Here is a 48,474-nt window from a genome sequence, read left to right on the forward strand (position 1 = left end):
CGCGGCTTGATGTGCTCCGGCCGCAGCGGTTCCGTGAGCAGCGGGTTGTCCAGGAGGTAGATCTGGCCGACGGCCAGGTAGTTCGCGGCGCGCCAGTGCGCGTCCAGCTCCGCGATCCGGTATGTGGTGGTCATCTGTGCTCCTTCGAACCGCAGGCTGCGGCATGCGTCGGTTGAGCCGATGTCGGAACCGTGCCCCCACGGGGCCGGAGGAGGGAAGGGCAGGACCGGCCCCTGCGTGGGGGCCGGTCGGCCCCTTCTGTGCCGGTGGCCGGGGGTGGAGTGTGGCAGGCGTACCGGCAGGGCCTGCTGCCCCGGCTGACGGCGGGCCCTGGCGGTACGCCGGCCACGGTGGATGGTTTGCGACGATGCGGGGCACAGGCCGTATCAGCGCGCTCGTCCGGAGGAGGCAAGCAGGTGGAGAAAACCGAGGCCGCAGCGGAAGTCGAGGAGCGGCATCATCCGGTTGTCGTCGCACACCGCACGGGCCGAGCCGCCGATGTCCAGTTGCGCGTCGCCGACGCGATCACGAGGTTCGCCGGATCCATGCCGTTCGTCTATCTCCACGCGATCGGCTTCACCCTCTGGATGCTGTTCGTCGAGGCCAATCCCTGGCCGATGCTGACGCTCATCGTCTCCCTGGAGGCGATCTTCCTGTCGACATTCGTGATGATCGGCCAGAACCGGCAGGCAGCGTTCCAGCAGGCGAAGGCCGACCACGATTTCGTCGAGCAGGAGCTGGAACTCAAGACCAATACCGAACTGACCCGTGCCATCCACGCGATGACCACGGAACTCCACCGCCGACTGGTTCCCGAAGCGGACAGCCGGTAGCGGATCCCTTGCACAGTGAAGAGATCAGCGGTGCGCTTGATGGTCCCCGGCAGGCTCGCCGAACATTTCGAGCGCGCCGGGCACCGTCTGTCAAGTCGCGGGCGCGGGTGTCGTCCGAGGCGAAGCCGACGGTGACGCCCGGGCCGGTGGCGCTGTTGACATCGATGGCTTGCTGGACCGTGCGGGCGGCGAGGACCGGATCCGGGCTGGTAGCGTCCACACCCCGTGCCAGGGTCTCCAGCCGCAGTTCGGGGAGCGCGTGGTGATGGCGTCGCGGTAGACATCGAGCGCGGCGAGGCCCTTGGGGTCGTCGACGTACCCGGGCACGGAACGGGGCAGGACTCCGGAGCGCCGCAGCACGGCGAGTTCGTGCGGGACGACCTCGGCACGGACGATCGCGAAGGCCGGGATGACGACCGTGCCGCCTCGGGCGAAGATGCGCGTGAAGAGGGCGACGAACCCCCTGTGAGAGTCTGTTCCACGCCGAGAAAGCACATCAGTGCAGGCCGGGACGTCACCAAGGGCGGGATCGTGGCTGCCTCGAGCAGGGCGGCCCTTCCTTAGGCGGGGAAACCGGTCTTCACCGTCACACTCCGAGGGGAGGGCCGAATGGGCCTGACCGGCCCCGGTAGGGGGCCGTCCGGCCCTGTGCGTGCAGCGGTGGTGGGTACAGCCTGAGGTAGACGCCCAGTGCGTCGCCAAGTTCTTGTACCTGCTCCGAACCGCGAGGGTGTGACGATCATGGGAGAGACCACGGCAGATGCGTCCCCGATCAAGGTTCCGGCTGCCCGGGGTGACCTCGGGCGGCGCGTGACCGCTCGCCGCGAAGAGCTGGGAATCACGCGTGAGGAACTCGGAGAGCGCTGTGGGGCCGCAGAGTCGTACATCGCCTACGTGGAGGAGCGGGCGGCGGCGCCCAGCATGGGCATGCTCGTCCGCCTCGCGGACGGCCTGGGGACGACGGTTGCCGAGCTGACCGGGAGAACGACGGACAGCCCTCCCGGCATGGGGACCGCGATACGTGGTTCCGAGTCGACAGAGCTGAGCGAGGCCGAGTGCCACCGGCTGCTCTCCACCCACGGCATCGGCCGGGTCGGGTTCTGCGGCCTGGAAGGGCTTGCCGTCTTCCCCGTCAACTACGTCGTCGTGGGCAACGAGATCGCGTTCCGCACGGCGGCCGACTCGCGACTCGCCGAGGCGACCGGGACCGAGGTCGCCTTCGAGGTGGACCACATAGACGACGTGATGCGCAAAGGCTGGAGCGTCATGGCCGTCGGCGAGCTTTCCGGCATCACGGACGGGGAGCGAGTCAGCCACCTGTACTCCGTAGCCCGCTCGCTCCCCTGGGCCGGTGGACCCCGCACGCACTGGATGTCCATAACTCCCACCCGGATCAGCGGCCGCCGTGTGGGATCCGGGTGATCGCCCCGCATGCCGTCGTGTTCGACACCGACGGGGTACTGCTCGACTCGGCGCGGTTGCACGCCGCGGCCTGGAAGATCGCCTTCGACAGTGCTCTGGAGGCCTGGGCCTCGTCGGGGAACGTGCGGCAGCCGCCCTTCGACGCGGACGGTGAGTACCGCCAGTGGGTAGACGGCAAGCCCCGGCTGGACGGGGCGAGTTCCTTTCTGACCTCCCGTGGCATCGACCTGCCGACCGGAAGTCCCGACAGCGCACCGGGTGACGACACGGTCTGGTCTGTGGCCGCGCGCAAGGAGGCGGTGTTCGTGCGCACGTTGGAGGCCGGGGCCGTCGAGGTCTTCGCCGACGTTGCTCCGGCGCTCGTCCGGCTGCGGGCGCACGGCGTGTGCTGCGCCGCCGTATCGGCCTCCCGCCACGCCCGGCCGCTTCTCGGATCGGCCTCCCTCCTGAGCTGTTTCGACGCGGTGGTGGACGGCACGGACGCCGCCGAGCTGGGGCTGGCGGGCAAGCCCGACCCCGCCCTGTTCCTCGAAGCAGCCGGACGGCTCGGGGTGGACCCCGCCCGCTGTGCGGTGGTGGAAGACGCCCTCGCGGGTGTCGAAGCAGGTCGGCGCGGCCACTTCGGCCTCGTCATCGGCCTCGACCGGACGACGAGCCCCGTCACCGCGAGGGCACTACGGGAACGCGGGGCGGACCTGGTCGCCGTCGAACTCCACGCCGTCGCCGACACCATCTGCGGGGCCGGACCGTGACCGCCTCATCGACGTGGGAGTACGGCCACTATGACCCCAAGACGGAGCGACTCGTCGAAGCGCTGTGCACGCTGGGCAACGGCAGGTTCGCCACGCGTGGCGCGGCCCCCGAGACCCCGGCGGGCCCCGTGCACTATCCCGCCACCTACGCCGCCGGCTGCTACAACCGGCTCACCTCGCACGTCGCCGGACAGCAGGTCGAGAACGAGGACATGGTCAACCTGCCCAACTGGACGGCACTGCGGTACCGCTGCATCGCCGACGCCGGACTCCCCGGCGACTGGCTGACTCCCGACGACCCCGGCATGCTGCACTACAAGGTCGTGCTCGACCTGCGCCGAGGGACGCTCACGCGGCACATGCTCTTTCGAGACGGCCACGGCCGCCGCCTCGGCGTCACCCACGTCCGCATCGTGCACATGGGGGACCCCTACCTCGCCGCGCAGCGGACCACGTTCCGTGCGTACGGCTGGAGCGGCCTGGTCGAAGTGGAATCAGTTCTCGACGCAGACGTCGCCAATGCGGGAGTGGAACGCTACGGCGGGCTCGACGGCCACCACCTCACGGACCACCAGACGGGCTTCGCGCCGCTCGGCGTCGCGTGGGTCGCCTGCCGGACCACCGCTTCCCGCACCGAAATCGGCCTCGCCGTCAGGACGGTCACCCGGCCTCGCGCAACCACGGCGACGAGCCGCACCGCGACCCGGACGGTGCAGGCGTTCCGGCTGCCCGTGGCCCCCAGGCGATCCGCGACGGTGGTGAAGACCGCAGCCCTGTACACCTCCCTCGACAGGCCGGCCGGAGATCTCCTGCCGCGCGCGATCGCACACGCTTCGCGGGCACCCGAATTCCCGGCACTGCTCACGGCGCAGCACTCGGCCTGGGAAGGCCTGTGGGAGCAAGGCGAATTGAGCGTATCGGGGGAGACGAGCCGGATCCTGCGTCTGCACCTCTTCCACGTGCTCCAGACGCTCTCCCCACACACCGCCGAGCTGGACGTGGGTGTCCCCGCGCGGGGACTGCACGGAGAGGCCTACCGGGGCCACGTCTTCTGGGACGAACTCTTCGTCCTGCCCTACATCACCCTGCACTTCCCCGACGTGGCGCGCGCCCTGCTCATGTACCGGTACCGGCGGCTGCCGGCCGCCCGCGATGCCGCCCGGCAAGCCGGTCAGAGCGGGGCGATGTTCCCCTGGCAGAGCGGAAGCTCGGGACGGGAGGAGAGCCAGGCCGTGCACCTCAATCCCCGCTCGGGCCGCTGGCTGCCCGACCACTCGCACCTGCAGCGCCACGTCGGCTCCGCCATAGCCCTGAACGTATGCCGCTACGGGCGGGCCACCGGAGACACCGGCTTCCTGCACGGACCCGGCGCGGAACTCCTGCTGGAGATCGCGAGCTTCTGGGCCGGCGCCGCCGTCTACGACGAGGAACGAGGAAGGTACCGCATCCGCGGTGTGCTGGGCCCGGACGAGTACCACGACGCCTATCCGGGTGCGACGAACCCGGGGATCGACGACAACGCCTACACCAACGTGACCGCGGCCTGGGTGATCCAGCGGGGGCTCGAACTGCTCGACGAGCTGCCCCCCGCGCGCCGCACGGAGCTGACCGGCCGCCTCGCACTGGACAACGCCGCGCTGGAGCACTGGGAGGAGGTGTCCCGCCGCCTGTACGTTCCGTTCCACCGGGGCGTCATCAGCCAGTTCGAGGGATACGGAGACCTGGCCGAGCTCGACTGGACGGCCTACCGCGCCCGGTACGGTGACGTCCGCCGGCTCGACCGGATCCTGGAGGCCGAAGGGGACACGGTCAACCGTTACCAGGCATCGAAACAGGCCGATGTGATCATGCTCGGCTACCTCTTCCGCCCGGCGGAGCTGTACGGGCTCTTCGCCCGGCTCGGCCACCGGCTCGACGACGAGGTCTGGCGGGCGACCGTCGCGTACTACCTGCCGCGCACCAGCCACGGATCGACGCTCAGCAGCCTCGTACACGGCTGGGTACTGGCCCGCCAGAAGGACCCGGACGCCTGGAAGTACTGCGAGGAGGCACTCCTCGGCGACGTCACGGACATCCAGGGCGGCACCACCGGCGAGGGGATCCACCTGGGCGCCATGGCCGGCACCCTCGACCTCGCGGAGCGCGGTGTCACGGGCCTGGAGACCGGCCCCTCCGGCCTGTACGTCGACCCCGTCCCCCTACGGGAGATCGAGCCGGTCTCCTTCACGCTCTGCCACCGGGGACACCACGGTGTCCGTGTCCGACTGCTCCACGGCAGGTTCGGCGTCACCGTCCCGCAATCCCGTCAAGGTCCGCTGGGCCTCGTGCTGCCCGGCGAACAGGCCGTCGTGGTGGCGGCCGGAGACGAGCGCTGGTTCCGCCTTCCACCGGACTGACCCTGTCTTCAAGAAGATCCCCTCAAAGGGCCCGGACCCGGCCCCGAGAGGGCCGAACGGCCCCTACCCGGCCCCCGGTGGGCCCCTACGGGCCGCGCGTTCCCAAGTGGACCGTGGAGGAAGCGCCAAGACGTATCGCGTACGGGCTCGAGGGAACGACCGAAGGAGAAAGCGCATGAGTGCGAAACAGGTTCTGGTCGCCTACGGAAGCAAACACGGTGCGACCGCCGGGATTGCGGAGCAGATCGGAACGGCGCTGCGTGAGGACGGCATCGACGTCTGGGTGGTCCCAGCCGGTGAGGTCACGGACGTCCGAGGCTACGACGGGGTGGTGCTGGGCGGATCCCTTTACGCGGGGCGGTGGAACGGCCGGGCCCGGCGCTGCGCGAAGCGCAACGCCAGGCATCTGAAGCACCGCCCCGTGTGGCTGTTCAGCAGCGGACCAGTGGACTCCTCCGCCGAACGCAACGACATCCCGCCGGTACGGGCGGTCGCCCGGCAGATGCGACAACTCGGCGCCCGCGACCACATCACCTTCGGCGGCAGCCTCACGGAGGGCACGCCCGGCCTGCTCGCCCGCACCCTCGTACGCCAGGGCAAGGGCGGAGACTTCCGCAACCCCGAGCGCATCCAGGCCTGGGCACACCACATCGGCGCCGAACTCACCGCTGCCGCTTCACCCGCCCAATAGGAAGACGCCTGGTGCCGGAGGCCCGCCATGCTCCACGGAACACCGCCCAATCCGCTGCGGCGGACGGCTGACCGCACACGCACCCGGTGGCGCGTCGCCTTCGTCCTGTCGACTCTCGTCGCCGCTTTCTGCGGAGTGGCCGTCGGGCTGGCGGTGTGGAACGTCGACAGCCGCACCGTGCGGGAAGAGGCCGAGCACGTGCACCGGATCACGGCCATGACGGTCGGGGCCGCCGAACACGCACCCGACTCCTGGAGCGGCGGTGTTGCCGAGTCCGTCGCACAGGCCGCCTGGCAGTTCCCTTCGTCCACCCGGCACACAGGCCTCGTAAAGGTCCAGCCCACAACCCCCGCGGGCCGTCCCGTCGCGATCTGGGTGGACGACACGGGCCTTATGGTCCAGGGGCTCCCATCTGCGGGCGAGCGGGCCTTCGCCGCGATGACCGTCGGCGCCACTGCTGCCGCCCTGATCGCGCTGACGGCCGCAGGCGTCGTCCACCTGAGACTTCGGACCGCCGAGACGCGCAGCCTGTCCACGTGGGAACGGGACTGGCAGCGCGTGGAACCCGGCTGGTCCGGCCGACTGCCCACTCAATCAGGAGTCGACGATGACTGAGGCGCTCACCGGCCACCTCCCACCTCAGGGAGGAGTACCGCCCACACCGCGTGATCCGAGCGAACCGCTGCCGTTGCTGCGCCGGGAGCTCGACACCGGAGCGGACGGGCTGTCCACGCGGGAGGCCGAACGCCGGCTCGCCGTCTACGGCCCCAACGAGGTCCGGCGCAAGGGCCACACCTCCCTGGGACGCGAGCTGGTACGTCAACTTGTCCACCCGCTGGCCCTGTTGCTGTGGGCTGCGGCGGGCATGGCGTTCGTCGCCGACATCCGCGTGCTCGGGATCGCGATCGTCGCCATCGTCCTCGTCAACGCCGCCTTTGCCCTGCTCCAGGAGCAGCAGGCCGAGCAGGCGGTGGAAACCCTCGCCAAGTACCTTCCCGAACACGCGATGGCGATCCGAGACGGCAAATCCCGGCAGACGGAAGCTCGCACCCTGGTGCCGGGCGACATCATCGCCCTCGACGAGGGCGGCAAGGTCCCCGCCGACGTCCGACTCATCGACGGAGGCCTCGAAGTCGACTTGTCCATGCTGACGGGGGAGTCCACCCCGGCCCAGCGCATCGCCGGGCCGGGGACCGCAGGATCTCCACTTCTACAGGAACCCAACCTCGTCTTCAGCGGCACGACCTGCACCGCGGGCCAGGCCAGGGCGATGGTCTTCGCCACCGGTGATCACACCGAACTCGGGCGCATCGCCGCCCTCAGTCAGCGCACGCGACGGGACCCGAGCCCGTTGGAACAGCAGGTCAAGAAGGTCGCCTGGCTCATCGCCGCTGTCGCGGTCGCGATGGGTGCGCTGTTTCTGGTCCTGGGCGTCGCCGTGGGCCTGCCGTTGACCGACGCGCTGATGTTCGCCATCGGGCTGCTTGTCGCCAACGTGCCCGAAGGACTGCTGCCGACCATCACCCTCGCCCTCGCCGTCGGGGTGCGCCTCCTGGCACGCCAAGGCGCGGTCATCAAGCGACTCAGCGCCGTGGAGACCCTGGGATCCACCAACGTCATCTGCACCGACAAGACCGGCACCCTCACCCAGAACAAGATGCGGCTCCAAAGCACCTGGACGCCCGCCGCCGGCACGAACCCCGGTCCCGAGGCCGTACGGCTCACTGCTACCTCCGCCCTGTGCACCACCGTCACCAGGGACGCCGACGGTGAACTCCACGGCGACCCCACGGAGATCGCGCTGGTGACCGGCTCCGCCGATCGAGGCGCCCCGCTCGACCTCGACGCGCGCGACGCGGACCGCCACACTGTCTTCCGCTTCGACCCCCGGCTGCGCCTGATGTCCGTCGTCCAGCGAGATCCGGCGGACGGCGTCATGCGGCTGATCGTCAAAGGAGCCCCGGAATCGGTCCTGGCCCGCACCCTGGACGCCGCCCAGAACGCCACGGCGCACGCCGCGGCCGAAGAACTCTCCGGCCGAGGCATGCGCGTACTCGCCGTAGCCACCCGCGAACTGGGCGACGGCGCGCCAGTGACGCACCGCGAGGACGCGGAGACGGGACTGACGCTGCTGGGTCTTGTGGGTCTTTACGATCCCCCGCGCCCCGAGGTTGCCGCCGCGGTGCGGCGCTGCCACGAAGCAGGGCTCCTCGTGCATATCGTGACCGGCGACAACGGAGCGACTGCTGCCGCTGTGGCCCGGGAGGTCGGCATCGGGACACCCCGCCTGGTCGTGGTGCCCGAGTCCGAGTCCATTGGCGATCACGACCTCGACCGGCTCCTCGCGGACGGCGACGCCGAGGTCGTCTTCGCCCGCTCCTCGCCGGAGACGAAACTGAAGGTGGCGGATGCCCTACGGGCCCACGGGTTTATCGTCGCGATGACCGGCGACGGCGTCAACGACGCCCCCGCACTGCACCGCGCCCACATCGGTGTGGCGATGGGGCTCTCCGGCACCGACGTCGCCCGCGAGGCGTCCACTATGGTGCTGACCGACGACAACTTCGCCACCATCGTCACCGCGATCGAATCCGGCCGCCAAGTCTATGACAATGTACGGAAGTTCATCGTCTACATCTTCGCCCACCTCACACCCGAGGTAGTCCCCTTCCTGATCTTCGCCCTGTCGGCCGGCTCAATACCGCTCCCCCTCACCGTCCTGCAGATCCTGGCCATCGACCTCGGAACCGAAACCTTCCCGGCGCTCGCCCTGGGCCGCGAACGCGCGGAGCCGGGCAGCATGAGCCGCCCGCCCAGGCCGAGCTCCCAGGGAGTCATCTCCAAGGACATGCTCATCCGCAGCTGGGGCTACCTCGGCACTGTCTCCGCCGCCCTGGTCATGACCGCGTTCTTCTACGTGCTGTGGAGGGCAGGCTGGCACCCCGGAGACCCCACCGGCCCGGGGACCCCGCTGCACCACGCCTACGTGACCGCGACGACTGCCACATTCGCCGGAATCGTCACCTGCCAGGTCGGCACGGCGGTGGCCGCCCGCACCGACCACGCGTCACTGCGCGCCATCGGCTTCTTCACCAACCCGCTGCTCCTGGTCGGCATCGCCTTCGAACTCGTCTTCACCGGGGCCCTGGTCTACGTCCCGCCACTGCAAGGTCTCTTCGGCACTGCCGCCCTCCCCCTCGACGTGGTCGCCCTCATCGCGGCCTTCCCCGTCCTGGTCTGGGGCACCGACGAACTGCGCCGCCTGAGGCGGCGTACCCGTACGCCCGCGCACACCTGACACGAGCCGGGGGCACTGGTGGGTTCACTCGTGGGCGATGACGGCAACGGGCGCGGCGGCGTGGTGCAGGACCGCATGCGTGATCGCCCCGATGTGGGTGCCGTAGGCGGAGTGTCGGATGCGCCTGCCGACCACGACCAGCGCGGCACCCTTGGATGCGTCCACGAGCTGGATCGCGGACTGGCCGATGCGCACCTCGGGGGTCACGGTCACCGAGGGGTACTTCTCGCACCACGGGCGGATCATCTCGTCCACGGCCGTGGCGATTCCCCGACCGATCTCCTCCTGAACACCGGGATCGAGACCGTAGCCGTAGCCATAGCCGACGACCGGCGGCGGTGCCCAGGCGTGGAGCACCCGCAGGGCGCACCCACGGCGTGCCGCCTCGTCGAAGGCGAAGGAGAGCAGGGCGTCACACGGGTGACCGATGTCGACCCCCGTCACGATCGGGCCGTCGGGACGGGAATCCCCGGCAGGCTTTGCCTGATCCTGCGGCGCCCTGACGAGGACGACCGGCTGATCGGTTGCGGTGATGGTACCGGCGCCGATGGAGCCGAGGATGAATCCGGCGATGCCGCCGAGCCCTCGGGACCCCAGCACCAGCATGTCCGAAGAGGCAGCCGCGTGGGCGAGGACAGTGGCCGGAATCCCCGACAGTCGGCGGGCGGTGACCTCCAGCTCCGGGTGTATCCCCTTGATCTCCTCGGAGGCCTCGCGGAGCAGCGCCTCCGCCCAATGGCGCTGGACCTCGGTAGTAGCGACGGCGAGAGGGGGGCGCTCCAGCCATTCCTCCACATGGACCAGGGCCAGAGGTACCCCACGGAGGACTGCTTCGTGCGCGGCCCATCGGGCCGCCGCGACACTTTCGCGCGAGCCGTCGAGGCCGGCGGTCACAAGGTTGGCCATAGTGCCCATCTCCCTCAATTGATGTGTGAGTTCCAGACTCCGCCCCGGCCACCGCTTCCAAGAGGGGCCGAGGGGCCCGTTGTGGAGCCGACCGGCCCTTACCGGGCGACGTCCGGGATGCGCGGCGGCTCGTGGCCGCCCAGGTCAAGCCGGAAGGGCGGGTAGTCGTCCGTCATGAGCGCGGCGTACGCGATGACGCGCAGCACCCAGCGGTTGAGGCCGGCCACCAAGTCGAACAGGCCGCGCGGGTACGTTCCGGTGCAGACGAGGGCGACGACCGCCCGCCACGACCATCGGAGCACGCCGACGTTGAAGTCGAACAGGGGCCGGGGGCAGCGCTCCGTGAAGAGGATGGCGAAGAAGGCGATCACGCCCCGGCAGGGCTGCAGCCGGGCATGGTGAGGAACCGGCCGGATCCGATGGCCTGTCAGTCGTGGGCGACTACGGCGACCGGCGCGGCCGTGTGGTGGAGCAGGGCGTGGGCGACGGCGCCGAGGTGCGTGCCCAGCGCGGAGCGGCGGATGCGGCGTCCGATGACGACGAGGTCCGCGCCCGCGGTGGCCTGGACCAGCTCCCGTCCCGCTGATCCGATGAACGTTTTCTCCTCGAGCCGCACGTCCGGGAACTTCAGCCGCCACGGCATGAGCATGTCGTCGAGCATCTGGGCGACGGTGCGGTCGACCTCGCGTGCGACCGAGGGATTGAGGACGGGCGAGTAGCCGGACGCGGGAGGGAGCTTCCAGCCGTGCACCGCCCGCAACGTGCAGTCGCGGCGCGAGGCTTCCTCGAAGGCGAAGGCCAGGACCCTGTCGCAGGCCTGGTGGATGTCGACGCCCACGACGATCTCGCCGTGCGGGGTGCGGGCCGCGTTCTCCCCGTCGTCCTCCTTCGCGCGTACGAGGACGACGGGTGTCTCGGTGGCGGTGAGGGTGGACAGACTCACGGAGCCGACGATGAAGCCGACCACGCTGCCCAGCCCGCGGGAGCCGAGGACCAGGAGGCCGGCGCTCTCGGCCTCTGCCGCCAGAGCCGTGGAAGGCCTGCCCGAGAGACGACGGGTGGAGATCTCCAGGCGGGGATACGCCTGCTTCAGGTCGCCGGTGGCGAAGGCCAGGACCTCGTCGGCCCAGCGGTCGCGCGTCCCGGGATCCAGTTCGGGTATCAGCGTGCCGGATGACCAGTCCTCGGCGTGGACGATCCGCAGGGGGGCCTGCCGGAGCGTGGCCTCGCGGGCTGCCCAGCGGGCTGCGGAGAGGCTCTGGAGGGTGCCGTCGACGCCGACGGTTACGTGGTGGTTCATGATCGTGGCCTCCTCAGGCTGCGCATAGCACTTCGCTGTTACCAGGCGATGGGGTGTGGTCCGCGCTCCGGTGGGATCAGCCGGGAGTCGTCCGCGCGGGCGGTGAGCTCGTCCACCACGGCGACGACTCCGTCCACGCGTGCGGTGAGTCGCAGGGCGAGGGGGATTTGGCTCTGCCGTTCCAGCCGGCCTCGGAGGGTCACGACACCATCCAGGACGTGCACGTCCACCTCTCCGGCGGGCGCCCCGATGCTGTCGGACAGCACAGCCTCGATCACGTGCCGCCGTATCTCGGCATCGGGGCGCAGGAAGACGCGCAGGAGGTCACGCCGGGTGACGATGCCGATGAGACGTTCTTCCTCGTCGGTGACCGGAAGGCGTTCCACGCCCCGTCGTGTCATGAGCTGTCCGGCCTCCGAGACGCTTTTCTGCGTGCAGACCGTGACAGCGGGAGACGACATGATGTCCGCGGCCGTCCGGGCCGTGCGGGCGAGCAGGTCGCTCTCGGAAACGACCCCGACCACCCGGTCGTTCTCGTCCACGACGGGCAGTCCGGTGATGTCGTAGTCGGCGAGGAGCTTGGCGATCTCCTTGAACGTGGTCGAACGATCCACCGAGATGACTGCCGCCGTCATCACCTCGCCGACCTGGGTGTGTTTCACGAGCGGACCTCCTGTACGTCGTCGTGTGGGGGCGCAGAAGGCTGGTACGCGCCATCCGTACCAGCCACCATCCGCCGGGCCGGTATCCGTAGCGAGGGCCGAACGGTCCTGTACGAGGGCCGACCGGGTCCGTCCACGGGGGCTTGTGCGGGTTCCGGAAGCGGGGGAGGGACCAGTCGGCCCTTGTCCTGGCCTCTATGGCCCTCGCTGACCACGCGCCCGCGATGCCAGCGTGAGAGGGCAAGCACGATGGCCCTCGATCAGGAGAAACCATGGAAGGCATCACTGCCGGTCCGGAACTCGGGACGGTCATCGTCGGCGTCGACGGGTCGGACCCAGCACGGGGGGCAGTCCTGTGGGCCACGGCCGAGGCCGCACGGCGGGGGAGCACCCTGCACATCGTCCATGCCGCCGACACGGACAGCCGAGCCGTCTACGCATCGGTGGAAACCCTTGAACGGGTCCGCGCAGCGGGTCGCGAACTACTCGATGACACCGCCGCGGCCATAGCGGCACTCCATCCCGATCTGCCCGTCACCACGGAGTTCAGCCGCGGCGCACCCGTACCCAGCCTCCACCGGGCCGCTGGCGTCCACGGTACGATCGTCGTCGGCAACCGTGGTCTCGGCGGGTTCACTTCGCTGATGCTCGGCTCCGTCGGACTCGAGGCCGCCGCGAGTGCCACCACCCCCCTCGTCGTGGTGCGGGGTACGGACCCGCGGGTCGAGACGGGCAGCGTGCTGGCCGGTGTCCGCGACGAACACGACCTCGACTGCGTCCGGTACGCCGCTTGCGAAGCAGAGCTACGCAAGGCGTCGTTGCGGCTGACGCACGTATGGAACCTGCTGCAGTCCGTGGGGAACGTCGTGAGCATGCTCGACGACGTCGAGGAGATAAGCGGCCGGCACGCGGAGCGACTGACGGCCATGGCCGACCTGATCCGCGAGGAATTCCCGGATCTGACCGTGCACGCCGACCTCCAGAAGAGCTTCTCGGTGGCCGGTGTACTGGCTGAGGCCTCGCAGGACGCGGATCTGCTGGTCGTGGGCGGGAGGCGCTCGCCGGGCTACATCGGCCGCACGCTGGGGCACGTGAGCCACAGCCTCCTGCACCACGCGCGGTGTCCCGTGCTGCTCATCCCGCGGCACGGCAACGAGCAGGGGAGTGAATCGTGATGGAGAACATGACAGACCGTGAGATCGTTGTCGGCATCGACCCGGTCAGGGACTGGCACATGGCCCTGGCCTGGGCCGCCGACGAGGCGCACCGCCGGGCGCTCGGACTGGGTCTCGCACTGGCGGTGCCACCTCAACACGACACTCAGCACGTCGACGGGAGCACGCACCGCATCGACCTGCGCCGGACCGGATTGGAAACCCTTGAAGCGGCTGCCGTGTGGACGCGGTCGCGGCACCCGGATCTCGAACCGTCCACCCACCTGCTCGACGGGCTTCCGGCCCCCGTACTCGGCCGACTTTCCCTGAAGGCCCCCATGCTGGTGCTCGGTTCGCGACACCTCAGCCGCACCGAGGAGTTCCTGAGCGCCGGTTCGCTCGTGGTGCCCGTCGTCGCGCAGGCGCACTGCCCGGTCGTGGTCGTCGGCGATGCGGAGCACGTCAGCCAGCAGTCGCCGTACATGGTGGTGGCGGTCGACGGCAGCGAGTCGTCGAAGGCGGCGCTGGCCGTGGCCTTCGAGGAAGCGAGCGTACGCGGATGCATGTTGCGGGCGATCTCGGTGTGGCACCAGCCCCTGCTCTCGTTCCAGGACAGGAACGAAGGTCTCCAGGCGCAGCGCCGCATGCTGTCTGAGACCGTCGGCGGCTGGTCGGAGAAGTATCCGGACGTCGCGCTCACCCACGAAGTGCCCGCAGGCCACCCGGTCGAGGAGCTGGCGAAGGCGGCCGAACATGCCCTGGCCCTGGTCCTGGGCCGCCGCGGGAACGGGGGCTACACCGGCATGCGGCTCGGCTCCGTCGTCCATGGACTGCTGCACCGGGCACACTGCCCGGTCATCACGGTCCCCCTCGTGCAAGGGACCTGATGTCCGCGCCCGCGGCCAGCCAAGCACCCGCCACCCCCCGGAAACCCCGGGGGCTCACCGAACGGGAGGCCGGGCGCCGCCTCGTCGAGTACGGCCGCAACGAAGTCGCCGCCCAGCCGGCAGCACCTCTCTACGTACGCGTCCTGGCGCAGCTCCGAGACCCCCTGGTCATGGTCCTGATCGGCGCGGTCCTGCTCACGATCGCCATCGGCGACCACGCCGACTCCGTCGTCATCGGCTTGGTGATCCTCTTCAACACCGCCGTCGGCGTAACCCAGGAGATCCGCGCCGACAACGCGGTGGCCGCACTCTCGGCCATGTCGGCCCCGGGAGCACGGGTACTGAGGGAGGGCACGCCGCGCGAGGTCCCGGCCCCCGATGTCGTACCCGGTGACGTGCTCCTCCTCGGCGAAGGCGACATCGTCGCCGCCGACGCCGAACTCACCGAGGCATCGGCCCTCCTTGTTGATGAGTCCATGCTCACCGGCGAGTCCGTCGCGGTGGACAAGGACCCGGGTACGACCCTGAGCGCCGGAACCGTCGTCGTACGGGGGAGGGGCGTGGCCACCGTGCAGGCGACCGGCGCGGCCAGCGCACTCGGCCGCATCGCCGCCCTCCTCGACGGCGGACGGGAACCGACCCCGCTGCAACACCGCCTCGCCGCCCTCGGACGGATCCTGGCCGCCGCCACCCTCGGACTCTGCCTGGTCGTCTTCGCGCTCGGCCTTCTGCGCGGTGTGCCCGTCGGGATCATGGCTGTGACCGCCATCAGCCTCGCGGTCGCCGCGGTGCCGGAATCGCTGCCCGCCGTCGTCACCCTCGCCCTGGCCCTTGGCGCCCGCCGCATGGCCATCCGGCACGCGCTCGTACGCCGTCTTCCCGCCGTGGAGACGCTCGGTTCCGTATCGGTCCTCGCCACGGACAAGACCGGCACCCTTACCGAAGGACGCATGGTGGTCCAGCAGGTCTGGATGCCCCATGCCACGGCCGACTTCTCCGGCGTCGGCTATGAGCCGGAAGGCGACGTCCTGATCGCAGGCCGATGTCCGACGGCCGCGGAATGGGATCCCCTACGCGAACTGCTGACCACGGCGGCGCTCTGCAACGACGCCTCGATCCGGCCGCCGACGGGACCCGCCCCGCCCGACGACCGCTGGACCCCCATGGGCGACCCCACCGAGGCGGCCCTTCTGACGGCCGCGGCCAAAGCGGGCTGTGCCGATCGGGCCAACCTCCACGAAAGCCACCCGCGCGCGGGCGAAGCCCCCTTCGACAGCCTGCGCAAACGCATGACCACCCTGCACACCACCCCCGACGGCCGGGTGCTCGTGTGCCTGAAGGGCGCGCCCGAAGCGATCCTCGATCCCGCCGTCCTCGCCGATCCCACGGATCTGCTCCACACAGCGGAACAGCAGGCCGCGCTCCTGGCCGCCCATGGCTTCCGCGTCCTCGCCGTCGCCTCGGGTACGCGGGACGACGTCCCCAACCACCCCGCCGACGCCGAGTACGGCCTCCACCTGCTCGGCCTGGTCGCCCTCAGCGACCCGCCCAAAACGGAGGCCGCGGCCACGATCGCCGCCTGCCGGGCCGCGGGCATCACCCCCATCCTCATCACCGGAGACCACCCCGCCACCGCGCGCGCCGTGGCAACCGAGGTCGGCCTGCTGTCCGCCGACAGCTCGCACGGGAATGTGGTCACGGGTACGGACCTCGCCGCCGGCCGGGTCGCGGACCTCACCAGCGTCCGGGTGTTCGCGCGTACGACTCCGGATCAGAAGCTGGACATCGTGGAAGCCTGGCGTTCTCACGGCGCCGTCACCGCGATGACCGGTGACGGCGTGAACGACGGACCCGCCCTGCGTCAGGCCGACATCGGCGTCGCGATGGGCGCGCGCGGCACGGAGGTCGCGCGGCAGGCTGCCGACCTCGTGCTCATCAACGACGAGCTGTCGACCGTTGTCGCGGCGGTCGAGGAAGGCCGTCGCGTCTACGACAACATCCGGCGCTTCCTGGTGTACGGCCTGGCTTGCGGAACGGCAGAGATCCTCGTCATGCTCGCCGGACCCCTCCTCGGCCTCCCCCTGCCCCTGCGGGCCGGACAGATCCTCTGGATCAACCTCCTCACCCACGGCCTCACCGGTGTCGCCATGGGCGCCGAACCCGTCGCACCAGGCGCCATGAACAGACCTCCCCGCCCGCCCGGGCAGCACATCCTCGGCGCCGGCGCCTGGCAGCGACTCCTCCTGCTCGCCACGGTCGTCACCGCCTCCTGCCTCGCAGCCGCTCTCACTGCACGAGCCTGGGACCTGCCCTGGCAGAGCGTGCTCTTCCTCGCCCTGCTCGCCGGCCAGCTCGGAGTGGTCCTGGGCCTGCGAGCTCGCCTGCTGACCAGGGAGAACCTCTTCCTCCCCCTGGCAGTCCTCGCCTCCGCGCTCCTCGCGGCAGCCGCGCTCTACCTCCCCGCACTCCGGTCGATCCTGGAAACCGAACCGCTCGACGCGACCGGCGTCGGACTGGCGGCAGCCACAGCCCTGATTGGATTCATCGCAGCCCGCGTTGCACGGACGGCGTTCCACGCGCAGCCACGGACGACGGCGATCTCTCACGGCTGAAGCGGGTCGATCGGGGCGTCCATCGTGGCCGCCTTGCACACCGAGCTCCCAGACACCCCGTTCGTGGTGTGTGACCGGCCGACCCGGCTGGGGCGCATCCAGCGCATCGTAGAGCGGCAGGTGGGGTCAGTGGTATGCGGCGAGGAAGGCCCGCACGCCCGCGTCGCGCGAGAGACCGCGAACTCTCCCGCCTCAGCGGGTCGCGGGTCAGGAGCCGGACCTGGACGAGCGCACGAAGGAGGCGATGACGGAGCTGGCCGCCTCACTGGGCTGTATGTACGAGTCCTGCGTCGACTACGACGGCTACGACGATGACACGTTCTCCTACGCGTGGTGGGTCCGGCTGCCGGCGGCTGAGCATGCCGACGTCAGCGAGGACGGCCTTCCGCGGGCCATCGGGCCGCTGCGCGAGTACCTGAGCACCCAGCGTCGCGCCGACCTGAAGTGGGAACGGCCTCGGCGACCCTGTCGCCCGTCGCCGTCAGTGGGTGAAAATGAGGCGTGCGTGATGTCACTGATCCCCGGCTGCTGCGGGCTTTCCTTGTTGTGGCGGAGGAGCTGCACTTCACTCGCGCCGCTGCCCGGTTGTTCGTCGCACAGCAGGCGCTCAGCCGCGACATTCAGCGGCTGGAGCAGGCGTGGGGGCGTGTCTTGTTCGCGCGCGACACCCGGCACGTCACCCTCACCGCCGAGGGGAGCCGCCTGCTGCCGACCGTCCGCCGTGTCCTGGCAGCCCATGGCGAGTTGAGCCGAGAGCTACGCACCACGCCGGGGTCCGGCAGTGACCGGCCGCTGGTCGTCGATGTCGCCAACAGCACGTCGACCGGCGCCCGGGTGCTCGATCTGGCCCGCAGGAACGCTCCGGGGCTGGACTTCGTCCTCCACACCCGCAGCGGACTGACCCGGGCCGTGACGGAGATGGCGGACGGACACCTCGACGTCTCATTCGGTCGTGTCGCCGGAATCCCGCACGGGCCGCGGGTCACACTGGAGCACCGGCTCATTCGCTTCGACCAGCTGGCGGTGATGGTGCCGACCGATCACCGGCTCGCCGCCTTGCCCCGGGTGCCGCTGGCCGCGCTGGCCGGCGAGACCCTCTACGCCGCGGCCGGCAACGAGGACACCGCCGAGTGGACGGACTACGCGCGCTCCTTGTGCGCGGGGCGCGCCCTCGAGCTGGCGCCGCCCTACCCCAAGATCGAGGGTGAAGTGGAATTCAGCCGGACCATGCGCAGAAACCGTTGGCTTGTCCTCACCAGCCTCAGCTTCATGACCGTTCCTGAGATGGTCCTGCGCCCCCTGACGGATCCGGTGCCCCTCACTGCGGTGTCCATGGTCTGGCGCCGCAGTCTGCGCCACCCAGGAGTGAAGGCCCTGGCCGACGCCGCGCGGACCCTCGGTGTGGCCGAAGGCTGGCTGGAACGCCCACCGGGCTCCTGGCTTCCCGAGACGGACCTGCGTGTCACAGAACAGCCTCACGACAGCGCTGGAGCCGTCGAGGGGCCGGATGCCCGTCGGCCCCGGTAGCCTCGTTTGCCGCGCGCGGCGTTGTCGGCGCGGATACGCCGCTCAGCCATGTCCACGGGAAACCGCTCCTGCGAGGCGGCGGCCCCTTCGGCGCCGAGGGCACCGCGATCCGTCCCGCGGAATCGGAGCGATCACCGCCCATGGCGCGTGCGGCGGCTGGTGTGGCGTAGTAGTCCTGGAGTTCCTGGAGTGGCAGGCATGTCTGTTCTCACGTGGAGTTGCCGATGACCGGTCGTCGTGTCGCACCCCATGTCCAGTCCCAGGCGCTGCAGGAGAACCGGGAGTTCTACGGCCTGCTCGGACTGGAGGAGGTCATGAATCACGGCTGGATCCTGACGCTCGCCTCCCCTCCAGTCCGGCAGCGCAGATCAGTTTCATGGCCAGCGACAAGACCGCACCGGTCCCGCCCGACATGAGCGTCGAGGTGGACGATGTGGACGCGGTCTACGCCGTCATCCGGGACTGCGGGGCGGAGATCGTGCGCCCCCTGCAGGACGAGGAGTGGGGAGTGCGCCGGTTCTTCGTCCGTGACCCCAGTGGCCACGTCATCAACCTGCCGGGCCACCGCTGACCGCGGTCCCGGCCCACGGAGGGATCGGGCTGCGCACCGATGGACAATACGGGCGACCGCACGGAATCTCGATACGGTCCCGCCGATGGTCTGATGTCGCCGGCATCGGCGACCGCGCCGGACGACTCACGTGGCGGCCGGCGCAGCCGGTACATCCGCGCAGCTCAGGGCGTGTCACCTCTCGTCGGTGGGCACGGCCGATCGCCCGCTCGGCGTGGTGGCCGCGTGAAGATCTCGTCGCGTGCGGACGGGGGAGCAGAAGACGGGGAGGAAGGCGCCGGCCAGACAGATCGCGCCCACACAAACCGCCGCCCGTACGCCTGCGGCTTCGGCCACGAGACCACCGAGGGCGGAGCCTATGGCCAGAGCTCCGGTGAGCAGGAAGCGGAACGTGGCGTTCATGCGGCCGAGCAGCGGGTCCGGGGTCAGGTGCTGTCGCAGGGTAACCCCGAGGACGTTGTCGATGCCGGTCTTGGTCATGACCGCGAGCCACCCGGCGCCGGCTACCCATAGCCACGGCCCATCGCCGAGCAGCGTGACGGCGAGTGCGGCGGGTGCGAACCAGAGCCCTGCCAACCCCAGGGTGCGACCATGCCCCAAGCGCGAGGCGAGGCGGGGGGCGAGACGGGCGCCGAGCAGGATGCCCAGGCCGCCTGCCGCCCAGTAGGCCCCGAGCGCCCCGGCGGGCAGGTGCAGTTCCTGGGTGAACAGCACGGGCAGCACGGCGTTGATCATCTGTGCGCCGAGGTTGGTGAGGCTCGCGGTGAGCGCCAGTGCGCGCAGCTCGCGATTGGCCAGTACGTGTCGCAGCCCTTCCGCCATGTCGGCACGCAGCCGTTGCCGGTCGGCCGGTTCACCGGAAGGGACGTGGCGGCGGCCGATTCCCGTGAGACCGGCGGCGGAGGCGAGGTATGCGACGGATCCGCTGAGGATCGCCAGTGGAGCGGTGAGGAACTGGACCAGGACGCCGCCGGCTCCGCGGCCGGCGATGTTGGCGCCGGCCATCAGGCTCACGAGGGCGGCGTTCGCCGGAACCAGGTGCTCGCGTCCTGCCAGTTCGGGCAGGACGCTCTGCGAGCCGACGTCGAAGAACACCGTGGCGCAGCCGTTCAGCAGCACCACCGCGTACAGGTGCGGCAGCGAGAGCGTACCCAGCCACCAGCTGACCGGGATCGAGGCGAACAGCAGGGCGCGGGCGGCGTCGGCAGCCACCAGCACCCGGTGGGTGGGCAGGCGGTCCACCCAGGCGCCCGCGGGCAGGCCGATGAGGAGGAAGGCGGCGGTGGACAGTGCGGCCAGCGCACCGGCCTGGCCGGGGCCCGCGTCGAGGGCGGTGACCGCGAGCAGCGGGATCGCCACGTAGCCGATGTTGCTGCCGAGGTGGCTGAGGGCGCTTGAGGCGAACAGGACGCGGAAGTCGCGCAGGGACCAGGGGGAATGGGGGTATTCGGTCATGCGCGGTACGGTGCGCGACTGCTCGCGGCTCCACCTATTGATTTACCCTGGGCTAAATGATTGCGATCGAGCTGGGCTTGGAAGACGTGGCCCGTACGCGCTTCGCGATCTCCCCGCTGTGGGAGGTGGTGGCCAGCGTCCGGGTGCTCAAGGGCGCGGACGAACACGGCCTGCATCGCACCTGGGCGGAAAGGGTACGCCCGCGGCTGGCGGCTTCGGGCCTCGACCTCAGCCCGTTGTTCGACCTCGTTCCCGTGCCCGCGCGCTCGCCTTGGGCCGGCCGCGTTCCGGGGTTCATCTGCCCGCCGCCCACGACGCCGCTGCCTTCGCTGGATGTGGAACTGGCCACGGTCCGGGCCACCCCGCCGGCGCTGCTGCACACGACGGCCGAGGTGCCGCCGGCGCGGATGGCGGCGCTGCGCGCCGACCCGGCAGCCGAACTCGGACGACTGGCCGAAGTGCTGGAAGCGTACTGGGAGCTGGCCCTGGCTCCGTACTGGTCGCGGATCCTCACCTTGCTGGAGGAAGACATCCGCTACCGCGCCGGCCGCCTGGTCGAAGGCGGTACCCAGCAGCTGTTCGCGGATCTCGACCCGCAGGTCACCTGGGCCGGTGGCACGCTCCAACTGGAGCACCGCACCGTGCGCGGAGCACGGCGGCTCGACGGCCGGGGCCTGTTGCTGGTCCCGTCCGCTTTCGTGTGGCCGCGCGTCTTCTCCGTGCTCAACGAACCGTGGCAGCCCTCGCTGCGCTACCCACCGCGCGCCATCGGAACGCTCTGGCACGCGCGACCCGCGACCGTCTCCGACGCCCTGGCGGGCGTGCTGGGCCGATCCCGCGCGACCCTCTTGAGCGAGCTGACCTCCCCCGCCTCGACCACCGTCCTCGCCCGCCGCACCGGGCTGACCGCCGGCGGCGTCTCCCAGCATCTGACCGCCCTGCGCACCGCAGGTCTCGTCAGCGCCCACCGTGCTGGCAGAGAGGTGTTGTACGCACGCACCCGGGCCGGCGAGAGCGTCGTGGAGGCCGCAGGCGGAGGGCCGGTCCCCTTCGTGGGCCGTGCGTGACCTGGTATCCGCGCCTGCGAGATCAGGGTGGGCACCGAAACCGGGGCCTGCGCACCCGCCCCGGCAGGAGCCCGCCCGTCGTCACCACTCACGCCGGGAACGCCGCTCTTCCGGCTGCGCTTTCGTCTGAGCGCTCGGCATGTTGGCGCCACATTCCGGCTGCCATATTCCGGCACCGCCCGGTGCTGGGCCGATGCGTTCGAGCTTGGTCCAGCCGGTCCAGCCCCGCTTCTTCATCAGCTCGACCAGATGACGGGCCGATGGCATGGCCTGGAACGCCTGAGTGTCCAGCAACTCGGCGAACGCAGGATCGACGTCGACATCGTCGACGTAGTCCTCGCCCAGCTCGTCGGCCATCCGCGTGATGTAAGCCGCCACCTCGTCGGCCAGCTCGACCAGCCGTGGGTCGTCGTCGGCCCGGTCGAGCGCCCGGCCCAGGTCGAGGTAGAAGGTGATGAGCCGTGGGTCGGCGATCTGCTCCCGTTTGCGCGCCATCCACTGCGGGACTCGCTCGGGTGAGTGCGCGGCTAGCGCGATCCAGCCGTCGCGTTCGGCCCGGACGATCCGCTCGTCGATCCCCAGCGCCCGCAGCTGTTCGAGGAATACGACCACCTCCGCGGGCAGTGCCAGGTGGTCCCCGGCAGCGAGGCGGGCGACTCGCTCCCGGTGGCGCTGCCGCTCCCGGATCTCCGCCTGCAGCCGCTTGTCGATGTCCGCCACCGCCGCGGTGAATTCCTCCTCGTCGGCTTGCAGCAGTTCCCGCACGCGTGCCAGCGGGACCCCGGCTCCGGCAAGGGTCCGGATTTTGATCAGCTCGACCACGGCGCCGGCGTCGTACCTGCGATAGCCCGAGTGGTCCCGCTCCGGCTCCGGCAGCAGCCCCTTGGCGTGATAGTGCCTCACCGCACGCACCGTGACTCCGGCGTACGACGCGAGCGCGCCGATGGTCAGCATGGGAACAGTCTCCCGGAAGCCGCTCAAGAAGTTGGCCGTTCCGCTGGATGGTGTGCGCTCCGGATGACCTCGGCGATCTCCGGGGCGTGGGTGAAGACCAGCCGGTGGTCGGTGGGGAGCCAGGACGTGGAGATGTGAGGCCGAGCGCGGACGAGCCGCTCGACACCGGCACGCCAGAGCTGGTTGTGGCGTGGCGCCCGCCCTTCGGCGCTGTCGCCGGCGATGGCGGTCGACATGATCATGCTGATCGGGTGGTCGATCTTCCGGTACCGGTCGAGTATGCCGGACCGCACCACGTCGAGTTCGAGTTGCAGGTCGAGTACGTCCTGGGCGGTGAGCAGGACTTGACGCGCAGTACCCTTCGCCGCCTCGGTCTCTCGACGCGCCGCCGGGTCCTTCAGCATGGCGTGGAGCTCCGCCCGGTCGGCGTCCGTGATGAACGGTTCGGGCAACGGGTTCGCCCCGTCGACCAGGACGAGTCCGGCGATGGTTTCAGGACACTGGGAGGCATAGTGCACGGCCAGGTCCGCGCCCAGCGAGTAGCCCACGAGTACGGGAACCGAGGGCAGGTCCAGGCGTCCCAGCTCCGCCATCACCGCGGTGAGATCGCTCAAGAAGGCGTCAAAACGATACCCGGCGTCGGCCGTGGCGGACGAGGCGAAGCCGTGTCCCCTCAGATCGAAGGTCACCACGTCGTAGTCGCGTCGAAGAAGCCCGGTCAGCTCGTGCAGGTGAGCCTGGGTCGAGTGCAGTCCGGGACACAGGACCAGCGGCCGCCCCCGGCCGCCGCGGGATACCGGGATCGTGATGCCGTCGTGCTGGACCGTGAAGTGCCGCACCATCGTGTCGCCCCTCTCGCTGCGCGCCCCGTCGTTGTCGGTCGGCCGCATGTCGGTGATCGTCCCTCGGCGAGGTCGCTGATCGGATCCGGCCGCGCCCTCGTGGTCGCCGTACGGCTTGCCCAGGCGGCCGGTCGCGATCGGAGCGGCTTTCCCCGTCCTGCCGACCATGGTGAGAGGTTGCCCTTGCGTCAGGGTCAACCATCGCGCAGAGCCCTCAACGTCGTCGGCTGGACCCCCGAGAAACGGGTCGAGGGCGCGCTGCTGACCACCGGCCGGGGCCTTTACGGCCCGAGTGGGCGGGCTTTGTACGGCCCCCGAAACCGATCCCGGTGGTGCGTTCCTCTGGGACGGCGACACTCCCTGGAGACGGTGGACGGTCCGGCGGAACGCGTCCGGAACGCGTCCGCAACGCGCTGGCGGAACTGCCACCTGGCTAGCCCTCCCCGATAACGGCCGCCGCCTGTACCCGCCACCCGCGGATCCCGGCCGCCCCTTACCAGCGCGTCCCGCGCCGGGCCGTGGTTCCGGTGCTGCGCTGCGGGGTGCTGGAGGAGGCCGCGGGTGAAGTGGTGCGGCCGTCGGCCTGGATGAGGTGTTGGGCGGCCGCGAGTGCGGCGTGGGTGGTGGGGTGGCCGGTCAGGACGCACAAGGCGTACCCGGCGTCATCCAGGAGGATGCGGGCCGTGGCATCGCCCGGGGCGGTGAGGCCCGCGCCCGCGCACTCGTCGACCCGGGGATCCCCATCGAGGCGGCCTGCCGGATCGTCATCCTCGAAGACCAGCTCGAAGAAGCCCAACGCATCAACGCCGAACACCGCCACGCCGCCCAGGCGCCGAAGTCCACCGCTGCGGCCTGATTCCCGACAAGCCTGCCGACTGCGCGGGCCCTGTTCGGCTGGGCCCCTTCGTCTGAAGACCATTCACTGCCCAGCCCACCCCAGCCCAGCCCAGCCCAGCCCCGGCGACCCGCGGGCCGCTCTGGGCGCCCCTGTGTCTCTGGCTACAGCTCGTCGTAGCCGCCCCAGTCTTCGTCGCCGTGCATGTCCTGCTCGCGGCGCCGCAAGGCTGCCCGCTTCTGGGCGCCAGGGGGGCGGATGCGGATGGTGAGGGGTGGACCGGGTCCTGCACGGCGGGAATCTCAGACGCCGGCTGCACCTCCTCGGGCACTGCGCCCATGAGGGGACTCCTCCCACTCGGAGGTTGTGCCTTCCACGCTGCCACGTGGCTCACTATTCGGCAGCACGGCAGCACGGCAGCACGGCAGCACGGCAGCACGGCCACGCGGCGCGGACCGGACGCGGCGAGACACCGCCACTGCTCGGCAAGGCGTCTCTCGCGCGCCCACCGGCAGCTGCGCTAGCGAGCTTGGGTGGCATCGTGAAACCACTCGCATGGCACGATTTCATAGGGAGCGACTATCTGACAGGCTTCGATCATGAACATGCAGAGTTTGTTGCTCTATGGGTGTGCGGCGGTTGTCATCGTGTCCGGCTTCCAGCTCTTGGTGGCACTCGTTACGGAGGACTGTGAGGGTGTGCCTCCTGCGCTGGCTTTGCTGCGGGCGTGGCGACGGCCGGGCTCGTCAGTCTCCGCGGGGCTGGTGGGCACCATGGTGGTGCTCGGCGTGGCCCAGGTGGTCTTTCCCGCCATGATCGAAGCTCTGGAGCGACATCCTCATGGTGGGTGGTGGCGAGCCGTGACAGCGTTGACGGTGCAGTCGTCAGGATGGTTTCAACTCTTGTTCAACCTTGTCGCGCTGGCTGTTGTCGCTCCGGTCGCCGAGCGGCTGTTCGGCGCTTGGCGGATGTTGCTGGTCTTTGTGACCAGCGGTGTGGTGGCGCAGGCGGTGAGCATGGCCGGCTGGAGCGTTTATGGAGGCGGCGATTCAGTGGCGATCTGTGGTCTGGTGGGAGCACTCGCCACCTGGTGCGCGGTGCGTGGCAGCCTCGTCGCCCTGCGACGAGTGGCTCTCCTGATCCCCCTCGCAGGTCTTGTCCTTTGCCTCCTCACGAACAACCACGGAGTGGGTCTCCTGGTCGGCAGCGTGCTGGGACTTGGACTGGCAGCTCCTGCCCGCCGCCCTCTGGCGACCTGACTGCGTGGGACGGATAGCGTCGAGGAAGCACAGCGCCTCAACGCCGAGTACCGCACCGCGGCTGGTGCGGGTCCCGGGGCCGCGGCCTGAGAGAGGGCACGGTTGTTCCCTACTCGCCGGCCGTCCACGCTGTCCGGGATGTCCGGGCCACGTTTTTCCTGGGGCCCGAACTCCTCCCTCGGGCACGCCGGGAGGGGCGGCGTGCAGCCCTGCTGCCCGAGTGAACCGATCTGAAGAGAGTCGAGGGGGATAAGCCCCAGGAGTGCGCCCAGGAGGATTGATTTTCCGGTGCCGTTTTGAGCGGCGGCGTCGAGGTCCGCGGCCGCCGCTGCGGCGTGAGCGTTGGCCGGTGCGGGTCAGTCGTCCTGTGTTTCGCCCTGGGCGATTTCTACGCTGTGATGCAGGCTGACGAGTCCGGCGGTGGTTCCGGCAACGGTGGCGGCGGAGCAGGCGAGGAGCAGGCAGGCTGCTGCGGCGGCCAGCTTGTCACGTGTGGCCGCCGGTTGGAGCAGGGCCTTTACGCGTTGGGGCACGGGGCCGCCGGCTGCTCCGGCAGCGAAGGCCGGGCGGGCGGCATGGCTGGTCTTTCCGGCGAGGGCTGCTCGGCCGATGGCGCGCGCGGTCAGGTGCCGGTCGCCGACCGCCCTCGCGGCGGCTTCGTCGGCGACCCGTTCGACGGCCAGGCCGATGGCGTCGCGCAGTCCCCTGAGTGCGGGATGGCAGCGAGCGGCGAGGTCGGCGGCGGTGAGGAAGTAGTGGTGGCGTCCGGCAAGGTGGGCCCGTTCGTGGGCGAGGAGTGCCTCGCGCTCGGGTCCGTCCAGGGCGCGCAGCATGCCGGAAGTCACCACGATGCGGCCCGGGTTCCCGGGGAGGGCGTAGGCGTCGGCGTCCGGGCGGTCCAGGACGCTGAGGTCTCCTGCGATGGGCGCGTTGTGCAGCTGCGCGTGTGCGGTGCGGTACTGGCGCAGCTGGCGCAGGGCCGACCCGGTCATGGCGTACGCGCAGACTGCGAGCGCTCCGACGGCGAGTGAGGTCACCGGATAAGTGACCACGGCGGGCGCGATGTCCAGGGGGTGGATCAGGTGGCCGAGACGGGCCAGGGCGGACACGGTGAGCGCGCCGGCGAGGAGCAGGACGCCGAGGGCGGCCAGCCAGCCGGCCGCCAGCGAGCAGGCGGTTGCGGCCAGCGCCCACAGCGCGGCCGTCGGCCGAAGGCGCGGACCGGCCCAGCGCGTGAGCGCCGGCGCCGCGAACGGCATCAGCAGTGGCACGAGCAGCGCGGCGATCACCGCCCGCCATCGCCTTCCAGGAGGTCGCGCAGGATGCGCTCGTCCTCGGGGCCCAGGTCGGATACGAACCGGGCCAGCACACTGTGACGGTCACTGTCCTTGTCGAGCTCGTGGTGCATCCGCCGGGCGGTCAGGTCGTGGGCGTCCTGGACGGGGAAGTAGGCGAATCCGCGACCGGAGCGTTCCCTGCCGACGGTCCCCTTCTCGAAGAGGCGGGACAGGATCGTCGTCACCGTCGTGCGGGCCAGCTCCTGCGGCAGGCTGCGCTGCACCTGTCCGGCGGTCCGGGGCCCGTCCGCGGCCCACAGTGCCGCGAGCACGCTCGCCTCCAGCTCACCGGCTCCTCTGCGCTCGGCAGCGGCCTCGGCCATCCCCTTCTCCTCATCTCCCGATCGTCTACAGTGCAGTAGACCGTCTACCTGATTGTAGTCGACCGGTTGTCCCGCCGGGCTGCCCCCTGCCCGCCTTCAGTGAGAGGCCACCCACTCATGGCCGTATCCGTCCTCGCCGCATCACCGCTAGCGGTCAACCTCCTCGATGCCCACTCACTCCTGGCGACCTTTGGCGTCGCGGGCGTCGCGGCGGTGATGTTTGCCGAGACCGGGCTGCTGGTCGGCTTCTTCCTGCCCGGCGACTCCCTCCTCTTCACCGCCGGCCTGCTGTGCGCTGGCTCCGCGGGCAAGACCGCCACGCTGTCCCTGCCCTGGGTCCTGGCGGCTTCGGTGGCCGGCGCGCTGGCCGGCGCCCAGGTGGGATACCTCATCGGGCGCCGGGCGGGTGCAGCGGTCCTGTCCCGGAGCAGGTCCAAGCGCCTGCACGAGGGCGCCGAGCGCGCCGAGGAGCTGCTGGAACGCTACGGGCACGCCAAGGCGATCGTGCTGGCCCGCTTCGTCCCCGTGGTCCGCACAGTCCTCAACCCCCTCGCCGGGGCACTGAACATCCCGGCCCGCGTCTTCACCCTCTGGCAGACGGCCGGCGGCCTCATCTGGACGGTCGGCCTGGTGCTGGCCGGCTACGCGCTCGGCTCCTCCATCCCCAACGTCGACCGGTACCTGCTGCCGATCGTCGCCCTCATCGTCGCCATCTCCCTGCTGCCGCTGGCGATCGAACTGCTCCGCTCCCGCCGGGCCGGCAAGCACCAGAACGGATCCGCCTGATGACTCACCCGTACGACGGCTCGGCCATCGACGGCCCCGCCTACCTCGACATCGTCGACCTGGCTCACCGGGCCCCGGGCTGGCTCGACAGCCTGATCACCGGATGGTCGGCCTACGGACTCGGCGTCTTCGCACTGCTGATGCTCCTCGCCTGGTGGCAGGCCCGCCACGAACGAACCCCGTCCGCGGTCACCGCCCTCGCAGTCCCCCTGGTCACCGTCCTCGCCTTCGGCGTCGACTCCCTGCTGAAACTGGCCGTCCGCGAAAACCGGCCCTGCCGGCAGCTGAGCGGCGTGGTCACCCTCGAAGCATGCCCCGCACCCGGCGACTGGTCATTCCCCAGCAACCACGCCGCCCTCGCCTCCGCAGCGGCCGTCGCCCTGCTCCTCGTATCGCGCCGACTGGGCCTGATCGCCCTGGCGGCAGCGGTCCTGATGGCCGCCTCCCGGGTCTGGGTGGGCGTGCACTACCCGCACGACGTCCTCGCCGGGTCCGCCGTCGGCGCCCTCGTCGCCCTCCTTGCCACCCCGGCCGTGCGCCGCAAGCAAAGCGAGATCGCGGCCAGGCTGAAGGACGGCCCGCTGCACCCCCTGCTGGCCGCGGCGTGAGCCGCCGCAGGGCCGCCCGCCTCTGCGGCGGGGCGGCCCTGGCCGCGGCAGCGGCCATCGCCCTGCTCACCCTGGCGGTGCTGTACGCCCCGCACGGACTGCTGCCCGGCGACGCCCCCTGAACACCTGGTCGCAAGCCCACTGGTCCGGTCCCGCCCTCGCCCTGTCACGGGCGGTCACCGCCACCGGCACCGGGGTCATCCCCTTCGCGGCGGTCGTCCGGGCCGGCCTGTCCGTGGGCAGCACCCGGTGGCGGCCGGCTCCGGGCTGCCCGTGGCGCTCCCCGGCCGGGGAGCGCCCGTCGATGCAGCCGGCGGCAGGCGGTGTGGGGCAGCCTGCCGCTACTTGGGCGCGTTGAGCCGCCGGGTCGGCTCGGCGCGCGCAGCTGCTGGTGTCTGGCTCCGGCGGCGGGACGCGCACGGTTCGCGTCCATGACGCGCTGTTGCTCCTGGCGGACGACGTGGAGGTAATTGACAGTTTGTCCGGGTGGCGGGCCAGGCGGATGCCGGTGCGCTGGCCGGAATGGGGGAGGTGCCGGTCGGGTTGGTGGTGCGGCGGCTCGTGGTGCCGGGGCAGGGGCCGCTGGCGGTGATGGGTGATGCCAGGCTTTCCGGGCGGATCCGTCCGGGTGTGGGAGAACCTGGATCGGAGTGTCCTGGCCGTCCCGGTTGCGGGGCGCGGCGGTCGGTACGCGCGGGTTGGTCCGGCACGGGCTTGCGTACGCGGGTGTGGGGGAGGGGTGCGTGTGTGCGGCATGACTGCCGCGGTGTCGTCCCCGTCATCTGGTGCCCGGAGCCCGGGGGTCCGGGCGTGTCGGTGATGGAGTGGCATCCCGGCGGCGGTATCCGCTGCGCGGAACTGGCGCACCGCCACGGCTGCGACCGTCGCAGCCGCACGTGATGCACTGTGGATCGCATGCATGTACACCAGTTCGGCTTGTGCTCTGCCTCGCATGTGCCCCCGGGGAAGGTGCGTCCGGGCGTGCGCCGTTGTGTCGGCGCCCGCCCGGACGCGTTGGCCGGGTGGGTTCGCTGTCGGCAGGTGCCCGGAGGTCTGTGACGGTCAGCGGCCCGGGCCGTCTCCGATCTGGGGAGGGGAGCCGGGCAGTGCGAAGTGCGGGTTCTCGATCAGGCCGATCACCGAGCCCGCGGGGTCTGTTACCGACGCGGCGCGGATCGATCCTCCGACTTCCTGGACGGCCTCACGCACGGTCGCGCCGGCGCCGACGAGGTGCTCCAGGGCCTTGTCGACGTCCGGGACGCCCCAGTAGGTCACCGGTCCTTTGGAGGGGTCGGCGTGCGGGTCGAGGGCCAGCTCGTAGCCACCTACGTTGAAGCCGACGTAAAACGGCTCGTCGAAGTAGGGCTCGACGCCGAGCACGGACGTCCACCACGCCTTGTCGGCGTCGAGGTTCCGGACCGGATACATCACTGTCCGCAGACCGAGGAACATGTAACACCCTTTCAGTCAAACACTTGTTCGGTGAGGATAGTGGGTCCGCGCCGGTGGTCCGCAGTTCGTGACCTCGCTGGCCGCTTGTGTCACGAACCGCGTCCGGCACACGTGCGAATGGGTGCGGTGGAAGGTGTGGAAGGTTCACCGCGGGGCTCGGGGGCGGGGCGCGACGCTGCTCGTCTGCTCGTTCGGGGATTGTGCCGCGCCGTCAGGTCCGGCTGCGGCATCGTCATAGCAGGCGCCTTTCGCCGGGTGACGCCGGTGATGGAGTGGCATCCCGGCGGCATCCGCTGCGGGGAACTGGCCCGCTGGCGCGCCGGCGCCACGGCGGCGACCGTCGCAGGACCCTAAGCATCACCTCGGGCATGCGATGCCGGAGCCCCATTTGACTGGTAACGGCGGCTGGGTCAGGCGACCAGGTCAGGGGGCCCTACGGCCGACTCCGCTCCGGAGGGTGCTTGAGGTCCTGCAGGGTCACCTGGGCTCGGGCTCGGAGACGACGAACTCTGTGCCGTGCCAGTGGACGATCAGCCCTCGGACCCCGTCCGGTCCGCTCTCGGCTGCGCGGAGCAGTTCGACCCGGCCCGCTGTACTCCACCCGCGCTCGGCCCAGTAGGGATGGGAGCTGATCAGGCACGCGAGTCGGATCAGCTCCCGTCGCAGCTTCGCGGCCCCGACAGCGGAGCGCAGGGCGAGCTGGTTGTAGACATGGGTCTGCTGGCGCTTGAGGTGGGTCAGGTCGCCGGGGAAGCGGAAGGGTGCCACTCACGTATTCAATCAGATGTTCGAATTGAGCCGCCGGTGGTGCCCGCAGGGGCGAGGCGAGTGTTGTGACTGAGCGCGAGTTGGCGCTTGAGCACGCTGGTTGGCGACTGAGTTCGACAGTTGGCGGAGTGCCGGGGGCTTCTCGTGGGCAGGTGGGACGGCGGGGTAGCGCGGACCGGGCCCCGGAGCGGAAGGATCGTTTCGTGTTCGAGGAATTCGCCACCAGGACGGTGCGCACCACCGAGGCGTCCGTCTTCGTGCGGTACGGGGGCCAGGGCCCGCCTCTGCTGTTGTTGCATGGCCACCCGCGCACGTCGGCGACTTGGCACCGGGTCGCGCCCGTCCTGGTGCGGCGCGGTTTTAGCGTCGTCTGCCCAGACCTGCGCGGGTACGGGCGCTCCCGCGGCCCGGCGCCTGCTTTGGATCATGTCCCGCACTCCAAGCGCGCCGTGGCCCAGGACATGGTCGAGGTCATGCAGACGCTCGGGCACCAGCGCTTCGGTCTCGTCGGCCACGACCGGGGGGTTGCCGTGGCGCTCCGCCTGGTGATGGACCACCCCTCCGCGGTGACCCGGGTGGCGTTCCTGGACGGCCTGCCCCTGAGCGAGCACTTGGCCCGTGCGGATGCCCGGTTCGCCACCGCGTGGTGGCACTGGTTCTTCTTTGCCCAGCCGGAGATCCCCGAACGCGTCATCAACGCCGATCCCGACGCCTGGTACCGCGGTGACCCCGAAACCATGGGACAGGAAAATCACGACGAGTGGCGGACCGCCACCCGCAATCCAGACGTCGTCCGCGCCATGCTGGAGGACTATCGCGCCGGGCTCACCGTGGACCGCCAACATGAGGAGGCGGACCGTGCCCGAGGCGCGCGGATCGACTGCCCCGTCCTGGTCCTGTGGTCGCTACGAGATGACCTTGAGGACCTGTACGGCGACCCGCGCACCATCTGGCGCGACTGGGCCGACGACGTCCGGGGCCACGGCATCGACGCTGGCCACCATGTGGCCGAGGAAGCCCCCGGCCCGCTCTCCGCCACCCTGGGTGACTTCTTCAACGGCTGACGCTGCCTCGCTCCGCCGCCGGCGAGGCGTGCGTCCCCGTGGCCGAGGAACTGTCCGAGAACCTTCATGGTCGACGGTGGATTTGAGCACCACAGTTGGCGAAAGCCGCCAGCTGCGGTGCTCAGTCACAGATGAGCGTCCTCGTTGGAGGGGCTGTGCGTCGAAGGTGGCGACAGGGCCTCGTCGCGCTCCTGAGCGGGGAAATCGGTTGGGGGCGCTGGGCCGGCCTGGCAGGCTTGCGTGGTGATCGTTGAATTGGCTCCTGGCTTCCTGACCTGGGACGACGTAGACCCCGCCCGTCACTCCTTCGACGGCGCGACGGTGCGCTCGCTCGATCCGGCCCAGTGTGTGCCCATCCGCCCGGACGTCCCTTTCGGGGACCCCGCTGATGAGCGCCTGGAGTCGTGGCGAGGCCAAGTCCTTGGCCGATACGATGTCGTACTCCCTCGTGCAGCACTACGGCAGCTGGGCAGTAGGATGGCGCTGGGCGCACGACGAAGGGGATTTCGACGGTTGGCGCCCGCAAGGCATTGTTCGTGCCTTCGCCCTAATACACGTCCCCGAAGCCGCTCTGGAAGGGTCTACGGCCTGCCCGGCCTGCCCGGCCTGCCCGGCCTGCCCGGCCTGCACCAGGCACTCGACACCGCCCTGGCCGTGGTCCTCGAAGCGGCCGGTTTCCGGACCAGGACCCTCGGCCAGGGCCGGCTCCTGGTAACCCGTCTCGACTAAGCCGCCTGGTTATGATCCTCCCGGCGTTGCGCTTGTGGAGGAGGCGGCCCCCACTGTGGTGGATAGCCGCCCGGTGGTGACCCCTGGCCCCAGCCGAGTGGTGGCTCCCCATTCGAGGCCGCGAGCAGTTCGCAGTAGCAGCAGGTATCACCAGCAGTACGCATTCCCGCATAGGTAGTTGATCACGAGGGATGAACGGACGAGCCGAGCGCCATCAGGATCGCGCGGACGGAGTATTGAGTCCGGGTACCGCAGGACATCGTTTGTGGGGTGGTCTTCGGTCAAGCAACCGCGATCCCCGCACCCCCGACAGCATCCAAGGTCGGGCACGCGGACACAGCAGGCCGGCGCAGTACGAGGGCCGGCAGATGGTGTAGTCAGTTCCTTCGGGACCCTGGTGCCACAGGCATCAGGGCTCCTCCGTACGTCCCACCCCTCCTTGCTTTCCATGAGAGAGGTGCGATGACAGCAGACGACTCGTTCGGTCGTCTCGATGACGACGACTTCCCCGCCTACACGAGGGTCCGGGCCGCCGAGATGCTCGGCACCACCCAAAGCTTCCTGCGCGCCATCGGCGAAGCCCGCCGGATCACCCCGCTGCGCTCCGCCGGCGGGCACCGGCGCTACTCCCGCTACCAGCTGCGGATCGCCGCCCGCGCGCGCGAGCTTGTCCACCAGGGCACCCCCGTCGAGGCTGCCTGCCGAATCGGTCATCCTGGAGGACCAGCTCCAGCTTCAGCAGGCCCAGCGCGTCAACGCCGAGTACCGCACCGCTGCCGCGGCGGACTCCAAGGCCGTGGCCTGAGACGGGTGTAGCCGTTCTCCCCTCCTCTGCCATCCACGCTGCCCGGGGCGCATGGCGTTCCCGGGCCGAACTCCGCCCTCGCAGAACCTGAAGGATGGCGTGCAGTTCCGCTGTCTCCAGGGAGAAGCCTTCCTGCTGTTCCATGGCAACCCGGACGGTCAGATTTTCGTTTTGTGTTCTCGTGTAGGGCTGCCGTTTCGGGGTATCCGGCTGCAAGCAGCCGCGTGGTCTGCTCAGGATGAAGGTGGCGCTATGGCTGCTGTGGTGTCCCACGACGAGGGTGAGCTGCTGTTCAGCCGCCCGATCATGTCGGCGATGACCTTGGACGGCAGTGAACCGATCGCTGGGGCCAGGCGTGCTGCCCGCGGTTTTATGGCTGATGTGCAGGCCGTTCACGGGCTTCCGGTGTCGGACCGGGCGATGAGCATGGTGGAGCTGGTGGTCAGCGAGCTGGTCACCAACGCCTACACATATGCGCCCGGGCCGTGTCTGCTGGAGCTTGAAGTTGGTGGCGGTGTCGTGGAGATCAGCGTGTGGGACACCGGTGCCCGGCTGCCCGCGGTGAGCGCGGCTGATCCGAGCCGGGTCGGGCAGCACGGCCTGGAGATCGCGATGGCGGTGTGCCGCAGTTTTGAGGTGCGGCGCGAGCCCGTGGGTAAGCGAGTGAAGGTCACGATAGGGCTGGCCGACGACCCCAGCGGGGCACCGACCGGCCGCCTCCTGTGACCATGCCGGCCAGGTTTGCCACACGAGTAGGGCGACAGCCGCCGAGGCACTGCTTTTGACTCGCTCTCCACACCCCGATCAGGGAGCTGCGCGAGGGCCCCGCTGACGACTGTGTGCCGGCGACTCCGGCAATTGTCGGCACATGTGAATAGCGGGGCCGTGGCGAGCCCACGGCGGCGACACATCAAACACCTCCTCAGCGAGCGCATGATGCTACTGGCGGCCGTTGCTACGTGATGGCTATCGCGGGTGGCGCTCGCCGCCGGTCTTTGGGTGCACACTGGCGGCATGCCGAGACAATTCGAGAGCGACGCGGTACTGGTAATCGACGGAGCCGAACGGGCGGTGCATGCCCGGATCTCCATCTTCGACGACGGCGCTCTGGCGAAGACGTGGTTCGGCTCTCTCACTGCCGACGATCCCCGGCTGGAGGGGGAGCTGTTGAATGCACGCGGGGCCGTCCTGCGAATGCCGGACGGTAAGGAGGGATCCATCAGTACCAGCGACGGGCCCAGTAGGAAGCGGGGGGAGGTCTCCTTCACCGGCAGTGGCCAGCCGCCCCTCTGACCCTAGACAGAGCAGGACGCCCCCACCGCCGAAGCGGTGGGGGCAGGGACTGGTACGGGCCCATTCGCCGGCGGGTGGGAGCTCGACAGAGTCGATGCCCGCTGATGCCTTCTCCGAGGCTGGCGTTGACTGCGGCCTCCATCACTCACGTCCATCAGAGTTCGATGCACACGCTCGGCGTTCGATGACATCGGACGGTGCCGCCGGGGTGACGGCCGGCCCGTGTCCGGTCTGCGCGGCGCGAGCGCGATAGCGATTTCGGGGACGCGGGCGCCAGGCAGCCGGGCCCGCCCGGAAGGGGCGGGCCCGGCAGCGGCCCCGGCCGGTTTCCTCCCTGACATGAGTGGATCACCGGCCGTAGCGTCGGTGGGGGTCGCTTTCATTCGTTCGGAGGACGGGCTGCAGGACGGCCGCGTGTGCTGGGCAGCTTCCTGAGGCCGTATGGCGTGGTGCCATGGCCGCAGCAATTCAAGGCCGAAGCTGTGACCCTGTGCGAGTCCACACCCGGTGCGACGTACAAGAGCATCGCCGCTGACCTGGGCCAACCGGGCGACTCTGCGGGGTGGGTGCTGCGGGACCGCGAACGCCGTGGCGTCAGTGCCTCGGGTACGAAGCCGGCTGCCGTCCCCCGGGCGGCGGTGGGGCCTGGTGATGCGGACGAGCGGGTTCGGCGGCTGGCGGCGAGGGTGGCGGAACTCCACACAGCGGTGACCAAGACTTCTTGACGGGAGCCCTCTCTGGTATGCGGAACCGGTTCTTCCTACGGTCGTTGAACGAGCGTGATGGACGCGCCCCGCCCTGGGTAACCCGAGTTTCCGGGGCGGGGGCCGCCCTGCCTGGCAGCTCTCCGCCCTGCCGGGCCTGTACGGGGCCACCCGGCCACCTCGCAGCCGACAAGACCCCCGACGCCCGTCCGTGCAAAGGCTGCTCAGTCGGCGCACGCCGCAGGGTCCAAGAGGGCCCCGCTGCTCTCGGTGACAGCCGCCTTCCTCGCCTTCGTTCTCATGCGCCGCCGCAGGCGCAGTCGCCAAAGGCATCCAAGGTCCGCGAAGCGGCCTCCAGCACCCGCAGTGCGCCCGAGGGCGGGCGACCCACGGGACGGTGAGGAGCACTGTCAGCGGTCAGTTCGGAATCCCCACGTACGACCAGTTGTGATGTCACTCTTGGTTACGGCCGGGGCTCGACGTCTGACCCGATCAGTCACATGCGGATGAACGCGACCGGTTGTCGGGCCTGCCAGTGCCAGGCACAGGCGATCAGCTGTCCGCGGAGTCGGTGTCGGTGTCGGCAAGAGCCTCGCCGAAGAGCTGTCCGGCGAGTTCCACGCAGCGCATCCGGGCAGGAGAGAACTCGTAAGGCATCTTGGTGATCGCTGCTGCGGCACTCATCTCTATGCCCTCCTCCCCTTTCAGGTCGGCGTCGTAGATCTCGAAGATCTTCCCCTCGGCCGCGTCGAGACCAGCTGCCTCGATGGCCTGATTCAGGGCCATTTGGTGAGCGCATCGCTGTACGGCGAGCTCGTCGACGCGCGGGTCGTCGGGTTCGACGCCGTCGTCGAGGGCGGCCTCGGCCGCCTCAAGACGGTCCTCCTCGGTCCGCAGGTCGGGGTGGGTGGCCAGCACGATGAACGTGCTGGCCTGGATGGCGGCGCCCAGTGGCCCGAAGATCCGTTCCGTGACTAGCAGAGCGTCCAGATCGGAGGGGCGCAACGCGCCCGGGGGCAGGTGGCTGAGCCGGTCCGTGACCAGTTCGGAGAGCAGCCCCAGCGGGCTGCCCACTGCCTGCAGGCGCTGGACAGCCGCGCGCCGACGTTTGATGGCGGCCTCCTGCGCCGCCAAGGTTTCCTCCAGCCTGCTCAGGACCGACTCGATATCCGGGCCCTGGTCCAGCGCTTCGTCTCCAGCTTCGTCCCGGGATTCGCCGAAGGCGGCCCGCATGTCGTCCAGGCTGATACCGGCATCAGCCATCTTGCGGATCCACAGCAGGCGGGTCATGTCGTCATAGCCGTAGCGGCGGCGGCCGTCCCCGCCGCGCGCGGGCTCCGGCAGCAGACCGATCTCGTGGTAGTGGCGGATGGCGCGTGGAGTGATCCCGGCGAACGCAGCGGCATCACCGATCTTGACCTGCCGGGGAGGCGTGAGGGAGGGGTACATCGCAGACAGAGCCTTTCGTGCTGTGGTGCTCCGACCCCACCACATGCCGCTACGGCATGTGCAACATCCCCATCCCGGTGCCACCGGCGCCAGACCCTGGCTGCTGCCGGCACCGATCAAGAGCGATCAATCATCTGGGAACGCAGAGTGACCACCGGCGGCCAGACAGCTCCCCGCCAAGTGGCCGCCGCTGGGCGATTCCACTGACCGCCGGCAAGGGGCACCTTCAGCGGGGAGGGCCAACTACCCCACTGCGGGTCCGTGTCATCCTGGCCCGGGCTGCGGCGCAGCCGGCACGGTCCGCACGAATGGAACCGGCTTTGAGGGTGACCTTGGAGGACTCGTAGTCGGACGAATGCCAGTAGCCGCCGTCCTCATCCCTCTTTCGGGTACTCCGCAGGTGCGCTGCGCGGCCCAGGGGGCCGGACCGGTGGGCACCGGGGACGACCTGCGACCCGCGCGGGAACTCGTCTTGAAGGGCTGCATCTTCGTCTTGTACGCGACGGCTAGGTGTTGTGGTTCAAGGTGGTCGGGACCGCTCATGCCCGGACGACGACGTGATCCCCCACACCACCGGGCGAGCTGCGAGCAGACGTAAGGGTTTACCCCCGGCAAGGCGATGGTGGCGGGGACAGTGCGCGGGACAGCCGGGAGGGTCCTCTGCGATCGTGGGGCGGACGAGGCCGAGCGCCCGGCGCTCTTCGGCTTTGCGGAGGACTGTCCGCTGCCCTCCACTCGGGCCGCCCGCCTTTCGCACATGGCGTCAGACTTGAGCCCGCTGCCAGGCACGTCGACACTCGCTGAACTCACGGGTAGAGGCAGAGAGGAACTGCCACTCTACCGGCATTACTGACGACTCCCGTTGTTTCGTCGACAGCGAGCACGTACATCGTTCGCGAGTCGGACCTCTGGCAGTTTCGCTGAGTTAGCCACCTCTCATTGAAGATGACGGTCCCGGAACCGATTGCAGGGTAATTTGACCCCCTTGCCGGTTCCCAGCTATAGAAGGAGGAATTCGGGGGAGTGACTACCAGTTGTTTATCCCCATTTTTCCAATACGCAGAGAATCCGTGACTCGGGATTTCATTGGGGTGGGAATACCCCGAGACTGCATGCGCATTGGCCTGACGGTTCTGGGTGCGGCTCAGCGGTGGCACACACACGAGATCCGATGGCCTGGTTTCACGCCATACGTAACCTTGCTTGCAGGTGGCCGGGCCGTAGGGTCCGCCGCCCGGCTGCACTCGTGAGGGACCAGCACTATTTTCGCCCAACGTCTTGGTGCGCCACTGGGGGGTGACACAGACAAGGTCGCCTACGAAAGCTTCGCGCCACACGAGGCCGAATACACAGGTGTACGGCCCGTATCCTGCGTGTGCGGACGGCGCCAACCCGACAGAGCCCGCGACCACAGCGGCGGTTGCCATTCCTCCAGAGAATAGGCAACGAAGCTTCCGGCGAGTTTTTGTGCTGGGGAATTTCTTGTTCATGGAGACCTCCGGTCGTGGCACAGAAATCACCTCTCGCCGAAGGAGCGGATGCGTTCCTGTGCCACTCGGCTTCGGTGCCGACCACAGACTCCATTACACCCCCGCTCGGCGTAACAAGCATCTGGAAACTCATTACTATTTCAACAGGTCGACCAACACCGCAACGCCCTCCATCATGACCTGCTGCCGGACCCCGCTGCCCAGCTGGCAGTCCTGCGAGAGGCCCTCATGGCCGCCGAGCACCCGCGGACCGTCGTGACGTGGCTGCGAACCTCGGCCTCCGCGCGCCTTCTACACGAGACCGCTGCCTGCGGCCGGCTCCTCACCCATGTCGACCTCGACACCGTGGCCGGACCGGGACGTGGTGCCCGCCCAGAGCACGGACTACGTCCGCGGTCTCCTGGTCGCCTTCGGCGTCCTGCCTCCACGTGACGAACATCTCGCGGCCATCGAGGGCCACCTCGCCCGCACGCTCACCCGGCATCCGAAGTACGCCATGCTCCGAGGCCCGTATGTTTGCTGGTCGGTGATGCCCCGGGCCCGTCGCAGGGCCACCCGCTCCGCCAGCACGCACGGGCGCGCACGGTGGGCGTACACCCGCATCAACACGGCCGTCGCCCTTCTCGAGCATCTCGCCTCGCTGGGCCTCACCTTGTCCGAGGCCACCCAGCTGGAGATTGAACGATGGCTCGCCGCCGGCCCAGCACCCGATACGCGGTGCGGGACTTCCTGGTCTGGACGGCTCGGCGCGGCCACAGCGACGACCTACTGGTTCCTCACCGGGGCAAGGCCGAACCAGAGGGAATCGACGAGGGCACCCACTGGGACCTCCTACAGCAGTGCCTCCACGACGAGGACCTCCCCCTGGAGGTGCGGGCGGCTGGATCCCTGCTCCTGCTGTTCGGCCAGCACCTCACCCACATCATCACCCTCACCACCGGGCACCTCGACCACCAGGACAGCCACCAGACCATCCGCCTCGACAGCACCCCCTCCGCCTCCTGCAGAGCCTCGCCACCCTTCTCACCCGACTGATCGACCAGCAGCCCAGGCAAGGTTGGAGCGGCAACACGCCCGGCACCTGGCTCTTTCCCGGCAGCCTGCCGGGCACCCACTGCTCCGCCAGCTCCCTCGCCCGAGCCCTGACCGGACACGGCATTCCCATCCGTGCCTCCCGCGCGACCGCCCTAATCCAGCTCGCCGAGGAGATGCCGCCCGCGGTCCTGGCCCCTCTCCTCGGCCTTCATGTCATCACCGCGCTGCACTGGCGCCGCCGAGCCGCAACCGACTGGACCGCCTACCTCCAGGCGCGCCAGCGCGCGCTCGCGGACAGACGACCACCTTCCGGGCCGTGATCGTTGCCGGCCTCGGTGATCCGGGTCTCGCAGGCGGCGTGAGAGGAGAAGCCGCTCCGGCCAGTTCTCGTCACCTTCACCGCCGCGCCACTCATGGTGTGCCGACCTGCTCTTCGCGCAGCCGTGCCGGCTGGCGGCACCGGTGGAGGGCCGTGATGTGTCTGTCCTTCTCGGCGGGTTGCCGATCGGGCAGGACGCGCCAGGACGCTTCGAGGGACAGCACGTGGCCGGTCATCGCCTGGATGTCGTTCTGGGGCAGGGCGCTGGAGCGCAGGGCCGGCAGATGCCCGACGACATAGCGTTGGTGGGCAGTTGAGCCGGACCACAGGGTCGTGACCAGGTAGCGGTCCGTGTCAAGTCGCGTGACGACCCCGGCGAGCATGCCGCCGGCCGCGGCCATACCCGGCGTCCACACCTCGCGCTGGGCTTCGAGGAAGCGCCTCTTGCGGCCTGGCAGCAGACGGCAGTCGGCGACCCGCAGGAGAACGGCTGATTCGAGAGCGCTGGACAGGTCGGCTGAGTCCCCTTCCATTTCAAGGACGATCTCCCCGGTGGCGACGTCGAGCCCGGTGTAGACGGCGCTTTGCCGGTTGTCGACGACCACAGCATCGTGTCGCTCGCGCATGAAGCACCGGTAGGCCTCTGCACCGCTCCACAACCCCAGCACATGCGCACGGCCGGTCTCCGTATCCCAGCCCCCCACCTGTCCGACCAGGCCCGGCTGGTCGCTGATCGTCGACCAGGCGCTCTGGGCTGCGGAGAACTGCTCCCGCGCTGTCATTGGCACTCGGCACCCGATCCACTTGCCCCACATGTGCAGTCTGCCTCTCAGCCGTGCCGAACTCGACGAACAGATGCAGCAAATGATCGGGCGCAGACCCCGGTCGGCGTCAATCGGCCCACGGACCGATCCGACTGGGACCCGCGACGTACGGCCTACGGCGTAGCCTGGCCGGACGCGGCAGGACTCACATAGCCGCCGTGCCCAAACTGCGCACCGTCTGTGCGAGACCACGGATGAGGTCGTTCTCCGTCTCGGTGTGCCACACCAAGCCCCATCGCAGAGAACGTTCCTCATCGAACGGCAGGTAGACGATGTCGGGGCGGGCGTTGTAGCGAGTGGCGTGTGCTCCTGTGAGGGTCACGATTCCGCCGTCGGCCACGACGGCGATGTTCTCCTCCCAGCTCGCCACCACCTCCAGGCGGGGAACCTTACGGCCCGCCGGGGTGTAGAACGGCTGGAAGGCGTTCTCCCAGGAAGCGGGCACGTCCACCGCCGGCGACAACACCCCGAAGTCGGCGAGGTGCTCCAGCGACGCGGAGTCCCGTCCGGCCAAGGGGTGGTGTACACCGACGCCGAGCACCTGCGGTTCGGAAAACAGCACGGGGCCGGTGGTGAGGTCGGGTTCGTCCACCGGCAGCCAGGCGATCAGCACATCCACATCCCCTCGGCGCAGTGGTCCGAAGGGGTCCTGGGAGGCGCTGTGGCGCAGCCGCAGTTCACAGTGGGGGTGCCGGGAGCGGAAGGCTGCCCAGAACGGCTTCAGATCGTGGCCATTGGTGTTCACCATGCCGACGCGCAGCACAGCGGTGACGCCCCCGGCGGCCATCCTGGCTCTCTGCAGGCTGTGGAGCAGACCGCGATAGACGGGCCGCAGGTCATCACGGAGCTGCTCCCCCAAGGGGGTCAGGCGAACGTTACGGCGGGTGGAGCGATCGAACAACACACCGCCGATGCGGCGTTCCTGCTCCTTGATGGCCTGGCTGACCCGGGCCTGGGACACGTGCAGCCGGACCGCGGTGCGCCCGAAATGCAGCTCCTCGGTCAGAGTCAGGAAGATCTCGATGTCGCGCATCTCCACCGTGTCACGCCCCCCGTTCGGTCCTCCTGATCGGTTCGAGATAACCCGCAGGTGATCGGGACTATAAGCGATCCGATCTTGATCGGGACGACCGGCGTGCGTGAGCCTGGGAGCCGCCGGCAGTCGCTCCGGTCAGACGATCGACCTCGCACGCACGCCCGCTCGCCACGCACCCGAACGAACCCAGGAGCATCCACATGTCCACCACCGTCGTCGTCACCGTTCTGACCGCTGTCTGGGTCGGCTTCTCCGGCCTGTCCCTGATGCGCAGAGCCCCATTCGTCGTCGAACCGCTCCTCCAGTACGAGGTGCCCAGATCTTGGTGGACACCGCTCGCCCTGGCCAAGCTCGCCGGCGCGGCCGGCCTGCTGATCGGGTTGGCCGTACCTGTGGTCGGGTACCTCGCCGGGACGGGCCTGGTCCTCTATTTCCTCGGCGCCGTCATCACCGTGCTGAGGGCCCGTTCGTACAAGACCGTCGCCTTCCCCCTCCTCTACCTGGCTCCGGTCGCGGCCACCCTCGCCCTGGGTCTGGCCGCCTGACAGCCGCCCGGCACGGCTCGGACCGAGCCGCCGATACGAGGCGCCGGACACGGCCGTTGCCCCGCCGAGCGTGCGGCTGCCTGAACCGCGCCACCAACCGCCGGCCCCGCTCGTGCCGTAGCCCGTCCTTCCCTCTCAACCCACCGCATAAGAGGAGCACATGATGCGCGCCGTCCTCCGACTGCCCTTGGCCACTGCCAGTTTGGCCACTCTCCTGATCGCTGCACCGGCGTCCGCGCACACGGCCGCCGCCTCCCCGCGAGCACACTGGATCGCCGGCTGGAGCACGGCCGTCCAACGTCCCTCCCAGAGCTGGTACCCGACCTGGGCGGAGGCGGGCTTCCACGACCAAACCGTGCGTCAGACCGTAAGAGTGGGCACGGACGGATCCGACCTGCGGGTACGCCTGTCCCATTCCTTCGGAACGACCCCGCTGAGCCTGACCGGTGCCACGGTCGGCATATCCGACGGGGGCGCCGCCGTCCGGCCCGGGAGCGTCCGCACGCTGACCTTCGACGGATCCGCCGCCCCTTCGATCCGTCCCGGGGACCGGCCTGCCAGTGACCCGGTCCGGCTTCCGGTGAAGGCGGGTGACCGGCTCAGCATCACCCTGTTCTTCAAGGGTCCTTCGGGGCCCGCCAGCTTCCACAACGTGGCGATGGAGACCGCGTACCGGGCCGAGGGCGACCACCGCGCAGACGTGGGCGCGGACGCGTTCACCCAGGAAAGCTCGTCCTGGTACTTCCTCGACGGCGTCGATGTCTCCGCGAAGCCGGCGGGAGGCCGGCGGGACGCGATCGTCGCCTTCGGCGACTCCCTCACCGACGGCGCAGCCTCGACGCCGGGAGCCGACAACCGCTACCCCGACCAGCTCTCCCGCCGCCTGTCCGCCGAGGGACGTCAGCGCCCGGTCCTCAACGCCGGCATCGGCGGCAACCGAGTGCTGAGCGACTCCGCTTGCTTCGGTGAGAAGGCCACGACCTGGTTCCGGCACGATGTCCTCGACCAGTCCCGCGTGGGCACCGTGATCGTGCTGGAGGGAACCAACGACATCCTGATGGGTGAGATGGCCGCGAACGCCTGCACCACCACGAACCGGCGGGTGACGGCCGGCGAGTTGATCGAGGGCCATCGCGCGCTGATCCGCGCGGCCCGCGCCCGCGGGATCATCGTCATCGGCGCGACCCTGCCGCCCGGCAAGGGCCTGGAGAGCGGAACCGCCACCGAGACCCGCGCCGCGCTCAACCAGTGGATCCGCACCAGCGGCGCGTACGAAGCCGTCGTGGACTTCGATCGCGTCCTCGCCGACCCTCTGAACCCCGCGCGGCTGCTCCCCGCCTACGCCAGCGGGGACGGACTGCACCCCAACGACGCCGGCTACCGGGCGATGGCCGATGCCGTGAACCTGGACTCCCTGTAACTCCTTTCACCGAGTCGCCACGCTCGACGTGTGCCATCGGACCGCCGACCCAAAGGACTCCATTCCCGTGACCAGCGCTTCTGAGCACTACGATCGGCTGCTCGCCGCGCACTACACCTGGATGCTCGGCAGCGACATCCACGCCCTCGCCCATGACCAGGCCGAACTCCTTCGAAGCCTGGGAGTACGGCCTGAGGCGGACGGGGACGCGGCCATCGACCTCGGGTCCGGGCCCGGCCAGCAGACGCTGGCTCTGGCACACCTGGGGTTCTCCACCGTCACCGCCGTGGACCTCAGCCGGGCCCTGCTCGACGAACTCCTCGGGCATGCCGGGACCGCGGGCGTCGCGGGGGCCGTGCGCACCGTGCACGCGGACCTCCTGGATGCCCTTGCGCACATAACCGGATCGGGCACCGCGGCCGCGGTCGTGTGCATGGGCGACACCTTGACCCACCTGCCCAGCCCTGCCCACGTCCGCTCCCTCCTGGAGAGCGTGACGCACGCCCTACGCCCCGGTGGGCACATCGTGGTCACCTTCCGCGATCTCACTGAGGAGCTCCGCGGCGCTGAGCGGTTCTTCTCCGTACGCTCCACCGAGGAGCAGCTGCTCACCTGTTTCCTGGAGTACGTCGACGACAACACGGTCATGGTCCACGACCTGCTCCAGACCCGCTCGGGGGGCGAGTGGCGTCTCCAGGTCGGCAGCTACCCCAAGCTGCGGCTGGCCTCGGCCTGGCTGAGCGACGAAGCCCGACGCGCCGGCCTGCAGGTCCGCCAGACCGGGGCGGGCCCCCGGGGCATGCGCATCCTCCACGCGGTCAAGCCGATCGGGGGGTAGCGGACGTGCTCCGACTGTCCGGCGCTTCTGTCACTGGTACCCGAATTCCTGCGGCCCGAGGTCCCTTACGACTTCGGCGAGGGCATGGACGGGTTCGTTTCCGGATTCGGTACGCCACAGCAGGGCGTAGGACAGTGGCAGCATGTCCCGGATGGGCAGCCAGGCTATGTGGGTCAGCGCCCAGTGCCGGGTGACGTGGGCAGGGAAGGAGTGAACGATCTCGCCGGTGCCTACCAGATGGATCAGGTCGTCGCTGTTGGTGATGCTCTCGCTTCGTTCGATCGTTCGGCCTCGTGGTGTCTGGAACGGCAGGTACCGGTCCTCCCAGTAGTCCGGCATCAGAGATGCCATCGCATGGGGGCGGTCGGCCAGGGTCTCCAAGGTCACCGACGATCGTGAGGTCAGCGGGTCTTCCTTGGACACGGCGAGCAGTCGGGGGTCGGTGAAGAGCACGGGTCCGGCGGTGAGGTCCGGCTCCTCGACGGGCAGCCACCCGACCATGACGTCCAGCGTGCCGTTACGGAGGCACGCGAAGGGGTCGACGTAGGGGGCCCGGCGAATCTGCAGTTCCCACTGGGGATGCCGCGTGCGGAACGTCCGCCAGTAGTGGTGGAGTTCGACAAGGTTGAAGGGCAGCATGCCGACCCGCAGTACCCCCGCCACCCCGCGGGCGGTCATCCGGGCGCGCTCCAGGCTGCCGCAGATACCTGCGTACAACGGCCGCAGGTCGTCTCGCAGCTGGGCCCCCAGCGACGTCAACCGCACCTGCCGACGGTTCGCACGGTCGAAGAGCACGCCTCCCAGCCGCCGCTCCTGCTGGGCGATGGCCTGGCTCACCCGTGCCTGAGATACCTGCAGTCGAGCGGCCGTGCGGGCGAAGTGCAGCTCCTCCGCCAGGGTCAGGAAAATCTCGATGTCCCGCAGTTCCATCGGCGGTCCTCCCTGCGTACGGCGCGTCTCATCGGTCTGCGCCCGACGTTCACGCCGGGTGTGGGCCAGGACGAAAGAGGCTGCGCGCGCTTTGGCGGCCTCGCCCCAACCGACTCGCGGGCAGAAGGGGGCGAGGTCTTGAGAGTCCGCCCGTTCCGGCTCCGTCAGACACCTCGCAGCACCTACGGAAGTGCGACCGGTCCTTCCCCACCACAACTCGTCGCGCTTACGCCCTGGTCAGCGCGCACATTAGCTGATGCCCACGCAGCGGACGGCAGCCACCCCCGCTGCCGCCGCTCCTGCGCCAAGCGGTGCAGTTGAGCGCGAGGCCGCGTTGCATGGCTCACGCCCGGCGAATCCCGTACCCCAGGTACGTCACCAGTGGATTGCCGTCCGATTCGATGACCATGCCGACCAGTTGCGGCAGCTGACCGTCCGTCACCGTGCCGCGCTTGCGCCCGCGCGTCGCACGCACCAGGTCGCGCACGTCGCGCGGCTTGAAAGCCGAGACGTCCTTCGCGGACAGCCCTGCCCGGTCGAGGGCCTCGGCTAGTTCCGCCGGACGGCGCAGCCGCTGTGCGGCGTAGCGGCCACGGGGCATGATCCGCGTGGCCGGGAGGGTCTGGAAGGCTCCGAGATAGATGAGACGGGACACGAGCGTGCGGTTCACCGTGTCGTAGACGAAGGCTCCTCCGGGGCGCAGCAGGCGTGCGGCCTCCGCGAGGACCGTGCCGGGCCGATCGGTGACTTCGAGGGTGTCGGCGCAGTACACGAGGTCGAAGGAGGTCTCCGCCAGGTCGAGGTGCTCCGCCGGGGTCGTCAGGTAGGTGACGCCGCGCCCGTCATCCGCGTTCCGGGCGAGGGTGGTCGCGGCTGGGGACGGGTCGGCGGCGACCACCTCGAACCCGAGTCCGGCGAGGCCGCGGGCCAGGAGGCCGCGCCCGCTGCCCATGACGAGCGCACGGCCGGTCTCCGGCGCGAGGTCCGACTCATCGATCACGCGGCGCAGGTAATCCATGCGTACCGACTGGAAGGTCAAGGCGCGGATGTGGCGACCGTCGACGGCACCGGGGGCGTCCGAGTCGAGTGCGATGTGCGGGGCGATGGTCATGGCGGACTCCCTCGTCAATCCGGTCAAGTTCCCTCAGGAAACTTAACATTGACGAGTTCCCTTAGGGAATGCGCGGGCGCTACGGTGAGCGCGTGGCCCGTACCTCCCTCTCCTCCGTCGCGTGCTCGATCGCCCGCGCGACCGACCTGTTCGGCGACGCCTGGACAGCCCTGATCATGCGAGACGTCCTCGTCGGCATCAGGCGCTTCGACGAGCTCGCGGAGGACCTCGGCATCTCCCGCAAGGTTCTCGCGGCGCGACTGGCTCGGCTGGTCGAGGAAGGCGTGCTCTCGCGCGAGCGGTACCAGGCGAGCCCGCCGCGGGAGGAGTACGTGGCCACGGAGAAGGGCCGTGAGCTCTACCCCGTCCTGCTGACGCTGATGGCCTGGGGCGACAAGTGGTACGCGGCGCCCACGGGTCCGCCCGCCCGCATCCGCCACGACACCTGCGGACACCTCACCATCCCGGTCGTGACCTGCGAAACATGCCGTGATCCGCTCACAGTGGCCGACACCACGCAACTACCCGGCCCTGGCGGACACACAGGGCCGGGAACACTGCTCCTGGGACCGCTGATCGCCGCGCGCGGGCAAGAAGCCCGAATCCGCCGGAGGGAATGACCTCTTTCCTGCTCCGCTGGCCGCCTCCCGGTGCTGCCACAATCACCCTCGTCGGCATGTGGGCGGACAGACACCGATGTGGCCTCACCGCCCCGGGCCCGGCCGAGGACGTGGTCAGCGGTGGCGCACGGCGACAGCCGCTCCTGACCTCCCTGCCCGGCCGAGGCCCCCGCCCCGTCCGGGCAACGCTGTGCCTCAAACCGGAGGCGCGATGCGACGGCAGACCAGGGGCCCGACCGTGGCCGCGCACGCCGCCACCAGGCTGAGGGGGCCCAGCGACACCCGGTCCGCCGGCCATCCACCGTGTGCACCCCGGTGGTCGCCCGCTCCGGACCGCGCAGAGCGGGGGAGCGCGACGGCAGACCGGGGGCCCGACTCTGGCGCACGCCGCAGCCGGGCCGGTCCGCCAGGCGACGCCTGGTCCGCTGGCCGCCTCCCGGTGCGCACCGCCGCGGTGCCTCCGCTCAAGCCCGTCGTGACGCCGACGGCCGTACCTCGCACGGCAAGACGAGTCGTGCCCATCAGCCCCGAACCATCAGCACTCGCCGGGTCCCGCATACGGCACGCTGGACCCGCCCCACCGAAGGAGCCACGGATGATCCCCAGGGACGCAGCACCATGACCGAGGATGACATCGCCACCGCGAGCGGCCTGCCCGTGTGCAGCTGGCGGCGCCGCCACGGCGCCGACTTCCGCGCCAGCGTCCCCGTCCTCAACGCCCGTGAGAGGCTGCGCCTCTACGACGCCGCTCAGGCCACCGCCTACATCAAGGGCGCACCCACCCCCGCGAGCGGCCCGCGACACGGTCCACCCCGACGACCTTCTCAGCGACAAGGAAGCCGGGGCCGCTCTCGGCATCGACGCCACCACCGTCCGCGCGTACGCCACCACCGGCTACCTCCCCGCAGGCACCGAGCACCATGGCCGAACGTGGTGGACACGCCGCAGCATCACCGCCCGCCGCGACTCCCCGGACCAGCGTCACCACAACCTTGGCCGACAGCCCGGCGATCCCCGCAACCGAGCCCCACGCCACCGGCACGACCCCCGCGTCATGGAGGTCTCCGCCCTTCTCCTCCTGGAACAGGTGACCACCGCCGAGATCGCCGAGCGCTACCCGGTCGGCCAACGGACGGCGCAGAGGCTCCTCGCCGCAGCCCGAACCGTCTCCGAGGACTAGGGCTTGTGTGCTGTCGTGATCAGCTGTTGGGTTTTGCCCTCTTGGAGGGGTGGGATCCGGTAGGACTGTGATGGTGACGCGCAGGCAACTCAGCCATGCCCAGTGGAAGTTCATCGAGCCGTACCTGCCGATCGGCAGGTACGGGCCGTACCCGGAGCGGCTGCGAGAGCAGTTCGAGGGTGTGATCTGGCGGTTCCGGTCCAGTGGTCAGTGGCGGGAGATGCCTGCCGAGTTCGGCCCCTGGGCCACCGTCTACGGACGCTTCCGCGTCTGGCGGGACGCCGGTGTGTTCACCGCCCTGCTGGAAGGCCTGATCGCCGAGGCAGCCCGAGCGGGAAGGACGGACTTGTCGCTGGTCAGCGTGGACTCCACCACGGTCCGCGCC

Annotated in this window: 43 protein-coding genes and 4 pseudogenes; 29 read left to right on the forward strand and 18 right to left on the reverse strand. The window is 69.9% G+C overall.

The annotated features are described in order from the left end of the window. Positions 1-134: phosphoketolase family protein (locus tag AC0693_RS37220; protein ID WP_478804424.1), on the reverse strand; the 134-nt coding region annotated here is incomplete at its 3' end. 282 nt (positions 135-416) lie between these two features. Here AC0693_RS37220 and AC0693_RS37225 point away from each other — a divergent pair. The 7 genes from AC0693_RS37225 to AC0693_RS37255 all read left to right on the forward strand — a co-directional run bounded on the left by AC0693_RS37225 (position 417) and on the right by AC0693_RS37255 (position 9,392). Next, positions 417-833: a DUF1003 domain-containing protein gene (locus AC0693_RS37225; protein WP_478804401.1), complete on the forward strand. Its 417-nt coding sequence runs from the start codon at positions 417-419 to the stop codon at positions 831-833. A gap of 741 nt (positions 834-1,574) precedes the next feature. Then, entirely contained in the window at positions 1,575-2,255 is a 681-nt protein-coding gene (locus AC0693_RS37230) for a helix-turn-helix domain-containing protein (protein ID WP_469318693.1), read from the forward strand. Continuing rightward, positions 2,252-3,007, forward strand: a complete 756-nt coding sequence (locus AC0693_RS37235; protein WP_469318692.1) for an HAD-IA family hydrolase — start codon at positions 2,252-2,254, stop codon at positions 3,005-3,007. The genes AC0693_RS37230 and AC0693_RS37235 overlap by 4 nt, the downstream gene beginning before the upstream one ends. Continuing rightward, positions 3,004-5,403 carry a glycoside hydrolase family 65 protein gene (locus AC0693_RS37240; RefSeq protein WP_478804402.1) on the forward strand — a complete coding sequence of 800 codons (2,400 nt, stop codon included), beginning with the start codon at positions 3,004-3,006 and terminating at the stop codon, positions 5,401-5,403. The genes AC0693_RS37235 and AC0693_RS37240 overlap by 4 nt, the downstream gene beginning before the upstream one ends. Positions 5,404-5,578: 175 nt before the next feature. After that, positions 5,579-6,094: a flavodoxin domain-containing protein gene (locus AC0693_RS37245; RefSeq protein ID WP_468471860.1), complete on the forward strand. Its 516-nt coding sequence runs from the start codon at positions 5,579-5,581 to the stop codon at positions 6,092-6,094. Between the two features lie 27 nt (positions 6,095-6,121). Beyond that, positions 6,122-6,709, forward strand: coding sequence for an Rv1733c family protein (locus tag AC0693_RS37250; protein WP_478804403.1), 588 nt, complete (start codon positions 6,122-6,124; stop codon positions 6,707-6,709). Beyond that, the gene (locus AC0693_RS37255) at positions 6,702-9,392 is read left to right on the forward strand and encodes a cation-translocating P-type ATPase (protein ID WP_478804404.1); all 2,691 of its coding nucleotides are present in this window, start codon (positions 6,702-6,704) and stop codon (positions 9,390-9,392) included. The genes AC0693_RS37250 and AC0693_RS37255 overlap by 8 nt, the downstream gene beginning before the upstream one ends. 24 nt (positions 9,393-9,416) lie before the next feature. On the opposite strand, the gene AC0693_RS37260 is transcribed toward AC0693_RS37255, so the two are convergent. The 4 genes from AC0693_RS37260 to AC0693_RS37275 form a co-directional block, all read right to left on the reverse strand. Further along, positions 9,417-10,298, reverse strand: a complete 882-nt coding sequence (locus AC0693_RS37260) for a universal stress protein (RefSeq protein WP_469338914.1) — start codon at positions 10,296-10,298, stop codon at positions 9,417-9,419. A gap of 98 nt (positions 10,299-10,396) precedes the next feature. Next, on the reverse strand, positions 10,397-10,729 hold the full coding sequence (locus tag AC0693_RS37265; RefSeq protein WP_478804425.1) for a DUF4389 domain-containing protein: 333 nt from the start codon (positions 10,727-10,729) through the stop codon (positions 10,397-10,399). After that, on the reverse strand, positions 10,726-11,598 hold the full coding sequence (locus AC0693_RS37270) for a universal stress protein (RefSeq protein WP_478804405.1): 873 nt from the start codon (positions 11,596-11,598) through the stop codon (positions 10,726-10,728). Before AC0693_RS37270 ends, AC0693_RS37265 begins: the two co-directional genes overlap by 4 nt. Before the next feature lie 38 nt (positions 11,599-11,636). Then, positions 11,637-12,260, reverse strand: coding sequence for a CBS domain-containing protein (locus AC0693_RS37275; protein WP_478804406.1), 624 nt, complete (start codon positions 12,258-12,260; stop codon positions 11,637-11,639). 272 nt (positions 12,261-12,532) lie between these two features. On the opposite strand from AC0693_RS37275, the gene AC0693_RS37280 reads away from it, so the two are divergent. From AC0693_RS37280 to AC0693_RS37300, 5 genes and pseudogenes are all read left to right on the forward strand, one after another. Further along, positions 12,533-13,435 carry a universal stress protein gene (locus AC0693_RS37280; RefSeq protein ID WP_469318684.1) on the forward strand — a complete coding sequence of 301 codons (903 nt, stop codon included), beginning with the start codon at positions 12,533-12,535 and terminating at the stop codon, positions 13,433-13,435. Positions 13,436-13,443: 8 nt separating this feature from the next. Further along, positions 13,444-14,301, forward strand: a complete 858-nt coding sequence (locus AC0693_RS37285; protein WP_478741924.1) for a universal stress protein — start codon at positions 13,444-13,446, stop codon at positions 14,299-14,301. Continuing rightward, positions 14,301-16,913, forward strand: coding sequence for a cation-translocating P-type ATPase (locus AC0693_RS37290; protein ID WP_478804407.1), 2,613 nt, complete (start codon positions 14,301-14,303; stop codon positions 16,911-16,913). Before AC0693_RS37285 ends, AC0693_RS37290 begins: the two co-directional genes overlap by 1 nt. A gap of 501 nt (positions 16,914-17,414) precedes the next feature. Further along, entirely contained in the window at positions 17,415-18,440 is a 1,026-nt protein-coding gene (locus AC0693_RS37295; RefSeq protein ID WP_478804408.1) for a LysR family transcriptional regulator, read from the forward strand. A 224-nt stretch (positions 18,441-18,664) separates the two neighbouring features. Beyond that, positions 18,665-19,011, forward strand: a pseudogene (locus AC0693_RS37300) (VOC family protein). Positions 19,012-19,185: 174 nt separating this feature from the next. Here the strand turns inward: AC0693_RS37300 and AC0693_RS37305 are convergent. Beyond that, positions 19,186-20,466: an MFS transporter gene (locus AC0693_RS37305; protein ID WP_478804409.1), complete on the reverse strand. Its 1,281-nt coding sequence runs from the start codon at positions 20,464-20,466 to the stop codon at positions 19,186-19,188. Between the two features lie 56 nt (positions 20,467-20,522). Between AC0693_RS37305 and AC0693_RS37310 the strand changes: the two genes are divergently transcribed. Then, positions 20,523-21,533: an ArsR/SmtB family transcription factor gene (locus AC0693_RS37310; RefSeq protein ID WP_469338936.1), complete on the forward strand. Its 1,011-nt coding sequence runs from the start codon at positions 20,523-20,525 to the stop codon at positions 21,531-21,533. An 81-nt stretch (positions 21,534-21,614) separates the two neighbouring features. On the opposite strand, the gene AC0693_RS37315 is transcribed toward AC0693_RS37310, so the two are convergent. The 3 genes and pseudogenes from AC0693_RS37315 to AC0693_RS37325 form a co-directional block, all read right to left on the reverse strand. Next, on the reverse strand, positions 21,615-22,487 hold the full coding sequence (locus AC0693_RS37315) for a MerR family transcriptional regulator (protein ID WP_478804410.1): 873 nt from the start codon (positions 22,485-22,487) through the stop codon (positions 21,615-21,617). 23 nt (positions 22,488-22,510) lie between these two features. Further along, positions 22,511-23,497, reverse strand: coding sequence for an alpha/beta fold hydrolase (locus AC0693_RS37320; protein WP_478804411.1), 987 nt, complete (start codon positions 23,495-23,497; stop codon positions 22,511-22,513). A gap of 325 nt (positions 23,498-23,822) precedes the next feature. Continuing rightward, positions 23,823-24,023 (reverse strand): annotated as a pseudogene (locus tag AC0693_RS37325) (DUF5133 domain-containing protein); the annotation flags it as partial. A gap of 12 nt (positions 24,024-24,035) precedes the next feature. Here AC0693_RS37325 and AC0693_RS37330 point away from each other — a divergent pair. Together AC0693_RS37330 and AC0693_RS37335 are read left to right on the forward strand one after the other, a co-directional pair. Beyond that, positions 24,036-24,185: pseudogene (locus AC0693_RS37330) on the forward strand (MerR family transcriptional regulator); the annotation flags it as partial. Positions 24,186-24,763: 578 nt separating this feature from the next. After that, positions 24,764-25,423 carry a rhomboid family intramembrane serine protease gene (locus tag AC0693_RS37335; protein ID WP_478804412.1) on the forward strand — a complete coding sequence of 220 codons (660 nt, stop codon included), beginning with the start codon at positions 24,764-24,766 and terminating at the stop codon, positions 25,421-25,423. A gap of 356 nt (positions 25,424-25,779) precedes the next feature. On the opposite strand, the gene AC0693_RS37340 is transcribed toward AC0693_RS37335, so the two are convergent. Together AC0693_RS37340 and AC0693_RS37345 are read right to left on the reverse strand one after the other, a co-directional pair. Further along, the gene (locus AC0693_RS37340; RefSeq protein WP_478804413.1) at positions 25,780-26,712 is read right to left on the reverse strand and encodes a M56 family metallopeptidase; all 933 of its coding nucleotides are present in this window, start codon (positions 26,710-26,712) and stop codon (positions 25,780-25,782) included. Beyond that, a complete protein-coding gene (locus tag AC0693_RS37345) occupies positions 26,709-27,083 on the reverse strand; it encodes a BlaI/MecI/CopY family transcriptional regulator (protein ID WP_478804414.1) in 375 nt (124 codons plus the stop codon). The genes AC0693_RS37340 and AC0693_RS37345 overlap by 4 nt, the downstream gene beginning before the upstream one ends. Before the next feature lie 117 nt (positions 27,084-27,200). On the opposite strand from AC0693_RS37345, the gene AC0693_RS37350 reads away from it, so the two are divergent. The 3 genes from AC0693_RS37350 to AC0693_RS37360 are packed head-to-tail and all read left to right on the forward strand — an operon-like array spanning position 27,201 to position 28,599. Continuing rightward, positions 27,201-27,869, forward strand: coding sequence for a DedA family protein (locus AC0693_RS37350; RefSeq protein ID WP_469338955.1), 669 nt, complete (start codon positions 27,201-27,203; stop codon positions 27,867-27,869). Further along, positions 27,869-28,477: a phosphatase PAP2 family protein gene (locus AC0693_RS37355; RefSeq protein ID WP_478804415.1), complete on the forward strand. Its 609-nt coding sequence runs from the start codon at positions 27,869-27,871 to the stop codon at positions 28,475-28,477. The genes AC0693_RS37350 and AC0693_RS37355 overlap by 1 nt, the downstream gene beginning before the upstream one ends. Further along, a complete protein-coding gene (locus tag AC0693_RS37360) occupies positions 28,474-28,599 on the forward strand; it encodes a hypothetical protein (protein ID WP_469318671.1) in 126 nt (41 codons plus the stop codon). Before AC0693_RS37355 ends, AC0693_RS37360 begins: the two co-directional genes overlap by 4 nt. A gap of 940 nt (positions 28,600-29,539) precedes the next feature. Here AC0693_RS37360 and AC0693_RS37365 read toward each other — a convergent pair. Continuing rightward, positions 29,540-29,929, reverse strand: a complete 390-nt coding sequence (locus tag AC0693_RS37365) for a VOC family protein (RefSeq protein WP_469338957.1) — start codon at positions 29,927-29,929, stop codon at positions 29,540-29,542. A gap of 477 nt (positions 29,930-30,406) precedes the next feature. Next, on the reverse strand, positions 30,407-30,697 hold the full coding sequence (locus AC0693_RS37370; protein ID WP_478804416.1) for a hypothetical protein: 291 nt from the start codon (positions 30,695-30,697) through the stop codon (positions 30,407-30,409). Positions 30,698-30,900: 203 nt separating this feature from the next. On the opposite strand from AC0693_RS37370, the gene AC0693_RS37375 reads away from it, so the two are divergent. From AC0693_RS37375 to AC0693_RS37390, 4 genes and pseudogenes are all read left to right on the forward strand, one after another. Further along, positions 30,901-31,761, forward strand: a complete 861-nt coding sequence (locus tag AC0693_RS37375; protein WP_478741908.1) for an alpha/beta fold hydrolase — start codon at positions 30,901-30,903, stop codon at positions 31,759-31,761. A gap of 1,191 nt (positions 31,762-32,952) precedes the next feature. Continuing rightward, positions 32,953-33,295, forward strand: a pseudogene (locus AC0693_RS37380) (MerR family transcriptional regulator). Positions 33,296-33,346: 51 nt separating this feature from the next. After that, positions 33,347-34,021, forward strand: coding sequence for an ATP-binding protein (locus AC0693_RS37385; protein ID WP_478804417.1), 675 nt, complete (start codon positions 33,347-33,349; stop codon positions 34,019-34,021). 288 nt (positions 34,022-34,309) lie between these two features. Further along, positions 34,310-34,588 carry a hypothetical protein gene (locus AC0693_RS37390; RefSeq protein WP_469338971.1) on the forward strand — a complete coding sequence of 93 codons (279 nt, stop codon included), beginning with the start codon at positions 34,310-34,312 and terminating at the stop codon, positions 34,586-34,588. Positions 34,589-35,844: 1,256 nt separating this feature from the next. Here the strand turns inward: AC0693_RS37390 and AC0693_RS37395 are convergent. After that, a complete protein-coding gene (locus tag AC0693_RS37395) occupies positions 35,845-36,741 on the reverse strand; it encodes a MerR family transcriptional regulator (protein ID WP_478804418.1) in 897 nt (298 codons plus the stop codon). A gap of 2,174 nt (positions 36,742-38,915) precedes the next feature. On the opposite strand from AC0693_RS37395, the gene AC0693_RS37400 reads away from it, so the two are divergent. Continuing rightward, complete coding sequence (locus AC0693_RS37400; RefSeq protein ID WP_478804419.1) at positions 38,916-39,266, forward strand: hypothetical protein; 351 nt, start codon at positions 38,916-38,918, stop codon at positions 39,264-39,266. A gap of 411 nt (positions 39,267-39,677) precedes the next feature. On the opposite strand, the gene AC0693_RS37405 is transcribed toward AC0693_RS37400, so the two are convergent. Further along, the gene (locus tag AC0693_RS37405) at positions 39,678-40,664 is read right to left on the reverse strand and encodes a DUF4937 domain-containing protein (RefSeq protein ID WP_478804420.1); all 987 of its coding nucleotides are present in this window, start codon (positions 40,662-40,664) and stop codon (positions 39,678-39,680) included. Continuing rightward, positions 40,555-41,442, reverse strand: coding sequence for a LysR family transcriptional regulator (locus AC0693_RS37410; protein WP_469318630.1), 888 nt, complete (start codon positions 41,440-41,442; stop codon positions 40,555-40,557). Before AC0693_RS37410 ends, AC0693_RS37405 begins: the two co-directional genes overlap by 110 nt. Positions 41,443-41,645: 203 nt before the next feature. On the opposite strand from AC0693_RS37410, the gene AC0693_RS37415 reads away from it, so the two are divergent. The 3 genes from AC0693_RS37415 to AC0693_RS37425 all read left to right on the forward strand — a co-directional run bounded on the left by AC0693_RS37415 (position 41,646) and on the right by AC0693_RS37425 (position 44,248). After that, the gene (locus AC0693_RS37415) at positions 41,646-41,990 is read left to right on the forward strand and encodes a DoxX family protein (protein ID WP_468471948.1); all 345 of its coding nucleotides are present in this window, start codon (positions 41,646-41,648) and stop codon (positions 41,988-41,990) included. Between the two features lie 355 nt (positions 41,991-42,345). Beyond that, positions 42,346-43,410 carry an SGNH/GDSL hydrolase family protein gene (locus tag AC0693_RS37420; RefSeq protein WP_478804421.1) on the forward strand — a complete coding sequence of 355 codons (1,065 nt, stop codon included), beginning with the start codon at positions 42,346-42,348 and terminating at the stop codon, positions 43,408-43,410. Positions 43,411-43,477: 67 nt separating this feature from the next. Beyond that, positions 43,478-44,248, forward strand: a complete 771-nt coding sequence (locus AC0693_RS37425; protein ID WP_478741895.1) for an SAM-dependent methyltransferase — start codon at positions 43,478-43,480, stop codon at positions 44,246-44,248. Between the two features lie 30 nt (positions 44,249-44,278). On the opposite strand, the gene AC0693_RS37430 is transcribed toward AC0693_RS37425, so the two are convergent. Together AC0693_RS37430 and AC0693_RS37435 are read right to left on the reverse strand one after the other, a co-directional pair. After that, positions 44,279-45,178 (reverse strand): LysR family transcriptional regulator, encoded by a 900-nt coding sequence (locus tag AC0693_RS37430; RefSeq protein WP_478741894.1) that lies wholly within the window; start codon positions 45,176-45,178, stop codon positions 44,279-44,281. A 343-nt stretch (positions 45,179-45,521) separates the two neighbouring features. Beyond that, complete coding sequence (locus AC0693_RS37435) at positions 45,522-46,289, reverse strand: methyltransferase domain-containing protein (RefSeq protein WP_468471956.1); 768 nt, start codon at positions 46,287-46,289, stop codon at positions 45,522-45,524. A gap of 92 nt (positions 46,290-46,381) precedes the next feature. Here AC0693_RS37435 and AC0693_RS37440 point away from each other — a divergent pair, with 92 nt between their 5' ends. The 3 genes from AC0693_RS37440 to AC0693_RS37450 all read left to right on the forward strand — a co-directional run. Continuing rightward, entirely contained in the window at positions 46,382-46,909 is a 528-nt protein-coding gene (locus AC0693_RS37440) for a winged helix-turn-helix transcriptional regulator (RefSeq protein ID WP_478804422.1), read from the forward strand. A 1,054-nt stretch (positions 46,910-47,963) separates the two neighbouring features. Continuing rightward, positions 47,964-48,089 (forward strand): hypothetical protein, encoded by a 126-nt coding sequence (locus AC0693_RS37445; RefSeq protein ID WP_478804423.1) that lies wholly within the window; start codon positions 47,964-47,966, stop codon positions 48,087-48,089. Positions 48,090-48,162: 73 nt separating this feature from the next. Next, a partial coding sequence (locus AC0693_RS37450; protein WP_478804426.1) for a transposase occupies positions 48,163-48,474 on the forward strand: 312 nt, incomplete at its 3' end.

The sequence above is a fragment of the Streptomyces sp. NPDC043876 genome (assembly GCF_056435825.1).

Excerpts from the sequence above, each read along its gene's own strand:
- AC0693_RS37400 (WP_478804419.1), top strand. The coding sequence starts at position 38,916 with ATGGCTCGCCGCCGGCCCAGCACCCGATACGCGGTGCGGGACTTCCTG.
- AC0693_RS37315 (WP_478804410.1), bottom strand. The coding sequence starts at position 22,487 with ATGCTGACCATCGGCGCGCTCGCGTCGTACGCCGGAGTCACGGTGCGT.
- AC0693_RS37305 (WP_478804409.1), bottom strand. The coding sequence starts at position 20,466 with ATGACCGAATACCCCCATTCCCCCTGGTCCCTGCGCGACTTCCGCGTC.
- AC0693_RS37345 (WP_478804414.1), bottom strand. The coding sequence starts at position 27,083 with ATGGCCGAGGCCGCTGCCGAGCGCAGAGGAGCCGGTGAGCTGGAGGCG.
- AC0693_RS37250 (WP_478804403.1), top strand. The coding sequence starts at position 6,122 with ATGCTCCACGGAACACCGCCCAATCCGCTGCGGCGGACGGCTGACCGC.
- AC0693_RS37405 (WP_478804420.1), bottom strand. The coding sequence starts at position 40,664 with ATGAGGAACGTTCTCTGCGATGGGGCTTGGTGTGGCACACCGAGACGG.
- AC0693_RS37255 (WP_478804404.1), top strand. The coding sequence starts at position 6,702 with ATGACTGAGGCGCTCACCGGCCACCTCCCACCTCAGGGAGGAGTACCG.
- AC0693_RS37355 (WP_478804415.1), top strand. The coding sequence starts at position 27,869 with ATGACTCACCCGTACGACGGCTCGGCCATCGACGGCCCCGCCTACCTC.
- AC0693_RS37435 (WP_468471956.1), bottom strand. The coding sequence starts at position 46,289 with ATGACCATCGCCCCGCACATCGCACTCGACTCGGACGCCCCCGGTGCC.
- AC0693_RS37415 (WP_468471948.1), top strand. The coding sequence starts at position 41,646 with ATGTCCACCACCGTCGTCGTCACCGTTCTGACCGCTGTCTGGGTCGGC.
- AC0693_RS37245 (WP_468471860.1), top strand. The coding sequence starts at position 5,579 with ATGAGTGCGAAACAGGTTCTGGTCGCCTACGGAAGCAAACACGGTGCG.
- AC0693_RS37320 (WP_478804411.1), bottom strand. The coding sequence starts at position 23,497 with ATGGTCGGCAGGACGGGGAAAGCCGCTCCGATCGCGACCGGCCGCCTG.
- AC0693_RS37430 (WP_478741894.1), bottom strand. The coding sequence starts at position 45,178 with ATGGAACTGCGGGACATCGAGATTTTCCTGACCCTGGCGGAGGAGCTG.
- AC0693_RS37290 (WP_478804407.1), top strand. The coding sequence starts at position 14,301 with ATGTCCGCGCCCGCGGCCAGCCAAGCACCCGCCACCCCCCGGAAACCC.
- AC0693_RS37260 (WP_469338914.1), bottom strand. The coding sequence starts at position 10,298 with ATGGCCAACCTTGTGACCGCCGGCCTCGACGGCTCGCGCGAAAGTGTC.
- AC0693_RS37310 (WP_469338936.1), top strand. The coding sequence starts at position 20,523 with ATGATTGCGATCGAGCTGGGCTTGGAAGACGTGGCCCGTACGCGCTTC.
- AC0693_RS37385 (WP_478804417.1), top strand. The coding sequence starts at position 33,347 with ATGGCGTTCCCGGGCCGAACTCCGCCCTCGCAGAACCTGAAGGATGGC.
- AC0693_RS37230 (WP_469318693.1), top strand. The coding sequence starts at position 1,575 with ATGGGAGAGACCACGGCAGATGCGTCCCCGATCAAGGTTCCGGCTGCC.
- AC0693_RS37365 (WP_469338957.1), bottom strand. The coding sequence starts at position 29,929 with ATGTTCCTCGGTCTGCGGACAGTGATGTATCCGGTCCGGAACCTCGAC.
- AC0693_RS37445 (WP_478804423.1), top strand. The coding sequence starts at position 47,964 with ATGGAGGTCTCCGCCCTTCTCCTCCTGGAACAGGTGACCACCGCCGAG.
- AC0693_RS37285 (WP_478741924.1), top strand. The coding sequence starts at position 13,444 with ATGACAGACCGTGAGATCGTTGTCGGCATCGACCCGGTCAGGGACTGG.
- AC0693_RS37410 (WP_469318630.1), bottom strand. The coding sequence starts at position 41,442 with ATGCGCGACATCGAGATCTTCCTGACTCTGACCGAGGAGCTGCATTTC.
- AC0693_RS37335 (WP_478804412.1), top strand. The coding sequence starts at position 24,764 with ATGAACATGCAGAGTTTGTTGCTCTATGGGTGTGCGGCGGTTGTCATC.
- AC0693_RS37390 (WP_469338971.1), top strand. The coding sequence starts at position 34,310 with ATGCCGAGACAATTCGAGAGCGACGCGGTACTGGTAATCGACGGAGCC.
- AC0693_RS37350 (WP_469338955.1), top strand. The coding sequence starts at position 27,201 with ATGGCCGTATCCGTCCTCGCCGCATCACCGCTAGCGGTCAACCTCCTC.
- AC0693_RS37395 (WP_478804418.1), bottom strand. The coding sequence starts at position 36,741 with ATGTACCCCTCCCTCACGCCTCCCCGGCAGGTCAAGATCGGTGATGCC.
- AC0693_RS37280 (WP_469318684.1), top strand. The coding sequence starts at position 12,533 with ATGGAAGGCATCACTGCCGGTCCGGAACTCGGGACGGTCATCGTCGGC.
- AC0693_RS37270 (WP_478804405.1), bottom strand. The coding sequence starts at position 11,598 with ATGAACCACCACGTAACCGTCGGCGTCGACGGCACCCTCCAGAGCCTC.